Origin of the sequence: Priestia sp. 179-F W1.4 NHS, from assembly GCF_045369295.1 — a bacterium.
In the GTDB taxonomy this organism is placed as follows: domain Bacteria; phylum Bacillota; class Bacilli; order Bacillales; family Bacillaceae_H; genus Priestia; species Priestia zanthoxyli.
In genome coordinates this window covers 768,548-826,218 of the sequence record NZ_JBIQFF010000002.1, presented here as the reverse complement: position 1 = coordinate 826,218, position 57,671 = coordinate 768,548, and the positions used below count along the sequence as shown (strand labels likewise).

Annotated in this window: 52 protein-coding genes and 4 riboswitches (2 of these 56 running past the window's edge); of the genes, 34 read left to right on the top strand and 18 right to left on the bottom strand. The window is 38.0% G+C overall.

Annotated elements, in window-relative coordinates:
- Positions 1-510, bottom strand: the 5' portion of a protein-coding gene (locus ACH0CI_RS14660) for a GNAT family protein (RefSeq protein ID WP_013055642.1). 6 nt of this gene lie to the left of the window's left edge; the window shows 510 of its 516 coding nt (coding positions 1-510); it begins with the start codon at positions 508-510; its stop codon lies beyond the left edge, outside the window.
- A gap of 486 nt (positions 511-996) precedes the next feature.
- On the opposite strand from ACH0CI_RS14660, the gene ACH0CI_RS14655 reads away from it, so the two are divergent.
- The 10 genes from ACH0CI_RS14655 to ACH0CI_RS14610 all read left to right on the top strand — a co-directional run bounded on the left by ACH0CI_RS14655 (position 997) and on the right by ACH0CI_RS14610 (position 15,487).
- A complete protein-coding gene (locus ACH0CI_RS14655; RefSeq protein WP_335708107.1) occupies positions 997-2,604 on the top strand; it encodes a GGDEF domain-containing response regulator in 1,608 nt (535 codons plus the stop codon).
- Positions 2,605-3,654, top strand: coding sequence for a HEAT repeat domain-containing protein (locus tag ACH0CI_RS14650; RefSeq protein WP_335708108.1), 1,050 nt, complete (start codon positions 2,605-2,607; stop codon positions 3,652-3,654).
- Positions 3,644-5,053 (top strand): glycosyltransferase family 2 protein, encoded by a 1,410-nt coding sequence (locus tag ACH0CI_RS14645; protein ID WP_033578173.1) that lies wholly within the window; start codon positions 3,644-3,646, stop codon positions 5,051-5,053. The genes ACH0CI_RS14650 and ACH0CI_RS14645 overlap by 11 nt, the downstream gene beginning before the upstream one ends.
- Positions 5,050-8,298 (top strand): hypothetical protein, encoded by a 3,249-nt coding sequence (locus ACH0CI_RS14640; protein ID WP_406901726.1) that lies wholly within the window; start codon positions 5,050-5,052, stop codon positions 8,296-8,298. Before ACH0CI_RS14645 ends, ACH0CI_RS14640 begins: the two co-directional genes overlap by 4 nt.
- 2 nt (positions 8,299-8,300) lie before the next feature.
- Positions 8,301-8,669 carry a response regulator transcription factor gene (locus ACH0CI_RS14635; RefSeq protein WP_406901724.1) on the top strand — a complete coding sequence of 123 codons (369 nt, stop codon included), beginning with the start codon at positions 8,301-8,303 and terminating at the stop codon, positions 8,667-8,669.
- On the top strand, positions 8,659-11,535 hold the full coding sequence (locus tag ACH0CI_RS14630; protein ID WP_406901723.1) for an ATP-binding protein: 2,877 nt from the start codon (positions 8,659-8,661) through the stop codon (positions 11,533-11,535). The genes ACH0CI_RS14635 and ACH0CI_RS14630 overlap by 11 nt, the downstream gene beginning before the upstream one ends.
- 454 nt (positions 11,536-11,989) lie before the next feature.
- Positions 11,990-12,364 carry a DnaJ family domain-containing protein gene (locus ACH0CI_RS14625; RefSeq protein WP_014461362.1) on the top strand — a complete coding sequence of 125 codons (375 nt, stop codon included), beginning with the start codon at positions 11,990-11,992 and terminating at the stop codon, positions 12,362-12,364.
- A gap of 36 nt (positions 12,365-12,400) precedes the next feature.
- Positions 12,401-13,207: an alpha/beta fold hydrolase gene (locus ACH0CI_RS14620; protein ID WP_033578176.1), complete on the top strand. Its 807-nt coding sequence runs from the start codon at positions 12,401-12,403 to the stop codon at positions 13,205-13,207.
- A gap of 12 nt (positions 13,208-13,219) precedes the next feature.
- On the top strand, positions 13,220-13,807 hold the full coding sequence (locus ACH0CI_RS14615) for a histidine phosphatase family protein (RefSeq protein ID WP_335708111.1): 588 nt from the start codon (positions 13,220-13,222) through the stop codon (positions 13,805-13,807).
- A gap of 360 nt (positions 13,808-14,167) precedes the next feature.
- Positions 14,168-15,487, top strand: a complete 1,320-nt coding sequence (locus ACH0CI_RS14610; RefSeq protein ID WP_034269726.1) for an aspartate aminotransferase family protein — start codon at positions 14,168-14,170, stop codon at positions 15,485-15,487.
- A 169-nt stretch (positions 15,488-15,656) separates the two neighbouring features.
- Positions 15,657-15,756, top strand: a riboswitch (SAM riboswitch).
- Positions 15,757-15,999: 243 nt separating this feature from the next.
- Here the strand turns inward: ACH0CI_RS14610 and ACH0CI_RS14605 are convergent.
- Together ACH0CI_RS14605 and ACH0CI_RS14600 are read right to left on the bottom strand one after the other, a co-directional pair.
- A complete protein-coding gene (locus ACH0CI_RS14605; protein WP_406901721.1) occupies positions 16,000-16,629 on the bottom strand; it encodes a hypothetical protein in 630 nt (209 codons plus the stop codon).
- Positions 16,630-16,682: 53 nt separating this feature from the next.
- The gene (locus ACH0CI_RS14600; protein ID WP_235907397.1) at positions 16,683-17,261 is read right to left on the bottom strand and encodes a YkoF family thiamine/hydroxymethylpyrimidine-binding protein; all 579 of its coding nucleotides are present in this window, start codon (positions 17,259-17,261) and stop codon (positions 16,683-16,685) included.
- 513 nt (positions 17,262-17,774) lie between these two features.
- Here ACH0CI_RS14600 and ACH0CI_RS14595 point away from each other — a divergent pair.
- Both ACH0CI_RS14595 and ACH0CI_RS14590 read left to right on the top strand, forming a co-directional pair.
- Positions 17,775-19,118 carry a 5'-deoxyadenosine deaminase gene (locus ACH0CI_RS14595; RefSeq protein WP_335707476.1) on the top strand — a complete coding sequence of 448 codons (1,344 nt, stop codon included), beginning with the start codon at positions 17,775-17,777 and terminating at the stop codon, positions 19,116-19,118.
- A gap of 491 nt (positions 19,119-19,609) precedes the next feature.
- The gene (locus ACH0CI_RS14590) at positions 19,610-20,935 is read left to right on the top strand and encodes an NCS2 family permease (protein WP_016763224.1); all 1,326 of its coding nucleotides are present in this window, start codon (positions 19,610-19,612) and stop codon (positions 20,933-20,935) included.
- Positions 20,936-21,009: 74 nt separating this feature from the next.
- Here the strand turns inward: ACH0CI_RS14590 and ACH0CI_RS14585 are convergent, their stop codons facing one another.
- Positions 21,010-21,561: a shikimate kinase gene (locus ACH0CI_RS14585; protein WP_406901719.1), complete on the bottom strand. Its 552-nt coding sequence runs from the start codon at positions 21,559-21,561 to the stop codon at positions 21,010-21,012.
- Between the two features lie 117 nt (positions 21,562-21,678).
- Positions 21,679-21,852: a YvzF family protein gene (locus ACH0CI_RS14580; protein WP_080754382.1), complete on the bottom strand. Its 174-nt coding sequence runs from the start codon at positions 21,850-21,852 to the stop codon at positions 21,679-21,681.
- Between the two features lie 199 nt (positions 21,853-22,051).
- Between ACH0CI_RS14580 and treP the strand changes: the two genes are divergently transcribed.
- The 7 genes from treP (at position 22,052) to ACH0CI_RS14545 (ending at position 30,050) form a co-directional block, all read left to right on the top strand.
- Complete coding sequence (gene treP / locus ACH0CI_RS14575; protein WP_406901718.1) at positions 22,052-23,515, top strand: PTS system trehalose-specific EIIBC component; 1,464 nt, start codon at positions 22,052-22,054, stop codon at positions 23,513-23,515.
- A gap of 15 nt (positions 23,516-23,530) precedes the next feature.
- On the top strand, positions 23,531-25,216 hold the full coding sequence (gene treC / locus ACH0CI_RS14570; protein ID WP_335707478.1) for an alpha,alpha-phosphotrehalase: 1,686 nt from the start codon (positions 23,531-23,533) through the stop codon (positions 25,214-25,216).
- Between the two features lie 87 nt (positions 25,217-25,303).
- Positions 25,304-26,020, top strand: a complete 717-nt coding sequence (gene treR, locus ACH0CI_RS14565) for a trehalose operon repressor (RefSeq protein WP_335707479.1) — start codon at positions 25,304-25,306, stop codon at positions 26,018-26,020.
- A gap of 355 nt (positions 26,021-26,375) precedes the next feature.
- A complete protein-coding gene (gene pxpB / locus ACH0CI_RS14560; protein ID WP_406901715.1) occupies positions 26,376-27,098 on the top strand; it encodes a 5-oxoprolinase subunit PxpB in 723 nt (240 codons plus the stop codon).
- Positions 27,088-28,086, top strand: coding sequence for a 5-oxoprolinase subunit C family protein (locus ACH0CI_RS14555; RefSeq protein ID WP_406901713.1), 999 nt, complete (start codon positions 27,088-27,090; stop codon positions 28,084-28,086). The genes pxpB and ACH0CI_RS14555 overlap by 11 nt, the downstream gene beginning before the upstream one ends.
- An 11-nt stretch (positions 28,087-28,097) precedes the next feature.
- Complete coding sequence (locus ACH0CI_RS14550; protein ID WP_335707482.1) at positions 28,098-28,853, top strand: LamB/YcsF family protein; 756 nt, start codon at positions 28,098-28,100, stop codon at positions 28,851-28,853.
- 9 nt (positions 28,854-28,862) lie between these two features.
- Positions 28,863-30,050, top strand: a complete 1,188-nt coding sequence (locus ACH0CI_RS14545; protein WP_048020121.1) for an NRAMP family divalent metal transporter — start codon at positions 28,863-28,865, stop codon at positions 30,048-30,050.
- A 42-nt stretch (positions 30,051-30,092) separates the two neighbouring features.
- Here ACH0CI_RS14545 and trhA read toward each other — a convergent pair whose 3' ends face one another.
- Positions 30,093-30,743: a PAQR family membrane homeostasis protein TrhA gene (gene trhA, locus ACH0CI_RS14540; RefSeq protein WP_013055671.1), complete on the bottom strand. Its 651-nt coding sequence runs from the start codon at positions 30,741-30,743 to the stop codon at positions 30,093-30,095.
- Positions 30,744-31,124: 381 nt separating this feature from the next.
- Here trhA and ACH0CI_RS14535 point away from each other — a divergent pair, with 381 nt between their 5' ends.
- The 4 genes from ACH0CI_RS14535 to ACH0CI_RS14520 all read left to right on the top strand — a co-directional run bounded on the left by ACH0CI_RS14535 (position 31,125) and on the right by ACH0CI_RS14520 (position 34,605).
- The gene (locus ACH0CI_RS14535) at positions 31,125-31,763 is read left to right on the top strand and encodes a DUF1643 domain-containing protein (protein WP_406901712.1); all 639 of its coding nucleotides are present in this window, start codon (positions 31,125-31,127) and stop codon (positions 31,761-31,763) included.
- Between the two features lie 101 nt (positions 31,764-31,864).
- The gene (locus ACH0CI_RS14530) at positions 31,865-32,284 is read left to right on the top strand and encodes a hypothetical protein (RefSeq protein WP_016763238.1); all 420 of its coding nucleotides are present in this window, start codon (positions 31,865-31,867) and stop codon (positions 32,282-32,284) included.
- 464 nt (positions 32,285-32,748) lie between these two features.
- Entirely contained in the window at positions 32,749-33,402 is a 654-nt protein-coding gene (bluB, locus tag ACH0CI_RS14525) for a 5,6-dimethylbenzimidazole synthase (RefSeq protein ID WP_013055676.1), read from the top strand.
- A 168-nt stretch (positions 33,403-33,570) separates the two neighbouring features.
- The gene (locus ACH0CI_RS14520) at positions 33,571-34,605 is read left to right on the top strand and encodes an AI-2E family transporter (protein ID WP_028412216.1); all 1,035 of its coding nucleotides are present in this window, start codon (positions 33,571-33,573) and stop codon (positions 34,603-34,605) included.
- Positions 34,606-34,648: 43 nt separating this feature from the next.
- On the opposite strand, the gene ACH0CI_RS14515 is transcribed toward ACH0CI_RS14520, so the two are convergent.
- Positions 34,649-35,524 (bottom strand): LysR family transcriptional regulator, encoded by an 876-nt coding sequence (locus ACH0CI_RS14515; protein ID WP_028412217.1) that lies wholly within the window; start codon positions 35,522-35,524, stop codon positions 34,649-34,651.
- A 161-nt stretch (positions 35,525-35,685) separates the two neighbouring features.
- Here ACH0CI_RS14515 and ACH0CI_RS14510 point away from each other — a divergent pair, with 161 nt between their 5' ends.
- Together ACH0CI_RS14510 and ACH0CI_RS14505 are read left to right on the top strand one after the other, a co-directional pair.
- Positions 35,686-36,666, top strand: coding sequence for a zinc-binding dehydrogenase (locus ACH0CI_RS14510; protein WP_406901711.1), 981 nt, complete (start codon positions 35,686-35,688; stop codon positions 36,664-36,666).
- Between the two features lie 256 nt (positions 36,667-36,922).
- Entirely contained in the window at positions 36,923-37,489 is a 567-nt protein-coding gene (locus ACH0CI_RS14505) for a DedA family protein (RefSeq protein WP_223260295.1), read from the top strand.
- 117 nt (positions 37,490-37,606) lie between these two features.
- Here ACH0CI_RS14505 and atzF read toward each other — a convergent pair whose 3' ends face one another.
- The 5 genes from atzF to ACH0CI_RS14480 form a co-directional block, all read right to left on the bottom strand.
- Entirely contained in the window at positions 37,607-39,355 is a 1,749-nt protein-coding gene (gene atzF, locus ACH0CI_RS14500; protein WP_406901710.1) for an allophanate hydrolase, read from the bottom strand.
- Positions 39,356-39,369: 14 nt separating this feature from the next.
- Positions 39,370-42,981, bottom strand: coding sequence for an urea carboxylase (uca, locus tag ACH0CI_RS14495; RefSeq protein WP_406901708.1), 3,612 nt, complete (start codon positions 42,979-42,981; stop codon positions 39,370-39,372).
- Positions 42,982-42,997: 16 nt separating this feature from the next.
- Positions 42,998-43,651, bottom strand: a complete 654-nt coding sequence (locus ACH0CI_RS14490) for an urea amidolyase associated protein UAAP2 (protein WP_335707488.1) — start codon at positions 43,649-43,651, stop codon at positions 42,998-43,000.
- 20 nt (positions 43,652-43,671) lie between these two features.
- The gene (locus ACH0CI_RS14485) at positions 43,672-44,409 is read right to left on the bottom strand and encodes an urea amidolyase associated protein UAAP1 (protein ID WP_335707489.1); all 738 of its coding nucleotides are present in this window, start codon (positions 44,407-44,409) and stop codon (positions 43,672-43,674) included.
- A 47-nt stretch (positions 44,410-44,456) separates the two neighbouring features.
- Positions 44,457-44,561: riboswitch (guanidine-I (ykkC/yxkD leader) on the bottom strand.
- 124 nt (positions 44,562-44,685) lie between these two features.
- The gene (locus tag ACH0CI_RS14480; RefSeq protein ID WP_034269790.1) at positions 44,686-46,035 is read right to left on the bottom strand and encodes an APC family permease; all 1,350 of its coding nucleotides are present in this window, start codon (positions 46,033-46,035) and stop codon (positions 44,686-44,688) included.
- A gap of 63 nt (positions 46,036-46,098) precedes the next feature.
- A riboswitch (guanidine-I (ykkC/yxkD leader) is annotated at positions 46,099-46,200 on the bottom strand.
- 211 nt (positions 46,201-46,411) lie between these two features.
- A riboswitch (purine riboswitch) is annotated at positions 46,412-46,513 on the top strand.
- 510 nt (positions 46,514-47,023) lie between these two features.
- On the opposite strand from ACH0CI_RS14480, the gene ACH0CI_RS14475 reads away from it, so the two are divergent.
- Entirely contained in the window at positions 47,024-48,349 is a 1,326-nt protein-coding gene (locus ACH0CI_RS14475; protein WP_223546327.1) for an amidohydrolase family protein, read from the top strand.
- A 47-nt stretch (positions 48,350-48,396) separates the two neighbouring features.
- Here the strand turns inward: ACH0CI_RS14475 and ACH0CI_RS14470 are convergent, their stop codons facing one another.
- A complete protein-coding gene (locus ACH0CI_RS14470; RefSeq protein ID WP_013055689.1) occupies positions 48,397-48,594 on the bottom strand; it encodes a cold-shock protein in 198 nt (65 codons plus the stop codon).
- Between the two features lie 423 nt (positions 48,595-49,017).
- Here ACH0CI_RS14470 and ACH0CI_RS14465 point away from each other — a divergent pair, with 423 nt between their 5' ends.
- The 8 genes from ACH0CI_RS14465 to ACH0CI_RS14430 all read left to right on the top strand — a co-directional run bounded on the left by ACH0CI_RS14465 (position 49,018) and on the right by ACH0CI_RS14430 (position 55,853).
- Positions 49,018-49,650 carry an NAD(P)-dependent oxidoreductase gene (locus ACH0CI_RS14465; protein ID WP_033578197.1) on the top strand — a complete coding sequence of 211 codons (633 nt, stop codon included), beginning with the start codon at positions 49,018-49,020 and terminating at the stop codon, positions 49,648-49,650.
- Positions 49,651-49,822: 172 nt separating this feature from the next.
- Complete coding sequence (locus tag ACH0CI_RS14460; protein ID WP_033578198.1) at positions 49,823-50,809, top strand: Gfo/Idh/MocA family protein; 987 nt, start codon at positions 49,823-49,825, stop codon at positions 50,807-50,809.
- A gap of 573 nt (positions 50,810-51,382) precedes the next feature.
- On the top strand, positions 51,383-51,925 hold the full coding sequence (locus ACH0CI_RS14455) for a peroxiredoxin (RefSeq protein ID WP_335708364.1): 543 nt from the start codon (positions 51,383-51,385) through the stop codon (positions 51,923-51,925).
- Positions 51,926-52,044: 119 nt separating this feature from the next.
- Positions 52,045-52,488, top strand: coding sequence for a TlpA family protein disulfide reductase (locus ACH0CI_RS14450; protein WP_013055693.1), 444 nt, complete (start codon positions 52,045-52,047; stop codon positions 52,486-52,488).
- Positions 52,489-52,960: 472 nt separating this feature from the next.
- Positions 52,961-53,572: a sigma-70 family RNA polymerase sigma factor gene (locus ACH0CI_RS14445; protein WP_033578199.1), complete on the top strand. Its 612-nt coding sequence runs from the start codon at positions 52,961-52,963 to the stop codon at positions 53,570-53,572.
- The gene (locus ACH0CI_RS14440) at positions 53,565-53,711 is read left to right on the top strand and encodes a YvrJ family protein (RefSeq protein ID WP_013055696.1); all 147 of its coding nucleotides are present in this window, start codon (positions 53,565-53,567) and stop codon (positions 53,709-53,711) included. The genes ACH0CI_RS14445 and ACH0CI_RS14440 overlap by 8 nt, the downstream gene beginning before the upstream one ends.
- Before the next feature lie 4 nt (positions 53,712-53,715).
- On the top strand, positions 53,716-53,943 hold the full coding sequence (locus ACH0CI_RS14435) for a helix-turn-helix domain-containing protein (protein ID WP_013055697.1): 228 nt from the start codon (positions 53,716-53,718) through the stop codon (positions 53,941-53,943).
- Between the two features lie 377 nt (positions 53,944-54,320).
- Complete coding sequence (locus tag ACH0CI_RS14430) at positions 54,321-55,853, top strand: diguanylate cyclase domain-containing protein (RefSeq protein WP_406901706.1); 1,533 nt, start codon at positions 54,321-54,323, stop codon at positions 55,851-55,853.
- A 28-nt stretch (positions 55,854-55,881) separates the two neighbouring features.
- Here ACH0CI_RS14430 and ACH0CI_RS14425 read toward each other — a convergent pair whose 3' ends face one another.
- The 5 genes from ACH0CI_RS14425 to ACH0CI_RS14405 form a co-directional block, all read right to left on the bottom strand.
- Positions 55,882-56,055, bottom strand: coding sequence for a twin-arginine translocase TatA/TatE family subunit (locus ACH0CI_RS14425; protein ID WP_013055701.1), 174 nt, complete (start codon positions 56,053-56,055; stop codon positions 55,882-55,884).
- 73 nt (positions 56,056-56,128) lie between these two features.
- A complete protein-coding gene (locus ACH0CI_RS14420) occupies positions 56,129-56,443 on the bottom strand; it encodes a DMT family transporter (protein ID WP_033578200.1) in 315 nt (104 codons plus the stop codon).
- A 1-nt stretch (position 56,444) separates the two neighbouring features.
- A complete protein-coding gene (gene sugE, locus ACH0CI_RS14415; protein ID WP_028412237.1) occupies positions 56,445-56,786 on the bottom strand; it encodes a quaternary ammonium compound efflux SMR transporter SugE in 342 nt (113 codons plus the stop codon).
- Positions 56,787-56,828: 42 nt separating this feature from the next.
- Positions 56,829-57,419, bottom strand: a complete 591-nt coding sequence (locus ACH0CI_RS14410; protein WP_074678884.1) for a TetR/AcrR family transcriptional regulator — start codon at positions 57,417-57,419, stop codon at positions 56,829-56,831.
- Positions 57,420-57,503: 84 nt separating this feature from the next.
- Positions 57,504-57,671 carry the final stretch of a hypothetical protein gene (locus ACH0CI_RS14405; protein ID WP_406901705.1) on the bottom strand. 486 nt of this gene lie beyond the right edge of the window, so only the last 168 of its 654 coding nucleotides appear in the window; its start codon lies beyond the right edge, outside the window; its stop codon occupies positions 57,504-57,506.

The following is a 57,671-nucleotide window of genomic DNA, read 5'->3' as shown; positions in this document are numbered from 1 at the left end:
ATAAGCTGGAGTCCATTCAATTTCTCCGCACTTATTCGTATAATCAATATTTACTTCAAAGTTATGTTTTTCATAAAAATGAATTAATCTTTCGAGATGATCCCAGTCGCGCTCAGCGATATCTCCTTTAATGACATGAACATTTTGATCAACCGCTACTTCTTTTAAATAATTCATACATACAGAGCCATATCCCTTATTAGCGGGACCTTTAATATCACCAATAAAAATCGTGTGATTATCTTCATATACACCATCGATGGCAAAATCCCAAGCCCCTCTATAGGCTTTTGTGCATTCATTTAGCATAATTTTACATGCGTTTCCGTCATTTTGTGCCGATACAATAACTAACTGATTATCTTCAGGCTGATCGACACCGATAACTTCGTACTTTTTAGCAATTTCTTTTAAATTATCCTGCATGCGAAATAGCTGAAACTCTAAATCATCAAGTGTTTCTTTTAGTTCTTCTGCATTCTGGTTTTTTTCTGTAAGCTGAGTAAACATTTTATACTCCTTTCCGTCTGTTTTCGGTCTAAGTGCGCCTATGACAAAGAGGACACGGTGTATAAAGCGAAACTTTATTTAGCAAAGTATCTGCCTTAGTAAAAATATAAAAAGGAAAGAACCTAATTTGATTGATCGTTCATCAAAACGGCTGCTTTCCTTAACATTCACTTTTAAATTTTTTACAACGTGTATAAGGGTAACAAAGACTCATTAATTTTGTCAATAAGGTTGCATGTCTATTTGTAAAGAAGATAACAGGATATTTTACTTATCTGGAAAGAAAAATAATGAGTGAAAAAAGAATCATTTTAAAGTAAAATCATTGGAGGAAAAGTATGGTTAAAAAGGAATTGCTTTTCATTTGGGAAAAACATACTTAAAATAAAAGTAAGAAAATATTTCATTTACTTACAAAATATTATAGAAAAATGGATGGAGTAATATGGGGTAAGTGTTAACTATATCGAACAAAGGGTGTATAAGATGGATAAATATCAAATTGCATTATTAGCTAATGTGCGTAAGCAGCTGCAAGAGTGGACTGATCAAAATAAAGAAATACCTCATGAAGAGGTGTACCGCTTTTTGCATTCAATTTCTGGAACGTCTGCGACTATTGGACTGCATTATTTAGGAGATCGTTCCCGCGCGTTAATGGAAGCTGTTGAAAAAAAACAGAAAAAAATCTGGGATTACGCGGAGTTGAATACTTTTTTATTAGATATTATTAAAATTTGTTATCAAGATGAAATTCAATCCCCAGAAGATATAAATAAACCGATAGAAATCAGTGAACAAACAGCTAGCATTTTACTTGTGGACGACGATCTTTCAATGCTGATGTATTTAAAAGAACAGTTTGAAAAACAAGGGTGGTACGTATTAGCAACTGCATCTAAAGAAAAAGCCATTACGGCTTTTTACGAATTAAAGCCGGATTGTTTTGTTGTTGATGTACATATGAAAGACTGTACAGGCTTTGATATTCTTTCATTTTTACGTGATAAAACAAAGCAACTGTTCGTCCCGATTGTCATGATGAGCGTTGATAATCAAAGAGAGACGCGTTTGAAGGCTTTTAAATTAGGGGCCGATGACTTCCTTGTTAAACCTTTCGATCTGGAAGAAAGTCTACTTCGAATTGGTCACCATATTGAACGAAAGCAAATGTTTAACTCCTATTTAATGTTTGATGAATTAACAGGAGCCTATAACCGAACGTATTTAAAAGAAATCTACAGTCAGCAGCTATCCAGCTACGACCGCTTAAAAGATCCTTTTTGTTTAGCGATTTTAGATTTAGATTTCTTTAAAAGAATAAATGATCAGTATGGACATCTTATGGGAGACCGCGTGCTGCAAGCATTTGTAGAGTATATGAAGCATGAAATTCGTCCAACAGATCACATTTTTAGATATGGAGGCGAAGAATTTATTCTTTTACTGCCAAAAACCAATATAAAAGAGGCAGAAACAGTATTAAATAGACTGTTGGATTCCTTTGTGAAAAAAGTGTTCACACATCAAAGCAATTCGTTTTATTGCAGCTTTTCCGGCGGAGTTGTAGAAGTTCATAACAATGAATGGCCGTTAGAAAAAGCGCTTCATCAAGCTGATGAAGCATTATATATAGCGAAGGAATCAGGACGTCAAAAAATTGTAGCTTCTTCTCAAAGCAAGCTGGTTAAAAAGCGAACGCTTCGTATGGCTATTATTGATGATGATTCTATCATTCGAACGATGCTGAAAGAGCTTTTAAGTAAGATTGATGTAGGAGATCGTTATGAAGTGAAAATAGAAGTGTTTAAAGACGGCATCGAGTTTTTTGAGTCCCAATGGATTCACTCTAGCGATCACTACTTTGTTATTTTAGATGGAATGATGCCTAAGATGGATGGCTTGGAAGTGCTGCAAAAATTAAGGCAGCAGAAACGTCACGATCAGTACACGGTTATTATGCTTACATCACGAAACAGCGAACAAGATATTCAAAGAGCATTAGAACTTGGGGCAGACGATTACATGACAAAGCCATTTAAGTTAATGGAGCTTGAAGCGCGCGTACGTCATTTAATGAAGAAGGTGAAATAAATGGGGATGTCAATTCAAGTGGTATATGCCTTATTTGGCGGATTGCTATTGCTGTTGGTTTGTTTTCTAAGTTATTTACTTATTCAAAAAGCGCGTTTAAACGCTTTCCGGGCAAAAGTAGAATCCTATAAAGATAGTATAAAAGAATCTCTTTTTATTTATTTATACAGAAAAGATGAAGAACATCGGATAGAGCCTAAAAATAAAATAGAGCTGGCGGGTGTAGAGGAACTATTGAGCGGTTTTTCTGCAGCTGTGCAAGGTGATGACATTCGAAATAACATCACGCTCTATGCGGAGAAGGTTTTTACACCCAAATATAAAAAAGAGCTGCATCATTCTAGGTGGAGTGTCAGAATGAATGCCCTTTATGCTATTGAAGATTTTGGTCTTACTACGCTAACAGACAAATTAGTAGAAATGTATGAGAAAAAAAATAGTACAGCGGCTGAAAAAAATCAAATTTTAAAGATTTTAGTTAAGCTAAACCGTCCTGAGTTTGTTATATACATGACGAATGCCTCTAAACCGCTGTCTGAATTTATGTACCGCTCTTTGTTTGGAACTATGAACAGTGAGCAGTTTCAGCAATTTATTAATAAATTTGAAGACCTGCAAGAAGAAATTCAGCTACCACTTATCGATATGATCGGTATCAATCATAAGTTAGAGTATATCGATTTCTTAAAAATGCACATGAAAAGTTCATCAGAAGAACTGCGAATTCGTTCGTTGAAATCACTTAACGCTTTATCTTTTCCATTAAAAGTAGAGGAGCTCACGAAACATCTTCAATCAGATATGTGGCAAGAGAGAATGATGGCTACCAAACTAGTAGGCAAAACGAGAGATGAGAAGGGATTGTTACTTCTCGAGCAGTCGCTGAAAGATTCTCATTTTCTTGTGCGTTCGAATGCTGCTCAGTCAATGATGAAAATCCCAACGGGTACAGAATACTTAGTTCATGTATATGAAACGACTGATGACAAGTTTTCGAAAGATATGGCAGCAGAATGGCTTGAAAAGGGAGGAATTACGGTTGTGGAATAGTGTTTGGCATCTTTTTTTGTCCGTTTGCGGATGGGCTGTATTTGCTTATATGATTTTTGTGCTTTGTTTTTATTTTATGATGTTTATCATTTCTGCTTTTCAACTGCGAAAGCAATATCAATTAAATGATGAAGAACCTTATGAAGATTTGCTTGCGGTTAGCTATACAACGCCGTTATCTATATTAGTTCCCGCTTATAACGAATCTGTCGGGATTATTGGAAGCGTGCGTTCGCTGCTTGGAATTGAATATCCGGAATATGAAGTAATTGTAGTAAATGACGGATCTTCAGATGATACGTTAGAAAAGCTCATCGAAGAGTTTTCTCTTGTGAAAATGAATCGAGTTGTGAGAAAGCAAGTGGAGACGAAAGAAGTAAAAGCTGTATATCGTTCTAAATTATACGATTATTTATATGTAGTCGATAAACAAAATGGAGGAAAGTCAGATGCATTAAATGCAGGAATTAATTTATCCAACTATCCTTATTTTTGTTCGATCGATGGTGATTCAGTGTTGGAAAGAGACGCTTTTTTAAAAGTTATGAAGCCAATTATTGATTCAGACGGAGAAGTAATTGCTTCAGGAGGAAGTATTCGAATTGCAAACGGATGTAAAATCGAAAACGGTGCGGTCGTATCGATTGGACTTGATACGCAGCCGCTTGTTGTGATGCAGATTATTGAATATTTACGTGCCTTTCTTATGGGGCGCATTGGTCTCAGTCGCCATAATTTATTACTTATTGTGTCAGGAGCATTTGGCGTATTTTCTAAACGCTGGGTGATTGAAGCTGGGGGTTATTCTCATACAGTCGGCGAAGACATGGAGCTTGTTGTTCGCCTCCACCGACTGATTAAACAGAAAAAAGCCAACAATCAAATTGTTTATATTCCAGATCCTGTATGCTGGACAGAGGCACCTGATGAAATCAAATATTTGCGAAGACAGCGAAACCGCTGGCACCGCGGTTTATTTGATAGTCTTTGGAAGCATAAAGAGATGCTGTTTAATCCGAAATACGGAAGTATCGGAATGATTTCTATGCCTTATTTTGTGTTTATTGAACTAATCGGGCCGGTTATGGAAATGTTAGGCTATTTGTTTATTGTTATTTCTCTAGTTGTAGGCGGGATTTATGTAGAATTTGCGTATTTGCTTTTTCTCTTAATGGTTGTATATGGTTCTCTTTATTCGATGGCGGCTGTTTTGCTAGAAGAGTGGAGCCTTCGCAAATATCCAAAAGTATCTGATATCGCTAAGCTGTTTGTCTTTTCCCTGACTGAATCCTTTTGGTATCGCCCTCTAACTGTTATATGGCGCTGTCATGGATTGTTGGACGTTATTCGCAATAAAAAAGGCTGGGGAGACATGCAGCGAAAAGGAGTTTCACAATGAAAAAATGGTTATTAATCGGCGGCATTATTTTGGTTATGGCAGTAACGGCTTCGCCATTTCTTATTTGGCAGCTAAAGAAACCAACTGATTTGAATATGCTTGTCATTGATAAAACAGTGCCAGATCAAACGTTTCGAGAGCATCAGGGCTTAATGTGGATGCTGAATCAAGCGAAAGTACGCAAAGACGGGAAGCCTTATGAAATCTCAAAAGATTATGCAGGGTTTTATCCGAATGGAGATAAAACATACAGCATTAAATCTCTGCCAAAAACAAACTCTGCAGATATGATTTATATCACGGACACGTATGGCGTATACAAAGAAGATTTAGGCGTAAAAGCTAAAAGAGGAGATCGTTCTCAGTTGGTGTATGGCGGCATGACTTCTGAAGACGTGAGCTACGTTAAGAAAGCGCTGAATGGACGTACAAAAACGCTGATTGGAGAGTTTAATACATTTGGAACTCCTACTCCTTTAGACGTTCGCAAAGAACTGTATGAATTGTACAACGTTACGTGGTCCGGCTGGATTGGTCGCTATTTTGATGAATTCGGCAGTGAAGAAGTTCCTGCTTGGGTGAAAAGTGCTTACAAAAAGCAGTACAACAAGGAGTGGAACCTTACGGGCAGAGGCTTACTGTTTGTTAATGAATCCAATAAGCTCGTTATTATAACGGAAAAAGAATTAAAAGAAAATCCAGTATGGTTTCAATATACAAAACAAGGAAAAAAAACATTGAATTTACAGGATGAATCTGCTTATCAATATTGGTTTGACGTAATTACACCCCAGCAAAAAAGTGATGTGCAGGCTCAGTTTGTCTTTCACTTGGATTCTGAAGGAAAAAACAAGCTAAAGGAAAATGGTATTCCTTTGTCCATACCAGCAATCGTTCATCATAATAAAGAGCGATATGATACTTATTACTTTGCAGGAGATTTTGCAGATCAAGGAGAAGTACCTTCCATTTATCAAACCTCTTTTTACCCGGTGTGGAAGAAATGGACAGAGAAAATCGGAAAAGAAGATGAGTCTTCTTTTTACTGGACTGTTTATCTGCCTCTTATGAATAAGATTATAGATCAACAACAAAATGCATCGCAGCCTGCTTCTGTTACTTTTAATGAAAATATGGAAATCTATGAAGATGCTGACCGTAAAGTAACAGGGAAAGTAGGAAAAGATTATTTGCAAGTTTATCAAAATGGAAAGTGGAAAGATTTTCTAATTAAAGGAGTAAATATGGGCATTAGTAAGCCAGGCCATTTCCCTGGTGAGACCGCTATTTCGAAAGAAGAATATTTGCGCTGGTTTAAAGAAATTGGCAAGATGAATGCAAACTCAATCCGCGTATACACCATTCACCCTCCCGGCTTTTATGAAGCGCTTGCTGAGTATAACCAAAAAGCCAAAGAACCCATTTATCTTTTTCATGGAGTATGGGTGAATGAAGAAGTTTTCTATGATTCACAAGATGCTTTTGCAAAGGAAAATACAAAAGAATTTGAAGCTGAAATGAAAAGGATTGTAAACGTTATTCACGGAAAGGCAACACTGCCAAAACGGACGGGACATGCAAGCGGAACGTATACAGCAGACGTGTCTCCTTATGTTTTAGGCTGGATTATAGGAGTTGAATGGGATCCCACGGTAGCCCTTTCGACAAATGAAAAACATAAAGGAACGAAAGATTTTAAAGGGAAGTACATCTATACGGAAAAAGGCAATCCCTTTGAAATTTGGCTTGCGCAGCTTATGGAAAAAACAATTTCCTATGAGCAGGATAAATATGATTGGCAGCGGCCTATGAGCTTTACGAACTGGGTGACGACGGATTTATTGACTCATCCATATGAGCCTTCTGAAGACGAAGATAAAGTGTCTGTTAATCCTAATTTAATTCACACAACTAAAAAATTTGAGCCGGGATTATTTGCTTCTTATCATATTTATCCTTACTATCCTGATTTCTTAAACTATGAACCTCGTTATCTCGCTTATCGCGATCATCGAGGAGAGAAAAATAACTACGCAGGTTATTTGCAAAATATGAAAGAAGTTCATCATATGCCCGTGCTTGTTGCTGAATTTGGCATTCCGGCTTCGCGAGGACTCACCCATAGAAACGTATACGGATGGGATCAAGGCTTTCATACGGAACAAGAACAAGGAAAGATTCTGTCACGCTTGTACGAAGATATTGTTGAAGAAAAAATGGCTGGCGGTATGGTCTTTACATGGCAAGATGAATGGTTTAAGCGAACGTGGAATACGATGGAGTACGACAATCCGAACCGCAGGCCATTTTGGACGAATTTGCAAACGGGAGAACAGCATTTTGGCCTGTTGAGTTTTGATCCAGGAACAAAGCTGAAAGTCAAAGTAGACGGCAAATCAGATGATTGGAAAAAGCTGAACAGCAAGTCGGTATATAAGCCGTCTAAGAAGTTAAAAGCATTGAACATTACAAGTGATGAAGGTTATCTATATCTACACGTGAGTGCAAAAGAGCTGGAAGATCAAAAGCTTTATTTCTTGTTTAACACAATTAACAATCAGGGACAGTCAAAGATTGCTCAAATTCCTTCTTTAAAAACAAAAGGAATTGATTTTGTAGCAGAATTAAACGGGAAAGAAGACAGTCACTTGTGGATAGACAGCTATTACGATACGTATTATTTTTCGTATGCCCATCAGCTTCAAATGATTCCATCTGTAAAAGGAACCGATACAAAAGATAACGGCATGTTTAATCCAATCAGGCTCGCCCTTAACAAAGAGTTAGCGATTGGAGAGGGGAAAAACAAGAGAACCATTCCTTTTGACGCCTATGAAACTGGGAAGCTCCAAGAAGGAAACAGCGATCCTAACTCTTCTTCATTTGATTCGCTGGCAGATTTTAAAGTGAATGAATCAAATGGAATTGCTGAACTTCGCATTCCTTGGGCGCTTTTAAATGTAAAAGACCCGAGTCAAAAAGAAATAATGGGAGATATTTGGTCCAAAAAAGGATTAGAATCCAGCGAGAAAATGAAAGGAATTCAAGTGGGAGTCGTAGCTGTTAATAAGAAGAGCAATGACGTGGAAGATACGTTTCCGACTCAGAAAAAAGGAGAACTTTTATTAAAAGATTTTTACTTATACAAGTGGAAAAATTGGGAGTATCCAACTTTTCACGAACGAATAAAGCCGTCCTACTTCATATTGCAAAAAACGTATGGACGACTACAAGCGGAGGAATAACAATGGCAAAAATTTTATTAGCGGAAGATGAAGAAGTGCTTCGTATGTTAGTGGTAGATACGCTTGAAGATGAAGGACATGATGTGACGGAAGCAGAAAACGGCGAAGAAGCGTTGGAATTTATTAAAGAACGTGATTTTGACTTAATTATTTTGGATTATATGATGCCCGTGTTCACCGGGCTTGAAGTCATTCAGCAACTGAAAGAAATGAAAGATAAGCGCCATACAAAAGTATTGATGCTTTCAGCTAAGAATCAAGCTGCTGATCAAAGCCGGGTGTTAGAAGCAGGGGCTGCGTATTTTATGTCTAAACCGTTTAGTCCCCTATTGCTAACCGAACGTGTTGAGGAAATTTTAGATGAACAATAAACTAAAACGAAAAAGTATCTCAACCCAGTTCATCTTCTTAGCAAGTATCCTTTTACTTGCTTTTGCGGCGGGTTCAACTGTACTTGTTGTACGGCAAAAAGAAATTACAGCTGATTATGCCCAGTACAGGGCACAAGTACGGGAAAAGGCACAGCTGCTATCTACAATTGATAAATCAATGAACAGAGCTTTTTTGCAGGCTCGTGGGTTTATTGCATTTGATTCAGAGGATATGTATAACGAGGCTGCAAGTCAGCAAAAAAGTATCGAAGAAAATCTTGATCGACTTTCAGGTCTAGCGGCAGATAGACGTGAACGTACGTTTGTAAATGAAGCGACGGTGATGCTAAACACGTATTTTAATCAAACGCTTCCTTATTTTAAAGATATTTACGACAAAAAAGGCATTGAAGGAGTCCGCTCTAGTCCTGAGCGGAAGGCTGCTTCTAAATCAATAGAACAAATGCAAAAAGAACTTGATGACTACCAAAATGAATTAACTAAAGACTTAAATACACAGTACGATGACACGTCGAGTGACATGCAGAAAAGTCAAACGTTCTTTATTTTATTTTTAGCGTTTACAGTGGTTATTTTATTATTGCTTACACGGGTATTGCTAAATAAGTTTGTAAAGCCGCTGAGTCAGCTAGCATATACGGCAAGCGAAATTGCTGCCGGAAAAGAAATGCCTATGACATTTGATGAACATAGAAGAGATGAAATCGGTATGCTATCTCAGGCCTTTTACAAAATGGTATCGACTTTGCAAAATAACGAACAGGAGTTAACGGCTCAAAATGAAGAGCTGATTGCACAGCAAGATGAGTTGCACAGTCAGCAAGATGAACTTCAGCACGCATTGGAATTGACAAAGGAACGAGAAGGCGAGTTAGAATTGCGCAATTTATTTGTGCATGGACTAACAAATTCTCTTCACAAGCAAGAAGTTCTCACGAGTGCTGTCACAAACATGAGCCGGGTGATGAAAGCTGATCACGGTTTTATTATGCTAACCGATGAAAAGACACATGCTTCATTTGGTCTATCTTCATCAAGTGTTAAACAGATGATGGAAAACCTTCATAATAATTACGTTGATCATGTGCAAAAGACGGAAAAATGCATGGTAGTAAAAAGAGAGTGTAGAGAACATGAGCGCCTATATCATCGGCAAACGTTTTATTTGTATGATGTTATCGTACCGGTGCTGTCTTCGCAGGGAGATATGCTAGCCTATATGTTTTACAGCCGCTACGCGGATGAATACACAGAACATGAATTACAGACATTTGAAATATTGGCCAAACAAATTACGATTGCTCTTGAAAAAATTTATATTTACGAAGAGTCTGAGTACGACAGACTGCTATCTCAAGATATTTTAAATTCGATTCAAGAAGGAATGCAGCTTGTAGATACAAGCGGTACGATTCTACAAGTGAATACGAAGACTAGCGAATTGTTTCAATATGAGCATCAAAGCGGGCTTCTTCAGCTTTCTCGCGATCAATGGCTAGATGCTCTCTCTCAAAAAGTCGAAAATATAGAGGAGCTAAGACAATACGTTAAAGCCATTTGTAAGGGAGAGCAAGTAGAAAAGTCTTTTGTTTATTATCTGCATACGGAAGGTAAGCGAAAAGTTATAAAAGTTTATAGCGAATACGTATATCGAAACCGTCAGATGTTTGGCGTATTGTTCGTTCATCGTGATATTACGAAAGAATTTGAAGTTGATCAGATGAAGTCGGAATTTGTAAGCACTGTGAGTCACGAGCTGCGCACACCTTTAGCAAGTGTATTAGGGTTCACTGAGCTTATGCTAAACAAAACATTAAAAGAAGAAAGACAGAAGAAGTATTTAACTACTATTTATCAGGAAGCACAGCGGTTAACTTCTTTAATCAACGATTTTTTGGATGTCCAAAGAATGGAAGCGGGGAAACAAACCTACGATAAAAAGTATCAAGACATTCTGCCGCTTATTAAGCAGGTGATTGAGGTCCAGAACATACAAACAAGTAAGCATGAATTTGATATGATTTCCGATCAAGAGCATTTTACAGTAATGGGAGATAAAGATAAGCTTCTGCAATTGTTTAATAATGTAATTAGCAATGCAGTAAAATATTCGCCCGATGGAGGGAACGTTACAGTTAAAGTGTATCAAAAGGAACACGCTGTTTATATTGATATTCAAGATGAAGGAATTGGTATACCAAGTGAAGCGCTAGGACATTTGTTTACCAAATTCTACAGAGTAGATAACTCCGATATGCGCAAAATTGGCGGAACGGGTCTAGGGTTAGCAATTGTAAAAGAAATTGTAAAAGCTCATGGTGGAGACATTACTGTACAATCAGAATGGAAAAAAGGAACAACATTCACGGTTGTTCTCCCGCTTCTACATGAAGTTCAGTACGATGAAGAAATGATGATAAGTGCGAATGATAACCGTAAAAGCGTAGTGATTGTAGAAGATGATAAAAGTTTAGCGACGCTTTTACAGGTAGAATTAAAAGAAAGCGGCTTTCACGTTCGGTATTTTAATAACGGAGAAGATGCATTAAACTCTATTCATCAGCAAAAGCCTGAAGTGGTTGTTCTAGATATCATGCTAGGAGAAAATAAGTTAGACGGCTGGGATGTTTTAAGGCATCTCAAAGAAAATACAGAGACAGAAAAAATTCCTATCTTAATCTCATCTGCTTTAGACGAAAGAAGCAAAGGATTAGAGCTTGGAGTGTGTGAGTTTCTGATTAAACCCTATCAGCCTAGTAAATTATCTAAAACGATTCTCCAGCTGCTTTTGAAAAAACAAGAGCATGAAGGAGAAATTATGATTCCATCAGATAAAGAAGAGTAGAAATTTGGTGAGGCTTCGTTATATGTACGGAGTCTCATTAAACGAAAAGAAAATTAGTAAAGTAATAAAAAAACATTGAAAACGCTATCAAAATGTGGTTTTATAGAAAGTAGGCATAACATGATGACCTTAGAATTACCTTTTTCCACCTCCTTACATGCGTAAGGAGGCTTTTTTGTATAAATATAGTAAGATAAGATAACAAAACCTCATGCAGAATCGTTTATTGACTTTCAGCTCGTTAACAAACTGCTCAAGAAAGTTGGATAGTGAAAGGAGTGAAGCTCTAGAAACGATTTCACAAAGGGAGGATAGTCTCTCCAAGAAGTGAAGGTAGTTCAATTTTTATAATCATAGTATAATAAAAAATACGGTTATAAAAGCTGTGTTTTTTATACATCTTTTATATAGAAGGTAAGATTGAATTTTATATTTTCTTAAAGGAGGTCTTTCCTTGGATATTGCGTATATAATTGCTGAAGAAAGAATTAGACAAGCAATAAAAGACGGTGACTTTGATAAGCTGCCTGGGGAAGGAAAACCATTAAAGTTAGAAGATTTATCACATATACCTGAAGAACTGCGCCAAGCCTATAGGATGTTAAAAAATGCAAATATGATAAGTGATGAACAAGAGCTAAAACGAGATATGGCTACAATAGAAGAATTGATTTCTATATGCACGGATGCTAATGAAGAACAAAGGCTAACAGAGATGCTTACGGAAAAGCGTTTGCGCTTTGAGCAGCTCGTTGACAAGAAAAAGATGACAAGTTCTGCAGCTTACAGGACGTATCAGAATAAAATTTACTCCAAATTTTTTTATTAATGAGTGTAATAGACGAGACGATCGGAGGGTGAGAACTTGCGGCTGTTAATTTTATTGATTAGTATCATATTATTTATTTCGCTTTGTTTTTATATTTTTGCCCCACAAATAAAACGAGGCGCCCAATCGAAAAATGTGCCGGTTTTATTTATTCATGGCTATTTAGGCAGTCAAAAAAGCTTAGGGAAAATGATTAAACGATTTGAACAAAACGGATGGGGAACTAAAGTAGCTTACTGCGTCGTTCAAAAAGATGGAGCTATTCAGTGGAAGCACATTATGAAAGCAAAAGAGGGAAAACTTCCGCTTATTCATATCGTCTTTAAAAAGCCAGATGCCAGTATTGCACAGCAGCAAAAATGGATTGAAGCTATTATGCAAGATGTACGTGATACATATAAAGCATCTTCTGTTGATTTAGTTGGACATAGTATGGGAGGAGTAACAGCAGCAGCAGTTAGTTTGGCTAACCCTCAATATATTCAAAAGTTAGTTACGTTAGGATCGCCAATTCAAGGATTAGATTATCAGGAATTAATGGAGATGTATCCTCATGCACGCAATCATATTGAATCTATGGGGGCTCGTGATTTAGCTTTTCACTCTATAGCGTTAAACAAGCTATACGAAAGTCGTCAAGATTTCTCAAAAGAGATCGACGTTTTTTCAGGAGCAGGAGATGTGGGAGATAAGACAGATGGAGTGGTAACAGTAGAAAGTGCATACGGACTGCAAGAGTTTACCGAACACATTCATCTCCAAACGTTTCATGAAGCACATTCGGATTTACATGAAAGCTCAGAGGTTGATAAAGCTGTTTATCAATTTTTAAAACGAGATTAAAGGGGGATTACGATGCTTTACTTAATTAGACACGGCCAAACAGATTGGAATAAAAACAAACTTATTCAAGGGCATGCTGATATTCCGCTCAACGAAACAGGAAGGCAACAAGCCAAACGCGTAGCGGAACGTTTTAAAGATATCCATATTGATGTAGTCTACACAAGCGATTTGCTTCGCGCGCAGGAGACGGCTGGGAAAATTGCCGCAGTCGCTAAAGTAGAGAAAGTCGAGGTTTGTGAGCAGCTGCGCGAGCGCTCTTTTGGAGAATTAGAATCAAAGAACGTAGAAGTTCTGCATGATCTTGTACCAAACTATGCGACAAATTGGGGAGAAGAACCTTTATATAATATTGAAACACTCGAAGCCGCTCAAGAACGGATGGTTCGGCGGTTAACGGAAATTATGAAGGAGTCTGTTGGAAAGAAAGTAGCAGTTGTTAGTCACGGGGCGGCAATTAATACATTCATTCATCATGTAACAAGCGGAGAACAAGGAACAGGGACTACTATTTTACAAAATACATCGATTACAACTTTTGCTTATGAAAGTGGAAAATGGCGTCTTGAAACAATCAATGATGCCAAACATCTTGAATAAATATACTTAAAGAGGCTGTGACAGTAGTATTTTGGTTGAGGGAGGATCCGAACGATTAATCGTTCGGATTTTTTTATGGTTATGGTGAACGCAGGTTTCATATATGTAAGTACTTCTGGCTGTTGATTGGAGGGAAAGGCGAAGACTCCTATGGGAAAAGCGGAAGGGATGAGACTCCGCATATTAATTATATATATAAATATTTATACAATTGATTTTAATAAAAATGCATAGTAAAATAAGTTTTATTACTATTCTATTAAAGCGTTTAGTATAACTGGATTTCCTAATATTGTTTAATAAGTAACTATATTTCGGAATAAGATTAATTGATTTGTATAATTTCAAGGAGGATGTAGTATGTCTAAAGATTGGAGTCACTTATTTGAAAGAATGCCTGAATTGCTAGCACCGACAATGGCTAAAGATCATCCGAATTTGCCCGTTGTGAAAGAAGAAGGATGCTATTATTATGGATTGGATGGTAAAGAATATCTCGATTTTACTTCCGGAATCGCTACGACAAATGTAGGACACAGACATCCGAAAGTAGTAAAAGCAATCAAAGACGGAGCAGATCAATTATTGCACGGTCCTTCAGGTGTGATTATGTACGAATCGATATTAAAGTTAGCCGATGAGTTAGGAAAAGTAACGCCGGGCAATTTAGACTGCTTTTTCTTCGGAAATAGCGGCACAGAAGCAATTGAAGGAGCCTTAAAATTAGCGAGACATGTCACAAAGCGTCCGTATGTTATTTCTTTTTTAGGGTGTTTTCATGGCCGCTCGATGGGAGCTTTAAGTGTTACAACATCGAAAAGCAAATATAGACAATTTCAGCAGCCTTCGGGACTGACGTATCAACTTCCATATGCCAATCCAAAAGAGTGCTCTGCGGAGCTAGACAGCGATGTATACTTTACTGAAAAGCTTGAAAAAGATTTTGAAATACTCTTTAAGCACCAAGTCACGCCTGAAGAAGTGGCTGCCGTTATTTTGGAACCAGTATTAGGCGAAGGCGGCTATATTATCCCTCCGAAAAGTTGGATGAAGAAGTTAAGAGAGATTTGTGATCGTCACGGAATATTACTTATTTTCGATGAAGTGCAAACAGGGTTTGGCCGTACCGGCGAATGGTTTGCTGGCCAAACGTTTGATGTTGTACCAGATATTATGGCTATAGCAAAAGGAATTGCTTCTGGAATTCCGCTTAGCGCAACGGTCGCTTCTCAAGAATTAATGAAGCAGTGGCCTCTTGGCACACATAGTACAACATTTGGTGGGAATCCTATCGGATGTTCAGCAGCTCTTGCAACTCTTGAAGTGATGAAAGAAGAACAGCTGCTGGATAACACGAAAAAAATGGGCGCTTATGCATTAGAAAAGCTGCATCTTTTAAAGGAAAAACATTCAGTTATTGGAGATATCCGTGGTTTAGGACTTATGATTGGAATTGAAATTGTTAATCCGCATACGGGAGAAGGAGATGGAGACGCTTTATTCGAGATTTTGGACTTAGCTTTAGAAAAAGGCGTGTTATTTTATTTTTGCGGAAATGCAAGTGAAGTTATTCGCATGGTACCTCCGCTTACTGTGACAAAAGAACAGATAGATGACGGCATTCGTATGCTAGATGAGGCTATTACTTCTTTTGAGAAAAAGTCAGCTGTAAAAGCGTAATAAAAAAATATAAAAAATTTATATATTTGTAACCTAGTTGTCATAGTAATGGTAGCGATATCATAGTTTTAGAGGGAAAACAATTTTCTGAAAAGTAGTTGACATCTGTTTGTGCAGCATGTAACATAATATTTATCTTATCAACAATTATCAACAAAATTCGACAAACTTCTTATCAAGAGAGGCGGAGGGATAGGCCCTGTGAAACCTCGGCAACGGACTTTATAGAACCGTGCCAACTCCCACAAGCAGTGCTTGAAAGATGAGAAGAGACCAGGCTTACTAACAATTGTGATCCCAACCTCTTCTTACAGGCACTTAGACACTGTAAGTGGAGGTTTTAATTTTATGACAAGAATATAACATTTAGATAAAAAACAGCAGGTGAAATTACCTGCTGTTTTTATATGCTGTAAAATGATAAATAACCTACCAGAATTCCTAGTAAAAGCATCCCGGCCGTAATACCAATAATCCACCACATCATTTTTTTCATCGTTTATTCCTCATTATCAATTGACTGTAGCTGTAAATCCGCCAGAAGCGCCGGAAGCCGTACCATAAGCGGTTTGTCTTTTGATTCCAGCATTTTTAGCTGCAACTTTCCACTGCCAGTCAATTCGCCCGTAGGCTCGATTATTTTGTACCCAAGATTTTGAGCTCTTTTTTGAAATAGACACAAGGGGGTTTACGTTTTTTGTGACCACACCTCGTACACTTTTGACTGAAGTTACTGAGGAGCTTTTTGTGTAATAATCTACATACACCGTTAGTTTTGTTGTTGTAAATCCAGCCGCTTTATAAGAAGCCGTATAAGCTGCTGTTTTGAATAAAGGTGAAGCCGTTTTTGCTCCGTATGCTGCTGCACTTGCAGCTTCGACCGTGCCGCTGCTCTCTTCAATATCCATTTTGAACAGAGATGGATCCCTTAGTGATTGTACAACTTTTTGTTTTTGTTGACGCGACAGTTTTGAAAATTCATACAGTGAACTTTTATCACCTTGCCCTTTCAAGAACTGCGTGTAAGAAGCAACCGTTAAATGAGCAGGTTTTTCACTAGCCTGAACAGAGTTTGGTACGACTAATAGACATAATAATGCACCTATCAGGGAAAAAGCAAAAAACGTTCTTTTTGTAGCCATATTCATATAAATCCTTTCTAGTACTCTATCTTTATAAATAGATAAGAAGTAATTTATCGTTTTGAAGAAGGGCTGTGTGCTGACATATTAACTGTCATCACGACACGAGCTTGCTGTACAGATTTCATAAAGCATTCGTATAGAGAAGCGAATACTTTGTCCACATCTCCTTCTAAAGCTGTTGCAAAAGGCACGGTTTCGGCAAATACTCCCTGTTGTTTAACTGCGCCAATTCCGCTTTTGATGATGTCTACATAATGCGGCGTATCTAATGGATACAAAGAAAATTGAGTGGATACAGGGAACGAAGCACAAAGCTGTTGGTTTAAAGGCATGTTTTCTTTTGAGTTTATTTTTCTTTCTTCGAAATATTCTTCGTGACGCCCTGTTGAAAACGTGGCATTCAGCACAATATGCTTTTCTGATTTTCCAGCACTTTTATAAATGGCCTGTACAACTTCAAATACGTCTTTGGCAGTTCCTTCAATAAACGTACTAACACGGTCCGTTTTTCGCTGAACTTTAGACATATCCACTTCGTTTAGTGCGCTTAAAATAATATCGATGAAGTTATCGCTCATAACGGAAAGCGTAAAACGACAGCCAACATTTATTTTTTCCAAGTTAATCACCCCTAAAATATAGATTTGTAGTTTTTTAATCATACAAATCATAAAATAACTTTTCTGTTTTGTATAGAAACAGAAGATAGATTCTTTATTTTTAGTAAATATTACATAGAAGAAACGAGAATAAATTGCATAACATGAAAATTAAGGGTGTCAAGAAAAGTCACATAGTGAAAAAGAATAAAAAAACAATGTTAGAACTTCTGACAAAAAGCTGGTATATAGACTGAAAACACCATATTATAAATACAAGATCACATTATTCTCCTGCGATTTCGTATAACCTCTTGAAAAAGGGACTTGGGATTTTATCATAAATCCAACCTCCTAGCTGTATAATCAGCTAGGAATTTTTTTTACCCAAAGTCTCTATCGCCCATGAGGTTACCTGCACTTATTCAACTCAGAGCATGCACCATATATATTTAAGACCAGTGTAAGAAAGATTGCTTGAAGATGTTAGTGTTCGGTTTGAGCTAGAAATAGATAGATGTTACGAAAGAGGGGAAAGAAGGTATGACGCACACATTAATTAAAAATGCAGAGATTATTACGATGAATGAGAAGAATGATATTATTTACGGTGACCTTTATATTGTTGGAAATCGTATTGCAGCCGTCGGGAAAAATCTGCATCCGGAAAAGGTAGATAAAGTCATTGACGCAGCAAATAAAACGATTGTGCCGGGCTTTATACATACTCATATTCATTTATGTCAAACTCTTTTTAGAGGGCAAGCAGATGATTTAGAGCTGCTAGACTGGCTAAAGAAGAAAATATGGCCGCTTGAAGCTTCGCATGATGAAGAATCTATCTATTATTCAGCACTGTTAGGGATCGGTGAACTCATTCAAAGCGGGACTACAACAATTGTCGATATGGAAACTGTTCATCATACGGACTCTGCTTTTCAAGCTATATCTAAGAGTGGAATCCGAGCTCTTGCAGGAAAAGTAATGATGGATAAAAAAGGCGACGATCTGCCAAAAGCTCTGCAGGAGACAACGGCTGACTCGATTAAAGAAAGCGTAGAGCTGCTTGAAAAATGGCATAATTCAAATAACGGTCGTATTCGATACGCATTCTCCCCAAGATTTGTGCTGTCGTGTACGGAAGATTTGCTGCGTGAAGTGAGCCATTTATCAGCTGCCTATAATGTTCATGTCCATACTCATGCTTCTGAGAATCAAGAAGAAATTCGCATTGTAGAAGCTGAAACGGGTATGAGAAATATCATGTACTTAGACCATTTAGGATTAGCCAATGAGCGCCTTATTTTAGCGCACTGTGTGTGGCTAAACGATCAAGAAAAGCAAATTATTAAGAATCAAGGAGTAAAAGTCAGTCATTGCCCAGGCTCAAACTTAAAACTTGCATCGGGAATCGCAGATGTGCCCAGTTTATTAGAGCAAGGTGTATTTTTAAGCCTTGGCGCTGATGGTGCTCCTTGTAATAATAATTTGGATATGTTCAACGAAATGAGGCTGGCCGCTACGATTCATAAACCCTCTTACGGACCAACAGCCATGAATGCAAAACACGTGCTCGAAATGGCTACAATCGGAGGAGCGAAAGCAGTTGGGCTTGAAAAAGAAATTGGAAGTTTAGAGGTTGGGAAAAAAGCGGATCTTGCCATTTTAAATTTAAATCAGCTTCATACTTTTCCATCTTACGGCGTAGATCCTATTTCCAGAGTTGTGTATTCAGCAACGCGAGGAGATGTAGAACTAACAATGGTTGACGGTGAAATTGTGATGGAGAATCGCGTGCTAAAAACAATTGACCAGGGAATTGTGCTGAAAGAAGCAAATCATTCGATAGATCGTCTTTTAAAAAGAATTCCACTTTTAATTTCGTAAGATGTAAAACGAAGAAGAGGCTGGGATAAAAGTATTTTAACAAAAGTAAAACTCGAATTATTAATCGGAGTTATTGATTAATAATTCGAGTTTTTTGTTGTCAAGGTGAACGTAGGTTTCATCTGTTTAGTTGATTCTAGCTGTTGATTGAAGGACATGGCGTAGACTCCTGCGATTATTCCATTTATTTGTCTTTAGAATGGATTTATTTAGTTATGTCTCAATCTCTTTTTTGTATAAATGAGTAAAAAGAGTACTCTTGCAACAGACTAAAAAGATAAGAGAAATAAATTTTCAAAATTCCAAACTAACGGAAGATAAAAATTTTTATAATGATAGCGTTTTCCACCTTTGCATATCTACAAATTAAGACTATAATAGGACAAAAGATTTTACTTTGAAACGTAAAATCCTCCTAAATCGTGTCCTTTTTAGGACATTTGAATAGGTAGGATTTTTTATTTTTTTTTAGAAGTAGGGAGGCGCGCGTGTTGGAGCGTAACGGAATATTAGAGCGCTTGTTTAAACTATCAGAGCGCAACACAACACCAAAACAAGAAATACTAGCAGGACTTACAACTTTTATGACGGTCAGTTATATGGTAATCGTCAATCCCATTATCATGTCTGACGCGGGTATCCCTCGAGAAGCGGCTCTTGCAGCTACCATTTATGCCATTGTATTTAGTACGTTACTGATGGCTCTATGGGCAAACTTCCCGATTGTAACCGGTCCAGGGATGGGTTTAAATGCGTTTTTTACGTATTCAGTAGTATTAGGACAAGGATTGTCATGGCAAACGGCACTTGGAGCAGTTTTTATATCCGGGGTCTTATTTTTTGTTTTAACGGTAACAGGAATACGCGGAAAGATTATTGATGCCATTCCGAACGTATTAAAGTCTTCAATAGCAGTTGGAATTGGTCTTTTTGTTGCGTTTATCGGTTTGAAAAACGCTGGATTAGTTGTGGCAAACGAGTCTACTTTTGTAGGGCTTGGAAATGTCATGGATAAAGGCCCGTTACTTGCTATTTTTGGGCTGATATTAGCAGCTGTACTGATGGCTAAAAATGTAAAAGGTGCTCTTATTATAAGTATTTTTGCTACGACAATATTAGCAATGATTGTAGGAGTACAAGCAGTTCCTCATTCTCTGAAAGACGTCTTTTCAGCTACGCCGCCAAGCGTTGGAGAAACATTCTTTCAAATGGATTTAAAGGGTGCAGTTGCCTACGGCATTTTTTCAGTTGTATTTTCTTTCACCATCGTAGAATTATTTGATACGCTAGCGACATTGATTGGACTATCTAAAAAAGCAAACTTAGTAGATAAAAACGGTAAAATTCCAGGTTTAAATCGCGCGCTTGCAGCAGATTCAATTGGTACAATGGCGAGTGCTATTTTTGGAAGCACTGCGTTAAATACGTATATTGAAAATGCAACAGGTATTGCAGAAGGAGGGCGTACCGGCTTAAAGGCATTAACGGTTGCCATCTTATTTATATTTACCTTGTTTTTTGCACCGCTTATTCAATTTATTCCAAGCGTTGCTACTGCTCCAGCACTCATTATTATTGGTTCGCTTATGCTAAGTGACATTCGAAACGTTAACTTCGACGATTTCACTGAAGTTGTTCCCGCTTTCTTAACAATTGTCATGATGCCGTTAACCTACAGCATTGCAGAAGGGTTAGCATTCGGCTTCATTTCATACACAGCGATTAAACTGTTTACAGGACGCCATCGCGAAATTCATTGGATGATGTATGTAATCACCATTGCCTTTTTTATCAATTTTTATATGAGTTCCCATTAGGAATGAAAAAAGACGTAGCATTAAGCTACGTCTTTTTTTGTAAAGGCTTGTTAAGGGAACAAACCTTTATTTCATTAAGGTTGATAAATATCCCAAGCTGTTTTTAATGAATCAACGATGTAGTTAGCTACTTCTTTGATATCCAAATTATCAGTTTCAACTTTTGAATGGTGGTTTGAGTAGATAGCTTGACGGTCGTAAAATAGCTTTTCAATATCTTCTAAGCTTCTTCCTTGTAAAACAGGACGGCTATCAATGATCAAACTGATGCGTTCTTTCCAAGAATCCCAAGACAAATCTAAAAAGAATACGATGCAGTTAGATAAACAAATCTCTTGAATTTCTTCTTGTAAAAAAGCGCCTCCCCCTAAAGAAATGATTTTTAAGCGCTGCTGTGAAAGTCGACTTATTACTTCTTTTTCTTTTTGTCTGAAGAAAGTTTCACCGTGCTCTTTAAAAATCTGAGAAGTAGGCATATTAAATTCTTTTTCGATTTCTTGATCTATATCAACAAAATCTCTATACAATTTTTTGGCAACCATTTCTCCAATAGTTGTTTTTCCTACCCCCATAAAGCCGATAAACACAATACTTTTCTCTCTAAGAGATATGTCGTTATATGCCATTTTTAAGCCTCTTTCTGATTTTTAAATACAAATCGGATGTTATAGTAAATACTGAAATTATAATATAAATCCTTTAGTTTGTAAAAGCTACTATTCTTCTCTGAAATAAAGCAGAAATTATTTTTTAGGATGCATAGAAAGATACACCCGAGTATCTTTTTTGTGCTCATATTTTGGATTAGCGCTTCGCGTATATTCTTTTGACTGATGTTCTATATGGTAGTTCTGTTCAAATTGTTTGATTGCTTCATTAATTTCTTCTTGTGTCCCCATTAATCTTACTTGCAGCATTGTAATGTCTCCTTCCATACACTTTGCTTTTTGACTATATCATGAAATGAAAAAGAAGTAATTTTATTTTTGTTGACGAACCTGTATATACAGGTTAGAATAAAAACATAAAACTTGTATATACAGGTTTGTGGTGAGATTTATATGGGGGATAGGAGATATAGGAGTGAAATGAAAGCGGAAACAAGGGGGGAAAGACATGAATCGAGAATCTGTTGAACGCATTGTAGAAGCCGTTGGCGGAAAAGAAAATATCTCTGCTGCAACGCACTGTGTAACGCGCCTTCGACTTGTTTTAAAAGATGAAGGTAAAGTCAATCAACGTATGCTAGATGAGCACGAATTAGTAAAAGGATCTTTTTCTACAAACGGCCAGTTTCAAGTTGTCATTGGTCAAGGCACGGTGGATAAAGTATATAAAGAAATGGTGGCGCTTACAGGTATAGGCGAGCTATCAAAAGAAGAAGTGAAAAACGAAGCGGCTAAAAACTTAAATCCGCTGCAGCGCGCAATAAAAACATTAGCTGACATTTTTATTCCTATTTTACCGGCCATCGTAACCGCGGGTTTATTGATGGGAATCAATAATGTACTAACAGGAGCCGGAATTTTTTACGATGATAAATCAATCGTAGATGTTCATACACAGTGGAAAGACTTCGCAAGCATGATTAATTTAATTGCGAATACGGCTTTTGCCTTTTTGCCAGCTCTTATTGGGTGGTCAGCTGTTACGCGTTTTGGAGGAAGTCCTTTATTTGGAATTGTCCTTGGGCTCATGCTTGTACATCCTGACTTGCTAAATGCTTGGTCTTACGGAGAAGCATTAAAAAAAGGAAGTATCGATACGTGGAATTTATTTGGCCTGCATGTTGAGAAAGTAGGCTATCAAGGACAGGTTTTACCCGTATTAGTCGCTTCATTCGTCTTGGCAAAAATCGAATTATTCTTACGAAAACGCATACCGGATGGATTTCAACTTTTGATTGTAGCACCTGTAGCTCTTTTAGTAACAGGGTTTCTCGCTTTTATTGTAATTGGTCCAATTACATTTGCAATAGGAAATGTTATTACAGATGCAGTTGTATGGCTGTTTAAAACGGCTCCATTTATTGGAGGGCTTGTATATGGAGGTTTATACGCTCCTCTTGTTATTACAGGGATGCACCATACATTTTTGGCCGTAGATTTACAGCTGATTGGAAGCGTAGGGAGTACGTTCTTATGGCCAATGGTAGCATTATCGAATATTGCACAGGGCTCTGCGGCTTTTGCAATAATGATTCTTTCAAAAAATGATGAGAAATTAAAAGGATTGTCTTTAACGTCAGGGATTTCAGCGTGGCTTGGCATTACGGAGCCTGCAATGTTTGGTGTGAATTTGCGTTTTAGATTTGCTTTTATTTCTGCAGTGATTGGTTCTGCTATTGCCGGTGTTGTCATATCTGTAGCCGGAGTGAAAGCAGCGTCGGTAGGAATTGCGGGTATCCCTGCTCCGTTATCAATTGTTCCACAGAGCTGGCCGCCTTTTATTATTGGAATGATAATCGTAATTGTAGTGCCGTTTCTTTTAACGTTAACGCTCGGAAAGCTTCAGAAAAAATCAACTGTTACATCAACTGTCGCGGGTACAGACTCGTTTCAACATAATTCAAAGAATTAAATGGTGGTGTTAAAAATGCAAGAACCTTGGTGGAAAAAATCTGTTGTTTATCAAATTTATCCAAAAAGTTTTTATGATACGACTGGCAACGGCGTGGGTGATATAGCTGGAATTATTGAAAAGCTAGATTATTTGAAAAAGCTTGGCGTAGATGTTGTTTGGTTAACCCCAATTTATAAATCGCCGCAGCGGGATAATGGATATGATATAAGTGATTATTTTGTTATTCAAGAAGAATACGGAACAATGGAGGATTTTGATCTTTTAGTAACAGAAGCGCATAAGCGGGGTCTTAAAGTCATCATGGATATTGTCGTTAATCATACATCAACTGAACATGAATGGTTTCAAGAAGCTAAAAAATCGAAAGATAACCCGTACAGAGATTTTTATATTTGGAAAGATCAAAAAGAAGATGGAAGTGCTCCGACGAATTGGGTTTCAAAATTTGGGGGATCCGCGTGGGAGCATGATAACCTCACAGAACAATCGTATCTGCATTTGTTTGATGTTACGCAAGCGGATTTGAACTGGGAAAACGAGCGTGTGCGCCGCAGCGTGTATGATATGATGACGTTTTGGTTTGAAAAAGGAGTAGATGGATTTCGTCTGGACGTTATTAATTTAATTTCAAAAGATCAGCGTTTTTTAGATGATGACGGTTCCGTTGCACCAGGAGATGGCCGGAAATTCTACACCGACGGTCCTCGCGTGCACGAATATATGCGGGAAATGAATCAAGAAGTTTTTTCAAAATATAATAGTATGACCGTTGGAGAAATGTCGTCCACAACCGTTGACCACTGTATTCAGTACTCTCATCCGGACCGACGCGAGCTTAGTATGACGTTTAATTTTCATCATTTGAAAGTCGATTACCCGAATGGAGAAAAGTGGGCCCTAGCAGATTTTGATTTTATTAAATTAAAAGAGATTCTATCAACTTGGCAAACGGAAATGAATAAAGGTGGGGGATGGAATGCATTATTTTGGTGCAACCATGATCAGCCTCGCGTTGTTTCACGCTATGGAGACGACGAACTCTATCATAATAAATCTGCTAAAATGCTCGCTACAACGATTCATTTGATGCAGGGAACGCCTTATATCTATCAAGGCGAAGAAATAGGTATGACAAACCCGAAGTTTTCCTCTATTGATGAATATAGAGATGTGGAGTCATTAAATGTGTATGAAATAAAACGTGCACAAGGAATGGACGAAAATGAAATTTTGGAAATTTTAAAACATAAATCAAGAGATAATTCCCGTACACCGGTGCAATGGAACGATAAGCCGAATGCAGGTTTTACAAAAGGAAACCCATGGATTAATCCGGCCGATAACTACCGTAAAATTAATGTAGAAAAAGCGTTAGAGGATAAAGATTCAATCTTTTATTTTTATCAAAAGCTTATTGCACTGCGCAAGCAGTACGAGATTATCACCTATGGAAACTATGAATTGATTCTTGGAGAAGACGAGCAGATTTTCGCTTATATCCGAAATGGAGCAGATGAAAAGCTGCTCGTGATAAACAATTTCTACGGCAGCGAAACAGCCTTTGAACTGCCAGAAAATCTAACTTTTGAAGGATATCATAGTGAAATATTGCTGTCTAACTACGAAGATTCACCAAAGGAATTCAAGCGAGTCTTACTTCGGCCGTATGAATCAATCGTGTATCATTTAAAAAAATAGAGAAAAAGTGAAAAGAACGATGGGTGACAATCTATCGTTCTTTTTATACAATTGGGTATATATAGAAAGTAAAATAGGTGATGGCAATTGAAAGAAAATAAATTTATCAGCATTTACGAACAGTTAGTCGATAAAATTAAACGCGGTGACTGGCGTCCTAATACAAAACTTCCTTCTGAAAATGAGCTTGTTGAACAGTATCAAACGTCTCGTGAAACGATACGCAAAGCGTTAAATTTACTCTCGCAAAATGGGTACATTCAAAAAATGAAAGGAAAAGGTTCTTTTGTATTAGACGTATCACGCTTTGATTTTCCAGTATCAGGACTTGTTAGCTTCAAAGAAGTCGCGGAAAAGCTAGGACATACGTCGACTACTATTGTAAAAGAGTTTGAATTAATCAAGGCTGATCAAGATTTGTGCACACAGCTTGGCGCAACGAAAAAAGATCTCATATGGAAAGTAGTTCGAGCACGTGAAATCGATGGAGAAAAAATTATTTTAGATAAAGATTTTTTTCATAAAAAATATGTTCCTCACCTCACAAAAGACATATGCAAAGGCTCTATTTATGAATACTTAGAAAAAGATCTTGGGCTGAAAATCAGCTTTGCTAAAAAAGAAATTTCCGTTGACGAGCTGACGGACGAAGATAAATGTTACTTAGATTTGAAAGATTATAAACATATTGTGGTAGTAAGAAACTATGTGTATCTAGAAGATGCAAGCCTTTTTCAGTATACGGAATCACGTCATCGTCTTGATAAGTTTCGTTTTGTGGATTTTGCTCGCAGAGGTATATAATGGTTCACTGCCCATGAGTTTTTCCTTTTTGTAGATGTTTACAAAAAACTGCTTTGGTATAAAAAACAAAGCAGTTTTCTTATGGGGAAAACTGAAAAAACGTGATCCTTTTGACGATAAAATTCTAAAAAGGTTGAATTTTTATTTAGAGTTTGTTTTAGTAGAACATAAGATTATTTTATATTTGTATAATGTTATTCATACGGTATACAGATTTATTGATCTTTTTTTTATTAGATATATAAGAAAATGTTATTTGAAAATGATAACTTCATTAGTAATTCTAATAAAACTGTCTAACTACAGCATTAAAGGGAGCTGCTCAAACAATACTAAGTAAAAAGGAGGAGACGGAATGAGTAACGATTATCGACTTTATCCTCTTGGTGATAGCGGCATTGTCGTTTCATTTGGAGACGAAATTAATTTCGGTATACATAAACGTATTCAGCAATTTACTGAGGTGCTAGAGCAATCATTATGTAAGGGAATGATTGAATATGTGCCGGCTTTTACGACGGTTACAATCTATTATGATCCTTGGATAATGAGTGAAAAAGGAAGAAGAAATCCTTACACAGCAATATCTACATATATTGAAGAACTGCTTTTCCGCCAGGAAGAAAAATCTGAAGCGGTCGCTAGACAAATTGATATTCCGGTGTGTTACGGAGGAAAGTACGGCCCGGACTTAGAGAGAGTAGCTGCTTTTCATTCATTAACGCCTGATGAAGTTATCTCCATTCATACAAACGGAGAATATTTGGTGTATATGATAGGCTTTGCTCCTGGTTTTCCTTACTTAGGAGGGATGAGTGAAAAAATTGCGACTCCAAGGAAAGAATCACCGAGAAACAGCATCCCAAAAGGGTCAGTTGGCATCGCAGGAATGCAAACCGGCGTGTACCCAATTGAAACACCTGGAGGATGGCAGTTAATCGGGCGTACTCCTCTTACACTATTTAACCCAGAAAAAAACTCGCCAAGCTTACTTCAAGCAGGTGATCGTATCCGATTTGTTTCCATTTCTGAAACGGAATATGAAGCACAAAAGGAGGTGGATGAAGATGAGTATTAAAGTGATGCGTCCTGGTTTATTAACAACGATTCAAGATATCGGCAGACATGGATATCAAAAGGACGGCATGATTGTCAGCGGGGCAATGGACAAAGTTGCTTTAAGGATTGCCAACTTATTAGTAGGAAATCAAGAAAATCAGCCGGTTATTGAAATTACGTTAATGGGACCAAAAATTGAATTTCAGCAAGATGCTTTAATTGCCCTGACAGGAGGGGATTTATCGCCAACTGTTAATGATGAAGCCGTAAAGATGTGGCGGCCTTTATATGTGAAAAAAGGGAGCGTGCTGCAGTTTGGTGTTCCGACTTTAGGTTGCCGTTCTTATTTATCGGTTTCCGGTGCCTTTAACGTTCCTGCAGTTATGGGAAGTACATCTACTTCGCTTCGCGCTCGGATAGGAGGGCTGCACGGTAAAGCATTACAGTCAGGTGACGAAGTATTAAGCCATCCTCCTACAGAAATAGGGGAAGCAATTATAAAGAAACTGGTGAAAAAGCAAACGGACCGCTCTTTTCAGCAGGCTTTTTGGACCATTCATCCTAAACTTCTTCCTTCATACGAGACGCCTATTATCCGCACAATGAAAGGTGCGGAATTTGATTGGTTTACGAAAGAAAGTCAACAACATTTCTTTAATCAAGAATTTGACGTTACGCCGCAATCTGACCGAATGGGCTATAGGCTAAAAGGAAAGAAATTAATCTTTCAGCAGGAAAAGGAGCTGCTTTCTAGCGCTGTGACGTTTGGTACAATTCAAGTACCAAAAGAAGGACAGCCCATTGTTTTATTAGCAGATCATCAAACGACAGGAGGATACCCTAGAATCGGGCAGGTAGCAACTGCCGATTTTTCGGCGCTGGCACAAGTTTCTCCAGGGCAAAAGGTTTCTTTTCAATTCGTTTCACTGGATGAAGCGCAGCATTTATATATGGAGCAGGAAAAGAAAATCAATCATATTAAAAGAGCACTTCGAATGAAAATATAAGGGGGAAGAAAATGGCTACCGTTGATTTGAACTGTGACTTAGGGGAGAGCTTTGGGAACTATAGATTAGGAAATGATAAAGAAATTTTACGCTATGTAACGTCAGCAAACATTGCTTGTGGCTTTCATGCCGGAGATCCTTCGGTTATGAGAGAAACAGTAAAGCTGGCTTTGAGTGAAAATGTGGCGATCGGCGCGCACCCCGGATTGCAAGATTTAGCTGGATTTGGACGTAGATATATGAAAATTACGCCTCGAGAAGCTTATGATTTGATGGTGTATCAAATGGGGGCTCTTTCAGCTTTTATACGTGCAGAAGGAGGGGCCCTTCATCATGTGAAACCTCATGGCGCTTTATATAATATGGCTGCAGGGGATCGAGACATAGCTAAAGCTATTGCTGAAGCTGTTTATAATGTTAGTGAGGAAGCTATTCTATATGGTCTTGCTGGAAGTGAATCGATTAAAGCTGGAAACGAAATCGGCTTGCGTACGTCTCAGGAAGTATTTGCAGATCGAACCTATCAACAGAACGGCATGCTGACGCCGAGAAACGTTGAAAACGCCGTGATTCAAGATGAGAAAGCAGCTATTTCTCAAGTAATTAAAATGGTCAAAGAAAAGAAAGTATTCACTGTGCAAAATGAAGAGATTCCGATTAAGGCAGATACCGTCTGTATTCATGGAGACGGTGCACATGCTGTTGAATTTGCCAAAGCTATTTGTGACAAGCTAAAAGAAGAACAAATCATTATTCAACCACAATGAGGTGACATCATGAAAAAAGAACGCAACTGGAGCGTGCTCCTCGGAGCAGCATTTTTAATGGCTACTTCAGCAGTGGGTCCAGGTTTTTTAACTCAAACAACTGTCTTTACACAAGCTCTCGCCGCAAGTTTTGGTTTTGTCATTTTACTGTCGATTTTATTAGACATTGGCGTTCAGCTAAACGTATGGCGTATTATTGCCGTCTCAGAAAAAAGAGCACAGGATATTGCTAACAGTGTTTTCCCAGGTCTCGGTCTATTTATTGCTATTTTAATTGTAATCGGAGGCTTAGCATTTAATATTGGAAATGTAGGAGGAGCGGGTCTTGGCTTCAATGCGCTATTTGGTATTTCTCCTAAAGTTGGTGCAGTTATTACAGCCATTATTTCTATTGCCATCTTTTTAGTCAAAGAAGCCGGAAAATTAATGGATCGTTTTGCTCAATTAATGGGCGGAATATTAATTATTTTAATGGTGTATGTTGCGGTTTCTTCCGCTCCGCCAGTAGGAGAAGCGGTATCTAAAACATTTTGGCCGGATCACATTGACGTAATGGCGATTGTTACTCTTGTAGGAGGAACGGTAGGAGGATATATTACATTTGCAGGAGGTCACCGTTTATTAGATGCAGGAATCAAAGGAAAAGCCGCGATTCCGGAAGTAACAAGAGGAGCAGTATCCGGCATTACGATCGCTTCGATCATTCGAATTTTTCTATTTTTGGCGACATTGGGTGTGTTGAGTCAAGGGTTAAAACTGAATCCCGATAATCCACCAGCCTCTGTTTTTCAGTTAGCCGCAGGGGATATTGGCTATAAATTATTCGGTGTCGTCATGGCAGCAGCGGCTATCACTTCAGTTATTGGTTCGGCATATACATCGGTTTCCTTTATTAAATCCTTCAGCAAAAAGATTGAGAAATATGAAAACTGGATTATCATTGCATTTATTACGATTTCAACCCTGGTTTTCTTAACGATTGGTCAGCCGGTCACGCTGCTCATTTTAGCTGGAGCATTAAATGGGTTAATCTTACCTATTACACTCGGTACAATGCTTATAGCGGCGTATAAAAAGAAGATAGTAGGGGATTACAAGCATCCGACTTGGCTTACCGTTTTTGGCGGTTTTGTGGTCGTTATTATGGCTGTGCTAGGAGTCTATACGCTTGTGACTCAAATGGCAAAACTGTGGTAAGAAATTCTATAACCAATTAAAAAAGGGCCTTCTGGCCCTTTTTTAATTGGTTATAGGCAATACATATAAAATGATTGCTAAAAAGTGAAGTACGGTTCCGCCAAGAACAAACATATGCCAAATCATATGGTGAAAACGAAATCCTCGCCATACGTAAAAAACGGCTCCGATTGTATACAACACGCCTCCAACTACAAGAAGGACAATTCCTTGATGGGCAATGTTTTGAGTTAACGAATCCCACGCAAACACAATCATCCATCCCATAAATACGTAAAGAATGGTGGAAATAAAAAGGAATTTCTTCACAAAAAAAGCTTTGAATACAATTCCTGCAAGAGCGATGCCCCATACAATTCCAAAAAGCGTCCAGCCGGTGGTTCCTTTTACTGCGATAAATAAAAATGGAGTGTACGTACCGGCAATAAACAAATAAATAGAAGAGTGGTCAAATATCTCAAAAAGATCTTTTACCTTACCTTCCGGAAAGCTATGGACAAGCGTAGAGGAGACATAGAGAAGCAGCATGGTTACTCCGTAAATAGTAAAACTGATAACATGCCAAGGCGTTCCTTCTAACGAAGAAAGTACGATTAAAAGCGTTAATCCCACAATGCTGAGTACGGCTCCAACGCCGTGTGTAATCGCATTTGCAATTTCTTCTCCTCTTGTAAATGTGTGTGTAGTAGCCATTTACAAAATCCTTTCTTTACACAAATTTATCTTCTATTTTCTCAGAGGATCAGTTTTGAACATACCTGCTGAGAAAAATCCGTAACGGTCAAAAACATGAGTGAAAAGTTCATTGGTTATTTCTTTATTATAGACCATTCTTTTGATTTTATCTATTTTGACTGGAGGTCCGAAAAGAGGAAAGATGTATATGTGAATGTTCACTAGCTGTAAAAAGCATGTATAGAAGAAAAAAATGCTTTTTGAAAAAATGGCAGAAAAGTTGTCATGAAGGCCTGATTTTGAAATACATATAAAATAAAACTTTTAACAGTCAAGGTTACGATTACTGCTTAGCTCATTTGCAATAGATAAGTAACAAGATTGTAAGAAGGCAGGGGGATGGAAGCAGTGAAAAAAGAAGTTATTTTTGATGAAACAGGCACATACAAATATTCTCTATTATGCAAATGGAGTGAAGTAAACGAACGTAAACTTACGTTTATCTTGTCCTTTCCAGAAAATACGTATGAATACAGCGATGATACAGCTGTATCCAAATGCATAGGACTGGCGCAAAAGTGGGGATTTGGAGTTTTAGAAATCGTTTATTTATTCAGCTATCAAACCGATCATGTTTCGTTTTTACGCATGCTTTCAAAAGAAGAAGCTGTTGGAACAAGAACAGGTGAATATATTCAAAAGGCTGTGGAAGATGCTGAACTAGTTGTGGTAGCTTGGGGTGATCATGGAAGCATTTATAACCGGCAAGAGGAAGTAGAACGCTTTTTGAAACACAAGCCGGTATACTGTTTTGGAAAAACGAAGCAGCAATTTCCTCGCCATATTTTATCCGTCGTGCACCGTACAGAATTACAGAAATACGAAGTGCCGGCTAATCGTGAAGAGTCAGAAGAAGTTTCTTCGTTTATTGAAGACATAGATCAAAGTTTTGGTGGAGAGGATTATTCTCCAATTAAACAACTAACAGAAGAAGAACCGCTTATGTTTATTGAAGACATTGCCAGTATGTATCGATAAAGAGAAAAAGCGAGGTTTATATTCCTCGCTTTTTCGTTAGTATAAAACACCAAGTTTTGTCATATGGTTGTATCAAGAAGCGTGTGTGAAGGGGGAACTTTATGAAGTTGAATGAAGTACTGCACCGCATCACAACTATTTACAATGAGTTAGAAGAAGAGTGCTTTCAATATATAGGGACTGTGATCAATGAAAATGCAGAGCTGGATATTTCTCGTCTAGAAGAATTAAGTACGCTGTTAAACTTCGTATATGAATGCTCGCAGGATGTATTAGTAGGTTCTATTTTAACAAAATTGGATTATGGACAACCCATTTATCAATTTGCTATGTTAAAGCCTATTTCCCTTGAAGGAAATGAAGATAAGTTAGATATTTTATATGAAGAAAAGGTAAAAGTAGAAAGAGCGATTCTAGATGTGTATACAGCTCAGCGAAAGAAGTTATTGACTCAAGCAGCCGAAGACTTAAAAGAACTGCACTACGAGCTGCAAACCTACGTGTATGCTTGCAACATATAAGTGAATCTGTTGAAATGGCAAGGTATATATACAAATAAAAAGGAACATGTTAGGATAAGTAAAAAGAACTCCTAATCAAAGAGTTCTTTTTATTGTAAAATATATGATTTTGAACTAGTCAAGCATAAAGACGGTGGTAATGGCAGTTACCCTTTTCTTTGTGCTTTTTTTATCCGATTGTGTTGATGATGCTGCTTACTGCGTTAAAAAAGTTCATAAGTACCTCGTTTAGCATGTAATATGCCTCCTCTCTTACTCAATATGTACAATCAAATTATCCAATTGTGTTAATGATGCTGCTTACCGCGTTAAATAAGTTCATTAAAACGTCGTTGAACATGTTTGCAACCTCCTTTATGATAGATTCATATAGTAATACGAGAAAACATAAAGTTTGGATCACATTTTTTTAATGTTTTTTTAGAAAAATAGTTAAAAAAAGAGTTTAATGGAGGTTGAAAAAGATGAATTCGTTTACAAACGACGAAAAGCAAGCGGTATACAAAGCGATTTACGGAAGAAGAGATGTACGCACATTTTTGTCTGATGAGATTCCGAATGAAACGGTTTATAACATTCTACAGGCTGCTCACAGCGGACCTTCCGTCGGGTTTATGCAGCCTTGGAATTTTATATTAGTATCTGATACAGAAGTGAAAAATAAACTTGCCTGGGCAGCAGATAAAGAGAGAAGAGCACTGGCTATTCATTATGAAGGTGAAAAGAAAGAAGATTTTTTAGAGCTAAAGATTCAAGGATTAAAAGAAGCGCCGTTAACTATTTGCGTAACGTGTGATCCAACAAGAGGGGGCTCTCATGTTCTCGGAAGAAACTCAATTCCAGAAACTGATATGATGTCAACTGCGTGTGCGATTCAAAATATGTGGCTTGCTTCATATGCAGAAGGACTGGCAATGGGATGGGTAAGTTTTTATAAAAAAAATGATGTACGTGACATTTTACATATTCCTCCTCATATTGATCCTGTAGCGCTCATGTCAATTGGCTATACAGATAAATACCCTGAGAAACCAATCTTAGAACAAGCTAACTGGGAAAAAAGAAGGGATTTAGACAAGCTAATTTATCATAATGTATGGGAAAATGAAAAAGAATAGCGGAGAGAAAATAAAGACATACTAAAAAGCGCTGAAATATAGTAAAATTTGAATATTAAATGATACACTATATATAGCGAAAGCGGATATGAGCGTCTAGCGTATCCGTTTTATTTATATGTATACAAATGACTTGGGAAAAAGAGAGATAGGAGAATTGAAGGTTTCATGAATATTGCAAGAAGTTGGCTTCACAACAAACTTACTGTTCGCATCATTACGCTTATTATTATTACAGTTTTACTTGTCAGCATTAGAAGTATGCTTCAGCTGCTGTTATTTACGTTTATTTTTACCTTTTTAATTGGTCGTCTTCAACAAACGTTAAGAAGAAAGCTTCCGCTTAATTCAACGCTTATACTCATCGTCATCTATATCGCACTGATTGGTGCTCTCGGTATTGTAGGATATGTATATATCCCGGTTATTATGACGCAAGTTACTGAGCTTGTACAGAAGCTGATGTATTTTTACAAGCACCCCCCTGATAATACATTCGTCACCTATATTATCGATAATCTAAAGAGATTTAAATCACCAGAAAATATTCAGCAGAATATTGATTTAGTATACAGCTATTTATCTAATATTGGAAAAGTAAGTGCACAAGTTTTCTTAGCACTCTTGTTAAGCCTATTCTTTTTACTTGAAAAGTCGCGGATTCACCGATTATTTGTCCAACTGGAACAATCTAGGCTGGGCTGGTTTTTCAAAGAAGCTGGCTATTTGGGGAGAAAATTTGTTAATTCCTTCGGCAAGGTAATAGAAGTTCAGTTTATTATCGCTTTTGTGAACAGCATTTTATCCGTTATTGCCCTGTGGGTGTTAGGGTTTCCTAATTTGCTTGCGCTTGGCGTTATGGTCTTTCTACTAGGGCTAGTGCCGGTTCTTGGGGTATTTGTTTCACTCATTCCGCTTTGTACAATCGCTTACAGTTTAGGAGGCGGTGTAAAAGTACTATCTGTGTTAATTATGGTGGTAGTACTTCACGCACTTGAAAGCTATGTATTAAATCCAAAGCTTATGTCATCTAAAACAAACTTGCCAACATTCATTACGTTTATCATTTTAGTATTTGGTGAACATTTCTTGGGCGTATGGGGGCTGATTCTTGGTATTCCTATTTTTATTTTCTTTTTAGATCTCGTAGGAGTAGATTCAGCACAGCAGCTGTCAAAAAAAGAAGAGACTGGGACAAAATGATTTTAGACGAGATGAAAAACGAACCATTAATCAAGATGTTTGATTAGTGGTTCGTTTCTTTTTTTAACGAGCGTATCGTTTTTTGAATGACTGGATGATCTCGATGCTTAAGTTTATAAGCAAGAAAGATCTGATTTTTTACCGCTAAATGTTCAAGTTCGATTTTCACCTTTTTTTCTTGGAGCGCTTCTTGAATCAAATAGCGGGGAAGCAGGCTGATTCCCATGTGATGCTGAATGGCTTTTAACACCGTTTGAAGATTTGGAATCACATGATGAGGCTGAATTTCAGGCCGTTTTTTAAAATGCTGTCGCCAAAAACGCCTGATAATAGGAAGTTCAAGGCCATAGCTAATCCACCGCTGATTGTATAAAAAATCCTCTATGTCTTCATTGGGTGTCATTTCAAAAGAAGGAGGGACGGTTAAGACAAACTCTTCTTCTTCAATGACCGTATATTCGACTCCTGGTATTTGCAATCTTTGGGTTGTAATCGCAATATCAATTTCGTCGCTTTGTATCTTTTCAAGTAAAACAGAAGCAATACCAAACTGGCTGTAGCAGCGGATACCTGCATCTTTTATTCTTTCTAAAGCTTGTTCGGTAAAATACTCTACGGGAGAACCAATTTTTACGACCGGCAGCGCGTCGGGAGATGAAGCGGTCATTTTTAATTCAATTGAAGCAGCTTCTAGACTTTCAATTAACGGGACAATACGCGTGTACAGTTCTTTACCTTTTTCTGTTGGAATCATCTTTCTTGGTGCACGGATAAATAAACCTTCGCCTATTTCAGCTTCTAAAGCAGCTAAGTGCTGACTCATGGCCGGCTGCGTTAAGATCCTCGCTCTGGCTGCTTCAGAAACGGATCGATATTTGTAAATGCTAATAAAGCTGCGATACCATTCAAAATCAATCATTTATGCTATCCTTTCTTATAAATTTATTTATGGATATCTATTTATTTTCTAATTTGTATTATAGACAAGCTCTCTTTAAAATAAAAATAGTAAGCAAATCATTTTTAGATAAAATAATAAAAGTAACGCTAAGCAAATGATTTAAAAAGGAGAGTTAGACTGTGAAAGCATTATTATTGCAAGATAAAAATAAATGGACAGAAATGAAAGTAGAAGAAATAGAAAAACCTCTTCCAAATAAAGGAGAAGTAGTAGTTGAAGTTCATGCAGTGGGACTTAATCCAGTGGATTATAAAACGGCTACTAACGGAAATCCTCATTGGACATATCCTCACATTCTAGGTTTGGATGTAGCTGGGACAATTGATGAAGTTGGAGAAGGAGTAGTTGACTGGAAAAAAGGAGACCGCGTTGTCTATCACGGGGACTTTATGAAAAAAGGCGGATATGCTGAATATGCGGTCACAACTGCTCATTCAATTTCGCGCATTCCTGATGCTGTTACATTTGAAGAAGCTGCTGCTTTGCCTACTGCAGGTTACACGGCGTATGAAGCACTATTTCGTAAACTTCCAATGAACCATATTCAAACCATATTAATTCATGGAGGAGCTGGAGGCGTAGGGGGCTTTGGCGTGCAGCTTGCTAAAAACGCTGGAAAAACCGTTTTCTCAACAGCTTCAGCACATAATCATGAGTATGTGAAGTCGTTAGGAGCTGATTATGTAATTGATTATCGCGAGGAAAACGTCGCAGAAAAAGTATTGGAGCTGACAAATGGCCGCGGCGTAGATGCTGTGCTTGACACGGTGAGCGCAAAGAACGCAACGGATTCTTTAGATATGATTGCCTATAGAGGACATTTAGCACATATTGCTGGTGCACCTGACTATACAAAAGTAAAGCCTTTTACAAAGGTGATTTCTTATCATGAAGTAGCTTTAAATGCTGCACACCACATTGATGACATGATGGCGCAAGCGGATTTAGCAAAAATGGGCGATGAGCTTTTAGCATTAGTAGCAGAGAAGAAAGTAGCTCCGATGATTGAGCGCATCATCTCGTTAAAAGAAGTGCCAAGTGCATTAGAAGAGCTTTCAAAACGCCATGTGAAAGGGAAAATCATTGCTAAAATTAAATAATAACAGGACAGAAAAGACTCTTTTATTACAACTAATAAAAGAGTTTTTTTCTGCTATTTTGGTTTTTTTCTGCTATTTTGGTTTTTTTTGCGTTACTTCATTTATGAACTGCATATGATAGAAGATAATCAAATATAGCAAACGGGTGCGTATGAGCTTTTTTTACTAGTAAAATTGCTTTGAAATCGTGAAATTTTGAATAGTTTGAGTTATGATGAAAGAACGTGAAATTTGTATGATTGAAAGGAGAAAAAAGGTGCAAGGGTTTATTGATTTTGTACAAAATTTAGGCATAGTGGGCATCTTTATTGCTACAGCAATCGAAGCTGCGGCAATTCCTTTTCCGTGTACGTTATCGATTTTGCTCATTGGCTCGGTGCTGCAGCTTTCAATATGGAAAATCCTTATTGTTTCAGCTGTCAATACCGTTATTTATATCGCATTCAACTATATTCCGTTCGTGATGGGATACAGGTTTGAATCTATTACCAAACGCTGGTTTGGTGAAAAAAATATAAAGCGTGCCCAAAAATGGTTTCATAAATACGGAAAATGGAGTATTACGATTTCTCGTCCCATCAGTATCGCAAACTATATAACCTATTTGGCAGGCCTTAGTAAAATCAAATCTAAGGACTTTGTTTTATACAGCACCTTAGGCATTTTTCCGTGGTTTGTTTTTTTGCTCTATGTAGGAGGACTTGGAGATATTGAAAAAATCCAAAAATATTTGCATGATGTAGACCGTTTAATATTTGTTATTCTTATAATCGGAGTGATAGTTGGTGCAGGCTGGTGGATGAAAAAGAGAAAAAGTACATAAAAAAGACCGGACCAAATAAGTGATTCCTTAAAATAAGAGCGCTTTTATAGTAAGGTTTTTATAACTCAAAAGAGCCACCTCTAAGTCGAAACCCTGACTTAGAGGCAGCTCTTTTATTCAACTATAAACAGTCCGCCAGCTTCTATAAGACGTAATATCCTCCGCATCTTCTGTCGCATGAGCTTCACAAAGAAAACCCGCTACTTCACTGCCGTCTTCGAGAGTGATTTTGCCTAGTCCAAGAGGAGAAGGGATAGAATCGGTAAAAGAACCGAACAGTGATAAAGGCATTTCCCAAAGCTCAACTTCAATTTTTTCTCCTTGTTGATGTGTTCGCAACAGCCCCGGTTTTGCTGGAGAAGTAGGCAGTTTAAAAAGCTGGTAATAAGGAGCGGTTTGGTCTTTTCGTACGAATGAAGCTCCGTGTTCACGCATTTGAAATTCAAGTGGAAACCCGCGCATATGCAAACCGCAAACAGCTACTAAGGTTGTATCTTTTTTTGAATCAACCGTTCGTTCACCATTTAAAAACAATTCGCTAAGCCCACAAATAAATTGTTCCCCGTCCAATGTAGAGAAAAATGAAATGCCAAACGGTAAATCAAGATCTGCATCTTGAGATGGAAGAGAGACAGCACATAAATCGAGCAAGTTACAATGGTTTGTAAAACGCCCCATGTCACTGTTTGTTTCAATTGGATTTTCTCTTACTTGTTCCCGCGTCCACGTCCCGCCTGCTGTCGGCATAACAAGAACAGCATTTTTAAGCTGATGATATGCTTGGTGTTTAAAGGATTGAAGCTTATGTGAAGCTTGAAATAAAGCAGCAGCATCATATTCTGATTTAGCTCCTGAACGAAGGACTTGCTCGGTTACAGGAAATGCTGTTTCTTCATGAGAAGTAATAAATTCTCCTAAGTCAGCCCAGCGCTCCGCTACGTAAGGGCCGTCATATAATAAAGCAGCTGCTTCATTTAAATACGAGCCGTCAATGTATTCGATGGGAATAGATAAATCTTCAATCTTTTTCACTGCTTGCTTCCATGCTTCCTCGTACTGTTCAGCAAAGGGTCCGTAAAATGAGAGCGGTTCTTTTACCATACAAATTTTTTCAGGGAGAGCCGAAGAAGCCCGAACAACAGAGCGTGACCATGGATCTTGATCGTCTACTCCTCTAATAATAGAATCTACGAGCAGTACGTCACTCCATTCATGAGCAAAAGCAGTGACGCAGTCTAAGCTTTTACACGCCGGAACTACACCTGCAGATGGCCACGCTCCGAGGGAAGGTTTATAGCCAATTAAACGGTTTAAACCGGCTGGAACGCGTCCTGAACCTGCTGTATCGGTGCCTAAAGAAAAAGCAGCATGCCCGCGAGCTACGGATACAGCTGACCCTGAGCTCGATCCGCCGCTAATGAGCTCGGACTTTAACGCATTGTGCGTTTCGCCGTAAGGGCTTCGTGTACCGACCAGCCCTGTAGCAAATTGGTCCAAGTTGGTCTTTCCAAGAGGGATAGCACCTGCATCAGTAAGACGTTGAACAACCGTAGCATGTGCAGAAGGGATATACGTATATTCTTTACATCCGGCTGTCGTCGGTACATGGGCTACATCGATATTATCTTTAACGGCGAATGGAATTCCCCATAAAGGTAACGCTTCAGGGCTTAGGGTAGCTAAGCGATCGAGATAAGGTTTTAACTCACCGAGTGTAGGAGGGGTAATCCAAATATTCATGTCTTTATCAGCTTCTACACGCGTAAGAATTTGATGTACTACATCTTCCGGAGTTAATTCTTTTTTGATATACATATCACGTAACCATTGAACCGAAAATGTTTTAGGCAAGCTTACTGTTTTCATTGTATCCACCGTCCTTAATGAGTAATTGGAGAAAAGGCTTTTATACCGGCAATCAGCTGTCCAGCCTGTACTTCATCGCCGGGTTTTACATGAATAGAACTGATATATCCATCCATAGGTGCTAGCTGTGGAAACTCCATTTTCATACTTTCTTCGATAATTAACGTATCGCCTTTTTCAACTTTTTGTCCTTCTTCAACAAGAACTTTCCATACGCTTCCCGGCATTGTACAGCGCGCGGCTTCCGTACCTTCGGGCAGTTCTTGTTCCGTAATTTCAGCCGTTTCATGTTCAGAGACGTACTCAGCTAAGCCAAGTGCTTTCCAATCTTCTCGTTCTGTTTGAAAAGCAGCCTGCTGGGTGTGACGAAAAGCAGCCGTGCTTTCTTCAATAGATGAAAGAAAATCTAAATATTCTCCAAGTTTAAACGTTGTCTCCGTAATATCTGCTTCAAATCTCCCACGAAGGAAATCTTCGCGCAGTTTTAAAAGCTCATCTGCTTCTACTGAGTAAAATTGAATTTGATCAAAGAAACGAAGAAGCCACGGTTTTCCTGCTTCAAAACTTTCCGTTTGACGAAGTCGGTTCCACATTTGAATCGTGCGTCCGACAAATTGATAGCCGCCAGGACCTTCCATTCCGTATACGCACATATACGCACCGCCAATACCAACTGCATTTTCAGGCGTCCATGTACGAGCGGGATTATATTTCGTTGTAACTAAACGGTGACGAGGGTCTAGAGGCGTAGCAACAGGTGCGCCTAAATATACATCTCCAAGCCCCATTACAAGATAATTAGCGTCAAATACAACTCGTTTCACATCTTCAATGTGATCCAGACCGTTTACTCGGCGAATAAACTCTAGATTGCTTGGACACCAGGGGGCATCTGGACGAACGTTTTGCTGATAGCGTTCAATAGCCAATTGAGTCGCAGGATCATCCCATGAAAGTGGCAGTTTTACAATACGAGACGGAACTTCCATTTCTTCAAGAGGAGGAAGCGCGCGATCAATAGCTGAAATGTGCTGACACAGTTCAAGAATAGACATCTTTGTTGCATCAATATGAATTTGAAGAGAACGGATACCAGGCGTTAAATCTAGAACTGGTAAATCCTTACGCTTTTGAATAGCTTCCATTAAAGCATGCACTTGGAAGCGAAGCAGCAGGTCAAGCTCCATTTCTCCGTACTCCACAAGTATATTCGCATCGCCTGAGCAGCGGACGGAAAATGGGAAGCGTCTATTTTCCGTTTCGTTAATCAGCAGCGGATAATCGCTTTTGAGCGGCTGTGCTACTGGATTTGTAAACATAGGAAGTGATGCGGATGTTCCGATATGCTGTAAAAAGTCTTCCTGCATACATTTGAGTTTTTCAGCTTGTTCAAGGTCAATTAATTTAAACGAAATTTTATCTCCGGGATGAAGCTGTCCTATTTTCCAAAACTCTGCTGAAGCAGTCGTAACAGGGCAAACAAAGCCGCCGAGGCTCGGACCGTCTGGGCCAAGTAAAATAGGCATATCTCCGGTTAAGTCTAAGGTGCCGATGGCATAGGCGTTGTCATGAATATTTGATGGGTGCAAACCGGCTTCTCCTCCATCTTCACGCGTCCAAAAAGGAGCGGGACCTATTAACCTAACGCCTGTTCTAGAGCTGTTAAAATGAACTTCCCATTTTGTATCTGTTAGCTGCTGCAAGTACTCTGGCTGCAAAAACTCTTCTGTACAATGAGGGCCGGGAATCACTCCGATTGTCCATTCTTTAGACATGGTCGGCTGGTAGGAAAGAGCAAGTTCATTTTCAACGTGAGCGTAGTCAGAAACACGCAGTACATCTCCCGTGCGAAGTGCTCTTCCGCCGTGTCCTCCGAAGCTTCCTAGTGTAAAAGTAGAAGAACTGCCTAATATTTTAGGCATATCAAGTCCGCCGCCAATCAGTAAATACGTGCGCATTCCTTCGGTTGCTTCACCAAATGAAAGAATTTGCCCTGGCTTTGCTTGAATGGTTTTATACATGGGAATTTCAGCGCCGTCTAATGTAGCCTGCATGTTGGCACCTGTAATACAAAAAGATACATTGTCTCTAAATTTATAAGAGCCACCTCGGAGAGTCATTTCAATTCCCGGGGCATCCGGTGAATTTCCGAGAAGTTTGTTTCCTATGCGAAAAGCAAAAGGATCCATTGGACCGCACGGAGGAACTCCTACATTCCAGTGCCCGGTGCGTCCCGGGTAATCTTGAACAGTGGACTGAACGCCGCCGTCTAATACTTCAATTGCTTGTTCGCTCGGAGTATATGAGTTAAGCATTTGAGTATACACATCGCCTGTTTTACACGCTTTTTCTTCTAACAGTCCCTGCAAGTATTGAAGATTAGTAGTAACGCCGTATAATCTCGTCTCTTTTAAAACAGCGCTCAATTTTAGAAGAGCTTCTTCTCGTGTTTTTCCATGAACGATAATTTTAGCGAGCATAGGATCATAAAGTGATGTTACAGTAATGCCGTCTCGCACCCATGTTTCAACTCGAGCACTTTTAGAGAAAATGGCTTGGTCGATTTGCCCGCCGCTTGGACGAAAATCATTTAAGCAATCTTCGGCATAAATACGCGCTTGGATACTGTGACCTGAAGGAACAGGAAGCAAAGAAGGAAGGTTTACCAGCTCATCGCATGCTTCTTTAAGCATCCATTCTACTAAATCGATGTTTAACACTTCTTCTGTAACGCCGTGTTCTACTTGAAGACGAGTATTTACTTCTAAAAAATAAAACTTCTCCGCTTCGGCGTCATATAAAAATTCTACTGTTCCTGCACTTCGGTATCCCACTTCTTTAGCTAGTCGAGTAGCTGCTTGCAGCATATTTTCCCGTATATATGAAGGGAAGTTTGGAGCTGGACTTTCTTCAATTACTTTTTGATTTCTTCGCTGAATAGAGCAGTCGCGTTCTCCTAAAGCCACTACTTCTCCAAAAGAATTCCCGAAGATTTGAACTTCCACATGGCGAGCTTTTTGAATGTATTTCTCTAAAAAAACACCGCTGTTTTTAAAGTTTGTTTGTGCTAAATGGCAAACTGAGTCAAAAGCGGCTTGAAGCGCTTTTTCATCCTGGCAAACACGCATTCCAATTCCGCCGCCGCCAGCTGTACTTTTTAACATAACGGGATAGCCAATCTCTTCAGCAGCACGTACAGCTTCTGATACATCTGTAATAAGAGGTGTACCAGGAAGCAAAGGCACGTCCGCTTTTTGCGCAATTTCCCGAGCTGAATGTTTCAATCCGAATATTTCCATTTGCTGAGGTGTAGGACCAATAAATACAATTCCTTCAGCTCGACAGCGACGAGCAAATTCCGCGTTTTCGCTTAAAAAACCGTAGCCTGGATGAATAGCTTCTGCTCCTGTTTTCTTTGCGATATCTAGAATAAGGTCTTCGTTTAAATAACTTTCTTTGACCGGGCCGCTGCCAATTAAAATGGCTTCATCTGCTTCATCAACGTGCAGGCTGTCTTGATCAGCTTCTGTATAAACAGCCACAGATTTCACTCCAAAATGTCGTAATGTTCGGTCAATTCTAACGGCAATTGCTCCTCGGTTCGCAATTAATACTTTTGTAAACATAGATGAACACTCCTTTTTATAATGAATCCCAAATAACTAAGCGAATAGGGGTAGGGTTATAATCGTTGCACGGATTATTAAGCTGAGGGCAGTTACTGATCAATACAAGTGTAGGATTGATCGCTTCCATTTCTACATAGTATCCAGGTGCAGACACTCCGTCATTAAACGTTAATCCGCCGCTTGGCGTCACAGGTACATTCATAAAAAAGTTTACGTTCGGTGCTAAATCTCTTTTAGTGTAGCGGCTATCATATTTTGATAGCTGCAGCATAAATGTATCTCGGCAGTTATGCATCGGAAGCGTGTCATGTGCATAACGTACGGTGTTGCTTTGTGCGGAACAAGCTCCACCTAAAGTATCGTGGCGTCCGCACGTGTCAGCTACAATTTTGACTAGTTCTTTGCCAGATTGAGAAAGCAGCACTGTGCCGGTGGATAAATAAATATTTCCTTGATTAGCAATCGTAGATACTGCACTGTAATGATTCTCTGGATTTTCTGCATCAAAGAATAACGTATCCGCTGCTTGATTTCCTTTTACATCTATTATTCTAAGCGTTTGTCCTGGTTTAAGTTCGTGCATCCAGCCGTCCCCAGCCAGTACCGTTTCATCATAAATTGCGTTCTCTATTTTTCTGCTACTTTCCACTCGGTTAAATACAGCCATTATAGAAGCCTCCTTCATTTTTAAATCGTTGATAATGTTTTATTTCCAAGCAATAGGTCATAAGACCATGTGTTTTCAAACGCTCGTTTATTTTCAGGCCTAAAATTCAAGCAGTAGTCGTCTGAGCTTACAGGAGCCGCTTCATCAACGGTTATTTCAATCGGAACAGAAGGATACGTTTTACTTGGGTCTAAAGGGTTAGGGGTATTAGACAGTACAAAAAGCAAATCCATTTCTGTTCTAAGCGTAATAAAATCTCCTTTTTTACAATGAGAAGAAACAAAATTCATATTGCCTTCTTCGTCGCAGTATACTTTTGAAAATAAGTTAAGATTAGGGACTAAATCCCGTGTTGTTAAACCGTTGCGCAGAAGCTCCATTGAGAAGTTTTCTTCTCCATTCCTTCTCCATGCGTTTCGGGATTCTTGATAAGTAGATGCACCGTATTTTTGATGAGTGAAGCTGCGCGTAGTATAGCCTGAAATGGTATCATGCCAGCCGGTGGTGTCAGCAGTGATGCTTGCAAATGCTCTGCCGTTGTCACTCATCAGAACGTGTCCTTTTGTTAAATGAGCAGTATGCTGAGCTTTTAAGGTATCAGGCATGTTGTATCGTTCCGTTAAATCATAAGCGTTGTACAATAGTAGGGATGCGTTTGCACCGGATTCTTGTGCGGTAAACGTCACTGATTTTCCTCTCCCAATTCGTCCTGACCATTTTCCGCCCGCTGGGATGGTTTGCTTCCAGATATAACTCATAAAATAACCTCCTTAGAATAAAAAAAGGATAAAAGCTTGGGAGAGTAGTCTCCCAGGCTTTTATCCTTCCGTGTTATACAGCATAGCGCCATATCGCTCTCTCTCGGACCAGTCTTTAACGTATGTTAAACGGAACCCTAGACAGCTTTTTTGTTCTTAACATCTGTAAGAACCTTTATCCATTTGTGGCTTTCGATTAATCGTAGTATAGTATGTTTGAAAATAAGTTGACAAGCAGTTTGTTAGAATACCTGACACAAAAACTGATTTTTCAGTTTATTTTTCAGGGACCGTCACTTTTGAATGATCTCTCTTTACAAAAGGAGCCGATAGTCGAGATTTTACAAATAAATAGAGAAACCCAACCGTAAGCCAGGCGACACCAATCAAAAGAGTGTCTTTGTTTAACAGTGTGAGCAGCCATCCGATAAATGCCGCTCCTATCAAAGGGAAGATTAAATAAAGTATTGTTTCAGTAAACGATCGTTTCTTTAACTTAATATAAAAATGGGCAATGACTGATAGATTAACAAATGTAAAAGCGGTTAAGGCACCGAAACTGACAAAAGTAACGGCTGTGTTTAAATCAATAAACATTCCCAAAAACGAAAAAGCGGTAACAAGCAAGATATTCACCACGGGCGTTTTAAACGTTGGATGAATATATGAAAATACCTTCTGAGGCAGCACGGATTCACGGCCTAAAGCATATAAAAAGCGAGTCACGCTTGTGACTGAAGAAACTCCTTGAGTAAAGGTTGCGATAATTAAGACCGTAATAAATAGACTGCTTAAAAGATTTCCGCCCACTAATTTTACAAGGGTGTAGGCAGCATTATCAGGATTAGTAAATGTGAATCCCGGATAGGCAATCTGTGTAAAATACGAAATAGCGATGTACATAACAGCTGCAATACAAACAATAAGAAAAATGGCTTTTGGAATGGTCCTTTCTGGTTGAATCGTTTCTTCCGCCATTGTTGTAACGGCATCAAATCCTAAAAAGCAAAAGCAAATGAGCGCAGCTCCAGAAAAGATAGTCGTAAACGGTACATCTGAAGCCAAAAAAGGATGAAGTGAAAAAAGAGTAGAAGAACTAGCTTGACCTGTTGCAATATCTTTGATGATAAATAAACAAAACAAACTTATAAATAGAATCTGAACTACAACAGAGATGCCGCTTATACGAGCGACAGATTTAATACCAACAATATTGACTAAAGCTAAGATAATGTTCATGACAATGACCCATACGTATACAGGAATAGAAGGAAATTCTGTATGCATAAAAATACCAAATGTTAAAATAGCGATAATAGGGGAGAAAATATAGTCTAAAAGAAGTGCCCAGCCTACTAAAAAGCCAAGGCGAGGATGTATAGCTTTTTTCGTATACGTATAAGCAGATCCTGCTATTGGATATGCTTTTACCATTCGGCTATAGCTATATGCGGTAAAAAAGATAGCTAAAAAAGCAATTAAATAAGCAAGGACCATTTGCCCTCCAGCCGCATCGTAGGCTACTCCGTAAACTGTAAAGAAAATCATCGGAGTCATCCAGGCAAGACCCAAAAATACAATTTGATATACCTTTAGCGATTTACTTAACGCTGGTTGGTTGTTCATATAAATCCCTTCTTTCCTCTATTTTATACTAGTAAAAAAGAAAAGCCTGGGAGAATGATGTCATTCTCCCAGGCTTTTATCCTTCCGTGTATACGGACCGTTCCGTACGCTCTCTCTCGGACCAGCCTTTAACATGTGTTAAACGGAACCCTAGATCGCTTTTTGTCTTCAACAGAGTGAAGACCTTTATAGATAATGTAAGTAGTTCGAAGTATAAGCAGGATTATAAGAAGATGCAACTACTGTGTTAGATAGTTTAACAAACTTTTAAAAAAAGTAAACTTTTGTAAAAGGCGAACTATATATAATTTTATTAAAAAGATTATTCGTTTATATTTGACTTATAGAGAGACCTATAGTATATTTGTAGACAAGAAAAAGCTAAATACGGTTCACTCATATATGTTTGAGAATATGGCTCAGACGTTTCTACCTTATCACCGTAAATGATAGGACTATGAGTAAAAAGTGAATCTAGGTTCCCATTTTTACGTTAGTAGAAAGTTTGGTCCAAGCGATTCACATATTCATTTTTGAAAAGAAGTGGATATGACACCGAAGGGATAAAAGCCCAGGCGGGTAGGTTTTTGCTCATTGTATTTGAGAGACCTGCCTTTGTTTGGGCTTTTTCTTATGTGTCTATTTACAGTGTGAGCGAGTGGTGGAAATTTTTTGCTTGTATCTGCATTGCTTTCTGGGGAGAATAGCGATGCAAAGCATGAAATCACTCACTGAAGCTTTATCTGTAAGCCCTCATTTAACCATGGGAAGTACATTCTATCTATTTTCTAGCATTTTTTCTTTGATGAGCAGCGTGGGGACGCTGCTCCTTTTTTTTTGTTCTTGCTTTTTTCTCTGTAAATAAAGGCCTTTAGAGAGAAGGTGATTCGCGAAATTTGGCGAATTAATGCTTTAAACAATAAATGATAAATAAGATAAAGCGGTCTATGAAAAATGAAGAAGTTGAAAAATTGAGGAGGGAATTATATTGCTTCACTTAATTAATGTTCGCTTGCCAATTATGCACGATCACGCTCTTTTTGAAGTGAAAATTTCAAATGGAATGTATACTTCTATCGTTTTACAAAACGGTTATCTTGAAGGTGACGAGTTTTTTCCGCTACACGCGGCCGTGTTAGGAAAAGAAACGTCACTTGATGCACAGGGGCGTGTACTATTACCAGGATTTGTAGATATGCATATGCATTTAGACAAAGCTCATTCGCTTCCTCAGGTACCCAATCTATCTGGAACTCTTCAAGAAGCCATTAAAAATTACAGCAGCAGCCTGCCGGCATTTCCAGAAGAAGAAATTAAGCAGCGAATGTTAAAAACTGCTTTGCAGGCATTAGCTAACGGTACGACTACGATTCGAACGCATATTGATTTTGACTGCAGCATGGAAGAAGATAGCTTATTTCGAAGTTTACAAGCGGCTGTCGAAGTGAGAGATGAATTAAGCCCGTATATGGATGTGCAGGTTGTTCCGCTATTCTCTAACTTAGACATTGATGATATGCATAAGATGACTAAAATTGAACGAGCATTCGACCTTGAAATTGATGCGATTGGAGGCTGTCCTCATTTAGCTGGAAATCCAGAAAAAGAGATTGATGCTCTGTTTTCGCTGGCTCAAGCCTATAATAAACCTCTTGACTTACATGTGGATGAAAGCGATGATCCATCTGTTGATACGATAATTAATATTGCTCATAGAACAATTGAATTGAATATGGAAGGAAAAGTGGTAGTGGGGCATCTTTGTTCGCTTGCAGGAATGACTGATGCAAAAGTGAAAGAAATCTTAAACCTTTTGAAACAGGCGAAAATTGGAGTTGTCACATTACCTGCTTCTAATTTATATTTACAGGGAAGAGAAGATAAAGGAATTGTAAGACGAGGCGTAACGCGTATTCGCGACATACAAAAAGCAGCGATTCCGATTGCTACTGCATCTGATAACGTGAACGACCCCTTTCATCCGTTTGGAAAAGCAGACTTGCTGCAAGTAGGGTTACTAACTGCCTATGCTGCACATATGGGAAGTCCAGATGATCAGCGGCAGTTGCTCCGAATGATTACAAGTATACCAGCCCGGCTGATTGGAAAAGAAAAGTATGGAGTGGAAGAAGGAAACGAAGCAAACTTTGTTCTGTTAAATGTCCAGTCTGTACAGGAAATATGGACTGAACTTCCTGAAACTCGCTTTGTTTTCAACAAGCATCGCTGGCTTAGCGTAAAAGAGACGCATCAGCGGCTCGCGGATACGAACTTGACTAATCTTTGGCAGGAAAATCAAATTTTAATTGGTTAAATAGACATAAAAAGAAGCTGTCACTAAAGTGACAGCTTCTTAATCAATTACTTTTGAACGTTAGCAGCTTGTGGTCCACGAGCTCCATCTTCGATTTCAAATGTAACTTCTTGACCTTCTTCAAGTGATTTGAAACCTTCGCCTTGGATAGCTGAGAAGTGTACGAATACGTCGTCTTGTCCTTCTACTTCGATGAATCCAAAACCTTTTTCTGCATTAAACCATTTTACTTTACCTTGTACCATTGTAGTACCTCCTGTGTGGAAAATCCACGAATATATTACTATCTCTGCTCAATTTCAATAAGAATCACTTTAAAGAAAGTCTTTCTATTTGTTAACACCGAACAAGAAATAATATACCTAGTATAACACTTTTTTATAAAAAAGAAACCTTTTTTCATAAAAAAGTACTCTGAGATAAAAATAAGTTGAAAATATGTAAATATTTTGAAATAGTAAACAAGCTATTGTTTTGTGGATTTTTTAGCGATCCCTAAAATCTTTTATCTCGTAAAAAAATGAATAGTGAGGTTGACAAATTGAATAACGTGTAACTATAATGGTTACAACGAGCTGAAAAGAAATAGCAGTGTTATAAAAGCTCAAATTTTTTTGTGTAATGTGTAACTATTGTGGTTACAACAAAAATAAAAGGAGAGAATAAAAATGAAAATTGGCGTTATTGGAGCAACAGGAAAAGCAGGTCAATTAATTATGGAAGAAGCAAAACAGAGAGGACATGAAGTAACAGCCATTGTTCGAAATGCTTCTAAACTAAAAAATCAAACAAACGTAATTGAAAAAGATATTTTTGTCATTACTTCAAAAGACATTGAACAGTTCGATGCTGTGGTAGACGCATTTAATGCACCTCCCGGAAGTGAACAGATGCACGTTGAGTCTATACAATCACTTATTAAAGCATTTCAAGGTGTTCAAACGCGACTCGCAGTAGTGGGCGGTGCAGGAAGTTTATTTGTAGATGAAGAAAAAACAATGCCTTTAATGAGCACAGAAGGTTTTCCAGCAGCTTATTATCCAACGGCTTCAAATATGGGCAAAGGTTTAAAAGAACTAGAAAAATCAACTATAGATTGGACTTATTTAAGCCCAGCCGCTTTTTTTGACCCAGAAGGTGCTCGCACTGGAGCCTATCAATTAGGAAAAGATCACGTGATTACAAATAGTCAAAATGAAAGCTATATTAGCTATGCTGATTATGCGATTGCTTTAATAGATGAGTTAGAGAATAAAAACTATGTAAACGAACGTTTTGCTGTAGTGGGTGAGAAAGCATAAGCTTACGTTTGAGTCATATAAAAAAACAGCTTACATTTGTTGTGAGCTGTTTTTTATATAGAACAAAATAGATATAAAGCAACGGAAAATGGTATAGATTTTTTATTATTTCTTCGTTTTTCTTTTTAAAAACGATACAATACAACATAGATGATAAAAAGGAGATGAAAAGATGATTCGTTTTGGTGTAATAGGAACAAACTGGATAACAGATCGACTGTTAGAATCAGCTCAGTATGTAGACGACTTTCAGCTTGCAGCTGTTTATTCTCGAACCATTGAAAAAGCAGAAGCATTTGCAGGTAAATATGATATTCCTCATATATTTACTGATTTGGAGGAAATGGCAGCGAGTGCTGAAATTGATGCAGTGTATATTGCTACTCCAAATGCTTATCATGCGGAACAAGCTATCTTATTTTTGAAAAATAACAAGCATGTACTGTGTGAAAAACCGCTCGCAGCCAATGCAGCAGAAGTAACTCGGATGATTCAAACAGCCAAGAATCACAATGTGTTACTAATGGAAGCGATGAAATCAACCCTTCTTCCTAACTTCAAAGTGATTCAAGAGAACTTACATAAAGTTGGTCCAATTCGAAAATACGTGGCATCTTACTGTCAGTATTCTTCTCGTTATGATAAATATAAAGAAGGTATCGTGCTTAATGCCTTTAAGCCAGAGCTTGCCAACGGTTCACTGATGGATTTAGGTGTATATTGTCTTTATCCTCTGATTACGTTGTTTGGAGGGCCTCATAAAATAAAGGCAACGGCGTTTATGCTAGAATCTGGAGTAGATGGAGAAGGGTCAGTTGCTTTAGAGTACGAAGATCGCGACGCGGTCATCATGTATTCTAAGATTACAAATTCGCATTTACCAAGTGAAATTCAAGGAGAAAAAGGCAGTATGATTATTGACAAAATACATACTGCTGAAAAGGTAGAAATTCGATACAATGACGGACGGGTAGAAGAGTTAACGGTCGATCAGCCTTACCCTGCTATGTACTACGAAATAAATGAATTCGTAGAGCTGTTAAAGCAAGGAAAGATGGAATCGGACACAAATTCTTATGAAAATTCGTATCTAACAATGCATGTGATGGATAAAGTGCGAGAGCAAATCGGTCTTGTATATCCAAATGATAAGAAATAAATAAAAGAGGCTGGACAAAAGTAGTTTAGTTGAAGGAAGATCCGAACGAGTTTGATTCTTGATGGAGAATCAAACTCGTTCGGATTTTTTTATGGGTAGGGTAAAAGCAGGTTTTAAGTAACAAGTAGTGACCCTTATTAGATGATTTATACCATTTGTTCGTCTCTAAATTGGATTTAGATCGTTATGTCTCATTCTCTTTTATTGTAGTTATAAAGAGCATAATTGAGATTTGAAATCTTGTTGCAGCATACTGCAAAAGCAAATATGTTGAAACAAGGGAAGTTTTTTAGTATCTTCTATGTTCATTTATCCCTGCATATATAGGATTAATCAAAGGAAAGAATAAAAAGAGTGAGAAATATTCGATAATCAATCCTAGATTAAAATGATTATAAAAAAGTATTGACTATAATAATAGCTCGTGTATAATAAAGAATGTAATCAATAGTTATTACTAGTTTATAATGATACTAATAATCGTTATCAAATAGTGAATAGTGCTGATTGCATTAAAAATAATACATACAAGCATAGGCTTGTTAAATACATTGTACAAGGAGAGGTTTTGACATGGCAGAACGTATGGTAGGAAAACAAGCACCACGCTTCGAAATGGAAGCTGTACTTGCAAATAAGGAATTTGGAAAAGTAAGTTTAGAAGAAAATATGAAAAACGGTAAATGGACAGTATTGTTCTTCTATCCAATGGACTTTACATTCGTATGTCCAACAGAAATTACAGCCCTATCAGATCACTACGAAGAGTTTGAGGATCTAGATGCTGAAGTGATAGGTGTTTCTACAGATACAATTCATACTCACTTAGCTTGGATTAACACAGATCGTAAAGATAATGGGCTTGGAGATTTAAATTATCCATTAGCTGCAGATCCAACTCATGCAGTAGCACGTGATTACGGCGTATTAATTGAAGAAGAAGGCGTAGCGCTTCGCGGATTATTCATTATTAATCCAGAAGGTGAATTACAATATGCAGTTGTAAACCATAACAACATCGGCCGCAGCGTAGAAGAAACATTACGTGTACTTCAAGCACTTCAAACTGGCGGACTTTGCCCAGCTAACTGGAAACCAGGTCAAAAAACACTTTAATAAATAACGGTAGAGTAGAGGAGAACTTCCTCTACTGCTGCCATTAAAATAGAAAAGATAGTTTTCTAACTGTAAAATACAGAATATTCGGTTTGATTAATGTAGAGGAGGATTTTAACATGAAATTACGTGAACAAATGCCTGAATTAACTGGAGCAACATCTTGGATTAACGACGAAGTGACAAAAGAAGATTTAGTAGGTGATAAAGCAACGCTTATCCACTTTTGGTCAGTAAGCTGCCATTTATGTAAAGAAGCAATGCCTGAAGTTAATGATCTTCGTGATGAGTATGATGATCAATTGAATGTTGTAGCGGTTCATATGCCTCGTTCGGAAGATGACTTAGATATGGGTGTTATTGAGGCAATGGCAATGGGACACGATATTACTCAGCCAATTTATGTAGACAGTGAGCATAAGTTAACAGACGCTTTTGAAAATAAATATGTACCAGCATATTATGTATTTGATAAAGAAGGTCAGCTTCGTCATTTCCAAGCGGGTGGAAATGGAATGCCAATGCTTCGCAAACGTATCAACCGCGTTTTAGGAGAAGAATAATCTATACATGAAGAAGAAATAAAAAGGGCCGGGATAAAAATATTTTAGCCGAAGTGAAAAACGAAACACTGATCAACATGTTTGATTAGTGTTTCGTTTTTTTGTTATGCAGAACGTAGATTTCATCTGTTTCGTTCCTTCTAGCAGTTGATTGGAGGGCAAGCGACGAGGAGGCTCAGCGGCCGCCCGCGGAAAGCGAAGTCTTGCACGGAAATCAACTGCGGTGTAATAAGCAGTCCAGCTCATGTATTCTATTTGTTCGTCTTTAGATTGGATCCATTTCGTTATGTCTCAATCTCTTTTTTTATTTTTACTGAGTCGTTTTGATTATTAATGAGCATTTCATCATATTGACATAAAAAACCTAATATAGTTAAATTTATATAAGAACAAACGTTCGTTTTTGGTGTTGTTATTTTACTCTTTTCTCCCTTTTTAATAAGTATAAGAAAAAAAGGAGGAGATTTGCACAATGACTCAGCTCTATTCGCAGCAAGAAAAGCGGCACGACAAAGAATGTACCTTTCATACATTTCTTACAAACCACAGCGCAACTCTTCAGACTCATATAATGAATACATTTTTGACACCAGAACGCTATGAGCGATTACAAAAAGCGGTTGTTAAAAATGATACAAAAGAACAAAGACTTCTAAACAAAGAATTTCATCAGTTTTATAGTGAAGTTAGATTGCTTCATTATATTAACAAGCTTTGCAGACATTATTCCAGAGATGTTATGCGTGTAAAAGAAAAAGAGCGTTCATATATTCCTCTTCGCCTGCAGCAGCCGGCTGCGCTAGATGGAAATCGAACAGTTGAAGATATGCTAGGAGTACAGGACGGAGCTGTATGGGAGCATGAATTTTTAGGAAATCAACTTGAAAATCGTATTCTTCATCATGCATTTCGCCAATTAACGGCCAAGCAGCAGTGTATGCTGCACTTGATTATTGTTGAACGCTGGACTCATAAAGAAATCGCTGCTTATTTTTCTATTTCTCAGCAAGCGGTTTCTAACCATTACCAACGTGCGCTAGGCAAGTTGAAAAAAATTATGAAGGTGAGTGATAGATATGTTTGATCCTCAGTGGCTTCAACTTGTTGGAAACGTAGGGTTTCCCGCTGTCCTTTCTTTTTATTTATTACTGCGTGTAGAAAACAATATAAAGCGACTTGAAGAAAAAGTGGAAGAATTAACAACTGATTTAAGAAAGAAGTGAAGAAATGGAAACTCTATATGAGCTTGTAAATAAAGTGAAAGCTGGAGATGAAGAGGCGTCAAGGCGTTTATTAAAAAAGCTGGAACCAAAACTAAATAAAGCTGTCCAAAGCTTTTCACTGCATGAGAGAGAAGACGTAAAGCAAGATTTAAAGATTAAAATTCTTTCCGCTGTTAAGACGTTTGATTTTTCCAAAACGCCAGGGCTTTGGGAATTTTTACGCCATAAATAAAAAAGAGCGCTCGTTGTATCGACGCTCTTTTTTTTATTTTTGCTGCATTTCGACTACGTACCTTTCAGTGAAAAATACAAAAAATAGAAAATGGATAAATATTTTAAAAAAGGTAAAAGGTGATGTGTACACATAGAGTTTAGTAGTATACTAACAAGTAGAATTTCTTGTAGAAAAGGAAGATAAACACTCTTTATATAGTTAGAATGGTCGGCAACAAATAGAGTATAGAACAGTTTTATTTAATGAAGGAAAAAAATGATAGTACTGTTCGATAAATCAAACAGTACTAGTTATAAAAAAGCAGCTGTAAACAATATGTAAGCTAAGAAGCCTATTGTTTTTGTTTTAGCTTTTGGAAAGAGGTGAAGAATAGAGTGAGTCAACTTCTCTTTAATATCACGTTAATTATTTCTTTCTTGTTTGCTGCGAGTATAGTTCGAGAGCAAATCATTTATAGAGTAGAAGGAATAAAACGGTATAAAATGTATCGCTTAATTTATTACGGATGTTCTTATGGACTATTAGGCAGCATTTTAATGATATATACAATTAAAATAGATTCTACTATTATTCTTGACCTTCGCTTTTTAGCGGTGACAATTGTTTGTCTTTATGCAGGAATGATACCGGCTATCATTGCAGCTTGTATTATAGGAGTAATGCGTTTGCTTTTATTTGGAATTACGGAAAGCGGAATAATAGGCGCTGCTACAATTATCGTAATGGCTTTACTGTCTGGGTGGACGGTTCGCTTACCTTATCGTCCATTTATTCGTTTTCAATTAATGAATTCTATTAGCTTGCTTTGCGTATTTTTCTCATTGTCCTTTCTTTTTAAAGATATGAAGCACGCCGCTGCGACTATCGTCTATTTACTCCCTGCTTCCTTTATAGGCGGGTGTTTAGTGTATCTAGCAGGTAGATATATATATGTATCTCGCGTAACGACAAGTCAGCATAAAAAACTGTCTAAAATGTTTTCGGTTATGGTTCAAAATGCAAAGACAGGTACCATGATTGAAACGCCAAAGCGCGAAGTAGCCGTTATTAATCAAACTTTTTGTGACATGTTTGATATACCCGGGCCTCCTGATCAATACGTTGGACTGGAAAGTAATCAGCTGTTTTTATCTCACGCTCCTATGTTAAAAGATCCCGCTAGATTTTTAAAAACGGTAGAAAGCACCGTTTATTCAAAAGAGTCAATAGTAGATGAAGAAATTACGTTTATTAACGGTAAAATTTATGCGCGTGACTATATTCCAATCTATGAAGGTCATGTGTATATTGGCCACTATTGGGAATATCGAGATATTACGGAGAAAAAGAAGGCTGAGTGTGATCTTCGCAAAGCTAATAAAAAGCTTGAAATGCTGTCTATGAAAGATGGCTTAACGGGTCTGAACAACCGCCGATCTCTTGATAAACAGCTGGAAATCGAGTGGGAATACGCACGGAAAGAAAAAGAGCCGCTTTCTTTTCTTTTATTTGATATTGATTATTTTAAAGCGTATAACGATACGTATGGCCATATTCAAGGAGACGAATGCTTAAAAGAAGTAGCGAATATCGCTAAAAGCGTTGTCTTTGACGAATCGGTTTTTGTCGCAAGATACGGAGGAGAAGAGTTTGGTATATTGCTTCCTCGAGCTAATCAATATGAAGCGATAAAAATGGCAGAAGCTATTAGACAGCAAGTGGAGGACCGTGGAATTGTCCATCAAGCTTCTGAAGTGTTTAAGTGCGTCACTATCAGCGTTGGAATAATGACAGTCGTTCCATCCGAAAACATACGACCCATTTCAATTGTTCATCAAGCAGATCAGGCTTTATATGAAGCAAAGCGTACGGGTCGAAATCGAATTTCAGTATATTCCCACCACAAAGAAGCTGACTCAAACGTTTGAGTCAGCTTTTAAAAGAGATATAAGCCTCTTATTTAGGAGGGGCTTTTTCTTTTTCGTCTTCTTCCATAATTCCTTTTGTAGCGTTTTTAAACTCTTTTAACGTTTTTCCAGCAGCTTTTCCTAATTCCGGCAGTTTCTTTGGACCAAAAAGCAATAGAGCGACAAATACAATTAAGGCAATTTCTCCAAACCCAAGGTTCATTGTCATCGTCTCCTATTTTTTGAAAGTGTTTACAAGTTTAGTATAGCACGAAAAGAGGGGAAGTAGTACACCCTTATCCAGTGATTTTAAGGCCGATTACACCTGCTACAATACAAAAAATAAATAGAATTCGACGCATATCTTTTGCTTCGCGAAAGAAAAGCATGCCGAGAAGTACACTTCCGGCAGCGCCTACTCCCGTCCATATACCGTAAGCTGTTCCAAGAGGTATTTCCTTTAACGCTAAGGAGAGAAGATAAAAACTTCCTGCACCGAAAAGGATAAATCCAATTGAAGGAAGCAATCGCTTAAATCCATCCGAAAGTTTTAAGAAAATCACAAATCCCACTTCGCAGAAACCGGCAGCTATTAATGCAATCCAGGCCATGTTAAGATTCCTCTCTTTCTGTTTCTTCAGTAGAAATTAACTTTAAACCGATAATTCCAAAAATCATTAATCCTAAAAATAAAATCTTTCCAATATTTACGCCTTCGTCTAAAACGGTCATACCGAGTATCGCTGTACCAGCAGCTCCTATACCAGTAAACACTGCATAAGCTGTTCCCACAGCAATTTTTTTTAAGGCATTTGAAAAGAAATAAAAGCTGATGACAATTGTGACGATCGTAATGATTGTTGGAGTTAATTCAGTAAATCCGTGTGAATATTTTAAGCCGATTGCCCATACAATCTCGAGCAAACCAGCGATAATAAGGTAAATCCAAGCCATTTTAATTCCTCCTTACATAATAATAAGCCCTTTTTACAGGGCCTATTTAGCGCGTATGCCTTCCCAAAATATTGTCCAAGCATCGTGGATTTTTTGATCATAATACTCTGGTTCATAGTAAAAGCGCTGAATGAACAGTCCGTCGGTTAAACAATAAAAGCTATTGATATACAAATCAATCGGACGTTCAATTATTTCGCCTTCAGCCATTCCCTGTGTAAAAATAGCATGCAGAATTTGATCAGACAATCGTTCGCTTCTTAAGAAAATAGCTTTTACTTCCGACTGCAAATGCTCAGGTGGAAACAAAATAAGACGACGGTACATCTGGCCAAAAGAATCTTTTTCAATCATCGTGCAGAAATCTACAACAAAGCAGTGAAGCTGTTCTTTAGCAGACTTTGTTTTATGCTGTTCGTATATAACAGATAACTTTGTTAAAAATAAATTCATTAAATCATGCACGGTTAGTAAAAATAAATCGTCTTTGTTCTTAAAATGAGCGTACAGGGAAGGTTTTTTTATGCCTACTTTTGATGAGATATCAGCAAGCGATGTTTCTGTATAGCCTTTTTCTCCAAAGAGCTCCATTGCGGCAGCTCTAATTTTTTCTACAGTTGGTAATTCACTCAAAAAAAGCTCCTCCTCAATCTAACTAACGGTCGTTAGGTAAAAGATATCAAATATAAAAAAAAGAAGCAAGGGAATCGCTTCTTTTTAATGTATTTTTACTAAATGACGCTGAGTTAAAAATAAAGAAAAGATAAAAATAAGCTCAAACGTATTTGTTACGGCTGTGCTTGGTATAGGAATTGACACGGTACTTCCTACAATCATCACGGCTACTCCAATCATCATGCTGCTCCACCTGGTCTTGCGAAATAA

Excerpts from the sequence above, each read along its gene's own strand:
- ACH0CI_RS14640 (WP_406901726.1), top strand. The coding sequence starts at position 5,050 with ATGAAAAAATGGTTATTAATCGGCGGCATTATTTTGGTTATGGCAGTA.
- ACH0CI_RS14650 (WP_335708108.1), top strand. The coding sequence starts at position 2,605 with ATGGGGATGTCAATTCAAGTGGTATATGCCTTATTTGGCGGATTGCTA.
- ACH0CI_RS14470 (WP_013055689.1), bottom strand. The coding sequence starts at position 48,594 with ATGGTACAAGGTAAAGTAAAATGGTTTAATGCAGAAAAAGGTTTTGGA.
- ACH0CI_RS14440 (WP_013055696.1), top strand. The coding sequence starts at position 53,565 with ATGTTTGATCCTCAGTGGCTTCAACTTGTTGGAAACGTAGGGTTTCCC.
- ACH0CI_RS14480 (WP_034269790.1), bottom strand. The coding sequence starts at position 46,035 with ATGAACAACCAACCAGCGTTAAGTAAATCGCTAAAGGTATATCAAATT.
- ACH0CI_RS14635 (WP_406901724.1), top strand. The coding sequence starts at position 8,301 with ATGGCAAAAATTTTATTAGCGGAAGATGAAGAAGTGCTTCGTATGTTA.
- ACH0CI_RS14530 (WP_016763238.1), top strand. The coding sequence starts at position 31,865 with ATGAAGTTGAATGAAGTACTGCACCGCATCACAACTATTTACAATGAG.
- ACH0CI_RS14615 (WP_335708111.1), top strand. The coding sequence starts at position 13,220 with ATGCTTTACTTAATTAGACACGGCCAAACAGATTGGAATAAAAACAAA.
- ACH0CI_RS14520 (WP_028412216.1), top strand. The coding sequence starts at position 33,571 with ATGAATATTGCAAGAAGTTGGCTTCACAACAAACTTACTGTTCGCATC.
- ACH0CI_RS14550 (WP_335707482.1), top strand. The coding sequence starts at position 28,098 with ATGGCTACCGTTGATTTGAACTGTGACTTAGGGGAGAGCTTTGGGAAC.
- bluB (WP_013055676.1), top strand. The coding sequence starts at position 32,749 with ATGAATTCGTTTACAAACGACGAAAAGCAAGCGGTATACAAAGCGATT.
- ACH0CI_RS14580 (WP_080754382.1), bottom strand. The coding sequence starts at position 21,852 with ATGCTGCAAGTAAGATTAATGGGGACACAAGAAGAAATTAATGAAGCA.
- ACH0CI_RS14555 (WP_406901713.1), top strand. The coding sequence starts at position 27,088 with ATGAGTATTAAAGTGATGCGTCCTGGTTTATTAACAACGATTCAAGAT.
- treP (WP_406901718.1), top strand. The coding sequence starts at position 22,052 with ATGAATCGAGAATCTGTTGAACGCATTGTAGAAGCCGTTGGCGGAAAA.
- ACH0CI_RS14455 (WP_335708364.1), top strand. The coding sequence starts at position 51,383 with ATGGCAGAACGTATGGTAGGAAAACAAGCACCACGCTTCGAAATGGAA.
- ACH0CI_RS14420 (WP_033578200.1), bottom strand. The coding sequence starts at position 56,443 with ATGGCCTGGATTGCATTAATAGCTGCCGGTTTCTGCGAAGTGGGATTT.
- ACH0CI_RS14450 (WP_013055693.1), top strand. The coding sequence starts at position 52,045 with ATGAAATTACGTGAACAAATGCCTGAATTAACTGGAGCAACATCTTGG.
- ACH0CI_RS14490 (WP_335707488.1), bottom strand. The coding sequence starts at position 43,651 with ATGGCTGTATTTAACCGAGTGGAAAGTAGCAGAAAAATAGAGAACGCA.
- ACH0CI_RS14655 (WP_335708107.1), top strand. The coding sequence starts at position 997 with ATGGATAAATATCAAATTGCATTATTAGCTAATGTGCGTAAGCAGCTG.
- ACH0CI_RS14460 (WP_033578198.1), top strand. The coding sequence starts at position 49,823 with ATGATTCGTTTTGGTGTAATAGGAACAAACTGGATAACAGATCGACTG.
- ACH0CI_RS14515 (WP_028412217.1), bottom strand. The coding sequence starts at position 35,524 with ATGATTGATTTTGAATGGTATCGCAGCTTTATTAGCATTTACAAATAT.
- ACH0CI_RS14425 (WP_013055701.1), bottom strand. The coding sequence starts at position 56,055 with ATGAACCTTGGGTTTGGAGAAATTGCCTTAATTGTATTTGTCGCTCTA.
- atzF (WP_406901710.1), bottom strand. The coding sequence starts at position 39,355 with ATGAAAACAGTAAGCTTGCCTAAAACATTTTCGGTTCAATGGTTACGT.
- ACH0CI_RS14465 (WP_033578197.1), top strand. The coding sequence starts at position 49,018 with ATGAAAATTGGCGTTATTGGAGCAACAGGAAAAGCAGGTCAATTAATT.
- ACH0CI_RS14585 (WP_406901719.1), bottom strand. The coding sequence starts at position 21,561 with ATGGCATATAACGACATATCTCTTAGAGAGAAAAGTATTGTGTTTATC.
- sugE (WP_028412237.1), bottom strand. The coding sequence starts at position 56,786 with ATGGCTTGGATTTACCTTATTATCGCTGGTTTGCTCGAGATTGTATGG.
- ACH0CI_RS14610 (WP_034269726.1), top strand. The coding sequence starts at position 14,168 with ATGTCTAAAGATTGGAGTCACTTATTTGAAAGAATGCCTGAATTGCTA.
- ACH0CI_RS14445 (WP_033578199.1), top strand. The coding sequence starts at position 52,961 with ATGACTCAGCTCTATTCGCAGCAAGAAAAGCGGCACGACAAAGAATGT.
- ACH0CI_RS14630 (WP_406901723.1), top strand. The coding sequence starts at position 8,659 with ATGAACAATAAACTAAAACGAAAAAGTATCTCAACCCAGTTCATCTTC.
- ACH0CI_RS14545 (WP_048020121.1), top strand. The coding sequence starts at position 28,863 with ATGAAAAAAGAACGCAACTGGAGCGTGCTCCTCGGAGCAGCATTTTTA.
- pxpB (WP_406901715.1), top strand. The coding sequence starts at position 26,376 with ATGAGTAACGATTATCGACTTTATCCTCTTGGTGATAGCGGCATTGTC.
- ACH0CI_RS14535 (WP_406901712.1), top strand. The coding sequence starts at position 31,125 with ATGGAAGCAGTGAAAAAAGAAGTTATTTTTGATGAAACAGGCACATAC.
- treC (WP_335707478.1), top strand. The coding sequence starts at position 23,531 with ATGCAAGAACCTTGGTGGAAAAAATCTGTTGTTTATCAAATTTATCCA.
- trhA (WP_013055671.1), bottom strand. The coding sequence starts at position 30,743 with ATGGCTACTACACACACATTTACAAGAGGAGAAGAAATTGCAAATGCG.
- uca (WP_406901708.1), bottom strand. The coding sequence starts at position 42,981 with ATGTTTACAAAAGTATTAATTGCGAACCGAGGAGCAATTGCCGTTAGA.
- ACH0CI_RS14485 (WP_335707489.1), bottom strand. The coding sequence starts at position 44,409 with ATGAGTTATATCTGGAAGCAAACCATCCCAGCGGGCGGAAAATGGTCA.
- ACH0CI_RS14595 (WP_335707476.1), top strand. The coding sequence starts at position 17,775 with ATGACGCACACATTAATTAAAAATGCAGAGATTATTACGATGAATGAG.
- ACH0CI_RS14435 (WP_013055697.1), top strand. The coding sequence starts at position 53,716 with ATGGAAACTCTATATGAGCTTGTAAATAAAGTGAAAGCTGGAGATGAA.
- ACH0CI_RS14605 (WP_406901721.1), bottom strand. The coding sequence starts at position 16,629 with ATGGCTACAAAAAGAACGTTTTTTGCTTTTTCCCTGATAGGTGCATTA.